This is a genomic window from Desulfosporosinus metallidurans (genome assembly GCF_001936615.1).
Classification (GTDB): domain Bacteria; phylum Bacillota; class Desulfitobacteriia; order Desulfitobacteriales; family Desulfitobacteriaceae; genus Desulfosporosinus; species Desulfosporosinus metallidurans.
On record NZ_MLBF01000009.1, the window covers coordinates 1 to 57671 of the forward strand.

Consider the following 57671-nt stretch of genomic DNA (forward strand, 5'->3'; position numbering starts at 1 on the left):
TGACTCCGTCTGCTCCTGTAGTTCCTGTCGGCCCTGTTGCTCCTGTCGATCCTGTCGCCCCGTGGCTCCTGTCGGACCTGTCGCTCCGTCTGCTCCTGTCGCTCCTGTCGGGCCGGTCGGGCCGGTCGGGCCGGTCGCCCCTGTTGGTCCCTGAATGAGTGGAAGCACATCTATTGGATTTAGCTCTGCTGGTAGCACGCGATGAGCGTCAGTCAACTTCCCCACGGTATTTTTACCCCACGCTGAAATTTTAACGTACTCAGAGCTAGTGATAAACTGAAATTCAAAAGCATCAAACTGTGCAAAATATTCTTTGGTTGTTACAGCCCCTGCAATCAAATTTAATAATTCCAGAACATACTTTGTCTTTGTTGTTCCATTCAAATAAAACCCAATGATATCAACGAACTCAGTCGTTGTACCATCATTGGTGATTAATACTGTGAACGTTGTAGTTGGCCTTACACCGGAAACAGGAGTATTCAATATCACTCCAGTTGTCAAGTTAATCGATGACACTTATACACCCCCTAACCGTATTAAATTACCTATTTGAACAATCCAAGTTGTAGCCTTGCGAACGAATGCGACCATAGATTGAACGTTACAATTATGAATTAATCCATTCCGACCTTTTCCTCAGACCCTAATCCCAACACGCCCTCAAAATAATTCTAATAATAAATTAAAATTGGTTTATTTATAGTATTGTTCAATTGACATGTTAAGGGTTGCAATATCTAAAAGGCTGTTGAAAAAAATCATTGTCAACAGCCTTTTAGATAAAATAAATCATGTCTTGTTTACGTTATCAAAAACCGGTCCGGTAAGTCAGTGGAGTTATGATATTGCTACACCCGCGCTGGCATACCCTTGTACCGTATTAACAAGTGTCACACCTGCAGCTGTTGCAGAGAATACCAGTAGCAATCGAGTCTGGTTGGTAACAGGTATTGCTAATCCTGTAAGAGTACCATTACTAATCGCGCCCACTGCAACGACACCTGTAAGAGCTGGCGCTAAAGTTACTGCAGTACCAGCAACAGGAGAGAAAATGTTATCAGGGGTTGTCGAGCTATATAGCTGTGCCGTAATAGTCAGAGTTGTTCCAGTCAGGGTTAACGGCGCCGTAGTGCTAAAAAAAGCGTCTATTGACGTGATAATCCCAGCGCGGGGAACTGAAAAAGCAAAGTTAAGCGCTGTGGCCGAGGGACCCGTAAGGTCTATGGTTGCCCCGAGGGAAGTAAGGCCTGGGCCGGAACTTCCGAACCCAACAAAACTTGGGGTGCCTGCTGCTCCCAGCGCAATAGTGGTCACTGTAATAGGACTCCCTGACGAATAAGGTATCATGGCACCACTGCCGGGGGCCCCTGTTGCTCCTGTGGCTCCTGTTGCCCCCGTTGCTCCCGTTGCCCCCGTTGCTCCTGTCGCTCCTGTTGCTCCTGTTGCTCCTGTTGCTCCTGTTGCTCCTGTTGCTCCTGTGGCTCCTGTTGCTCCTGTGGCTCCTGTTATTCCTGCTGAACCTATCGTATTAAGTTCCTCTGCTACCATGCGATGAGCAACGGTCAAATTCCCACCAGTATTTTTTCCCCAAGCCGAGATTTCCACAGCGTCAGAGCTGGTAATGAACTGGAACTCGAAAGCATCGAACTGCGCGTAATAGTTTTTTGTTGCTACCTCCCCGGGGACCAAGCTGAAAACCTCCGAGACATATTGTGTCTTCGTAGTCCCTGTCACGTAAAACCCATCAATTTGGATATTAGCAATAATTGTATCGTCATTTGTGGCTCTTACTGTAAGCGTTGAAGTGGGTCTTACACCGGCTACTGCAAGATTGTCTATCAATCCGGTAGTTAATGAAGCCATTGTCTCATCTCTCCTTAAATTTAAGCTTTGTTATAGCTGCCTGCTAAAATGGATTAATCTCTGTGGCCACAGCCCGATGGGCCGAAGTAAGGTTTCCGGTTGCGTCTTTCCCCCAAGCAGAGACTTCTACAGCCTGTGAACTAACAAACAATTGAAACTCAAAGGCATCAAATTGGGCATAATAGCTTTTCAAAGCCACTGCTCCTGCAGCTAGAGTAAAAAACTCTTCTACATACTTCACTTTTGTCGTTCCACTCTGAAAAAATCCCTCAATTTGAATTGCTACAGTAGAAGTATCATTATTCGAGATATTTACTGACAGGGTTGAACTCGGTCTAACGCCAGCGACCGCGGTGTTATCAAACAAACCCGTTGTTAAATAAGGCATCGTCTCACCTCCTAAATTATGGGTTAATTCATTGTATTGTTCATGTCCTTCTTTTGTTACCTTTTGTTCCATTAAATCCATAATATGTAATTATTCCAAGCTGCTCATCTTACCCACAGCCTTCGTGTTCAGGCGCCCGCTTCTCGCCCTCCCGGCATCTAGCCATCCATGGCGATGCTCTAACCTCAAACATCCTTGTTTGAGTCATGGCGATGCTCTGATCTCGAACATCCTGTTCGAGCCATGGCTACCGAAAACCTTAATTGGATCCTCTACAAATTATTATCTCTGAGGAAAAAACGGAAAACAAAAGTAAGGTTGTTAATAGCTCAATTAACAACCTTACTTTTGGACAACTGTTAAATTGTCTACCTAATCCATTACATGATTTGGTAGTAATTTTTCACAATCGTAAAACACCCCACTCTCTCCCTTCATTTCTTACTATTTTACCAATTCTAGAAAAAAACAAATTTTTGTTATAGTCCCATTCAGAGGGACCGTCACCCTCATAATAACCTTCTGCTCTGGGATGATACAAATGTACCGTTGCCGCATCTGTCAGACAGTAGCTGCACCCGTTTCTCAATAATCGTTCTATGAAATCCCGATCATCATAGGCGATTCCTAAAAAATCTTCATCATAGCCCCCGATTTCAAAAAACTGACTGCGATGTAAGGTCATTAAAAACGGCATTTTCGTATATAAATCAAGACATTTATTGTACGCATTAAGCTCAAACGTTCCGTTATGCTTGTTAATATACTCGAGAAAAGCCCCATCACGGTCATCTTTTCCAACCGGAATACCCAGCAATTTAGGATTATCAAATATGGGCCTAGTAAGCCTAACAATGGTATCGTTGATATGAAACATTTCGGCACAACACATGACTAAAATATCCCCGGTGGATTGCTTTACCCCAATATTTAAAGCAAAACCAGGTACCCGCCAAACCGGGTCACCGTCAAGATTTCTTTGTCCGGTAAATATATATTTTAAGTTGAGTTTTTCCTTGAACTCGCTACAGATCTCTTCTGTCTCATCTTGTAATCCATCATTAAGGACGATTGTTTCAAACTCAAAGGGCATTGTCTGTAGGGATAATGAATATAATCCCCATTTTAACAAAGGCACTCTTTGAAATGTTGTTATGATGATTGATACTTTATGCCGTCCGACTTCTCTTGAATACTTAGATTTTGCAATCATGAGTTCCTGAAAGACAGTGGTTAGTAACTGGTGCCACTTTTGCATGGAATCTTGGGTGGACAGTTTCTTCTCAATCATAACTCGCCGAGGGGAAAAAGATCGGTTGGGTAATGCTTGAAGGGCTGCCTCGAAATCCTCTCCAAAAATTCCGCACTCTGCACGCTCTTCTTCGCTGAAATCTTTAAATATGCCCACTTCAGGCATGACTACCGGAACATCACATAAACAAGCCTCAATGGCCGCCAAACACTGAGTCTCAACGGGTGAACCAATAATAAAGAAATCAGCACAGTTTAAGAGTTTGGCCAAGAGGGTCTGGGGTATCCGGTTAAACACGCAAACATTAGAGCTAGTATAGGTCTCCTCGCTTTTAGAAACCAAAATCCAAGCGATCTCAGGGTGTCGTTCAATACAAGCACGAACTTTGCTCCACCCTTTAACCTCAGAAAAGTCCCCGACAAAGATTCCTATTCGTCCTGGGCCAAACCCGAGTTCCTGGCGAACCTCCCCTTTATTAAGCGGCTTAAACAGTTCCAAATCCACCCCAACAGGAATTATCTCAAATTCATACTCTGGATAGGACAGCGCCGTTTGAAGAGAATTTGTAACACGTTTAGATGCCCGCCGTAAATTTTCCTCTTGTTGCGCGTTTGCCCTGCCCATGGATCTAAGGTCATCCTGTAAAAACGCTATAGTATAGCGGAATTGATCAACAGTACTAATAAACGTCGCATTTTGAATGAGGACTTCAACTTCTGGGTAATGTTGCGTTATATAAATATTCGCGTTAGCCGCATAATCTCCCTGGGCGCCAACACTCTGCATATCAATACCCACTGAAGAAGGTAACGATTCCAGGAGAAAATTCCACAATACCTTTTCTCCCATTGATCCTGTAACAAGGTCATTACATACCGCAACATTTATTTTTCCCGGTGCAACTGCTACAGTTCCTGGACTATCCAACTCCCCACACTGAAAATGATAAACTAGACTGTCAAACGCTGTTTGATGATTTATCCCTACAATCTGGAGTTTCAGCATCAAGACATTATCCCCGGATATACATGCTTCTCCCTGCCGGGCCATGACCGGATGATCGAAATCGCTACCTGGGACAATATTTCCTTCAGGATAGCCCCCCACCCTCTCAAAATGCTCCTTACGGATTAAGAGGGGCATATATAGGCCGCCGTCAACCAATTTAGACTCAGCAAGATCATGGGCATACTGTTGAAATTCGATTTCTTGATAGGACGAATAATCCCGGCCAAAGTCTTTTTCCACACCATATTGACCGCTTCGCAGCTTCCCGGACTCCACTAATCGAGAGGTGACACAGTTCTCCCCGTTATAAGCCCCCCATAGGCTATCAAACCAACCTGGCGTAAACGCCATATCTGTATTGATGAAAACGACGAAATCTCCCTGAGCCTTGCTGGTCGCAAAATTGTAGGCTCGATAAACATTATTGATAAACCATTCGGCCTGTTGCTGAGGGGTGTTCACAAAAACATAATGAGGGATATAGTTAGTACGCAAATAACTAAGCACCGAGGGGTTTGCATCATTAGCTACAAAAAAAAACTCCTTGTCCGTCATGTCTGTATATTTAAAGACCTGCTCATAAACAAATTTTAACCATTCAACACTTTTGTAGACTAAACAAATAAGCGTGAATTTTGGTTTAAACACTTCTTCCCGGTATTGTTCGACATAAGCCAAGGACTGCGCAAAGGTTAACGGATTAGGCTGCTCGTCATCAACCCACAAGCCTTCTGGAAAAAGTTCCCGGGGAACTTTCACCACCACTAGCTGTTCTTCACTGATCAAACGATCAAGCATTTCATACCCACGTTGTCCGTGAGACTTGTAAACAAGGTATTTATAGGCTAATCGTTGTTTAGAAGAAAAACCATAATGCAGTACCTGAATATCTTCTGCCCAAACCATAGTTTGAATTGTCGAAGGATGAGCTTGTTGATGGAGACCAGGTTTAGTTTCGTTAAAGCTAAGTCCAGGAATCACTCGCCATAGACGACAAAACCAACCTGAGGCAAATAAACTATCTAACCGTTGCCAAGAATGACTGCGCCAAAGGTTTATCTCATGAAAACATGCCGCATCAAATTGCTTTTCCATACATACATTACACAATTCTTGAAGCTGATCCGCAGCATTGGCTGTCAATACTTCGTCCGCATCCATCCATAAGATAAAATCCGGCTTCAGCTTTAAGGCCTCTTGCAGCAGGAGTTGCTTATGGCTGCGCTCATTCACAAAATCATTTTTGGTTGCCCGAATGACATGCGATGTTTGTTTCAACATGTATTCATAGCTACCGTCGGTGCTACCATCATCATAGACGATTAAATCCTCCACTAACGGTTTGATACAGCTCACAAACCGCTCCAAGTTACCTTTGCATAACTCATTATATATTTGACAAATACAAACAATTGAGTATTTTTTCATATCGTTTTGATCCTCTCTTATAAGCCCCTTAGCGTAAAAATTCTCCCTCATCCTTGTACTCTTGATCAATCATTAAGTGATACTTTCGTAACAATGCCACCGTTTCTTCAAACGTCATAAGTGAATAGTCAGAACTGTATTCTTTGGACAACGCTTGAACGCCAGGCTTTGTTTTGAGCAATTCTGGTAGCATGGGTTCAATAGCGTAATATTCTCCTCGGTCGTAGGTTCGCCAGGCCTCTTCTTCCGAAACGATAATTTCATGAACCTTTTCCCCTGGCCGAATTCCAGTAACTATAAGCTTAATATCACGGTCTCCAATTAAAGCCTTTGCGACATCCAAAATACGTGCAGATGGGATCTTGGGTACAAAGATCTCGCCGGGCTGAGCTCCTGCTATGACAGCAAAAATGGTATCAACGGCACTTTGTAAGGGTAATAAGAATCTCGTCATTTCCTTTGTCGTAATTGTTATCGGGCCCCCGTGCTTAATTTGTTCATGAAACAAAGGAATGACAGACCCCCTGGAGGCAAGCACATTACCATAGCGTACACAGATAAACCTAGTCTTGGGAATCGTTACATTCGCAGCGATAAAGATCCGCTCTTGCATGGCCTTAGAAATTCCCATGGCATTCACCGGTTTGCACGCTTTATCCGTAGAGACCCCGACGACCGTTTCTACTTTAAGCTTATTTTCATCAATAGCTCGTATTATATTTTCCGGACCAAGCACATTGGTCTGTACTGCTTCAAAAGGGAAATACTCACAAGAAGGCACCTGTTTGAGGGCCGCTGCATTGATGACTATATCCGCATCCCTTAACACAGAGCAGATGGAATGATAATCCCGGATATCCCCTATTCTAAACTCGATTAATCGAGCAAAATTGTCATAGATCACTTCATCGGTTACGTTTCGTTTATGCTGGTATTCGACCCGCATAGCATGCTGTTTCGCTTCATCACGTGAAAAGATAATAATTTTCTTAGGGGAACCTAGTTCCTTTTGTAAGAGCCGACGGGTTAACACCTTACCGAGTGAACCTGTGCCACCTGTAATCACAATTACTTTGTCATCGAAAGGCTTCATTTTTATCCCCCTTGAATTAACCGTTTTGATATGGGCCTTGCAAGAAATCGTAATGCATTTCACGAACCAGTTCCGTCCACGTTGGTGGATTGTAGCCTGTTAGGGAACGGAATATTGATGAGTCCAACGATCGATCGAGTGGAAAACTTTCGTCTGGTTCGATCTCTATCTTTTTACCATACTGAACAGCAATGAGTTTAAGCAATTCATATTTTGAGATTGGATTGGATGATACGTGGTAAAGCCCCGTCATTTCCGGATTCGGGATCACGTAATCACGAATTATCCGGGATAATTCAACAGTCGGGAAGCCGGAATAGATGACCTTCCTAAAACCACTCACTGTTTCTTTCTGCCTGAGAAACCATTCAACTAATCCATAGTTTCCTTTCAATTCATGCCCAATAATCGAAGTCCGTAGGGTAACACAATGAGGGTAGACTACTTCACCGAGAACTTTTGTTCTTCCATAGAGATCGGTGGCATTGGGAAAATCGCTTTCCGTATAGCCCCCTTTCTCTCCGTTAAAGACGCAATCTGTACTGACATGGATCATACGCGCACCCGCTGCATCGCAGAGTAAGGCAATGCGGTGCGGTAAAAGCGCGTTAGCAGTGATCGTCGCGAGTGAATCTTGGGCCTCTGGTACTTGCTTGATGATTCCGATACAATTCGCGACAAGATCTGGCTTTACCTCAGCGAAAACCTTTACAAGGCTATCTGTATGATGGATATCTACATCTCGGCGTACCTTCTTCATACGCTCCGTTGGTAACCAGCCTGATAATTCCTTCGCAGAGCGGACTGTTGCAAAGACATCAAGACTTGGATCCTCTGAAAGAGAGCGAAAGAGGGTATGCCCTAACATCCCTGACCCTCCCAAGATCAATACCTTTCTCATGCCAATCTCCCACTCCTTATCACAACCAGTCCGTTTTAAGGAAGCTTGAACTGTTTAAACTCCTTTTTAGCCTTTTCGAGATCTGCCATCGTCCCAATGTCAAACCAAAGGTCCTGACTTTCATAGCTCACAACCTGAGCCGCTTCCCTAAGAAGACGCTGAACCAGGTCTGGCATATCAAATCGTTCTTTTTCAGGGATTAACGAAAGAATCCGCTTGTTAAAAACGTAAATTCCCATACTGGCCCAATAGTTGAGGGTTGGTTTTTCCGAATAAGCAGTCACTTGACCATCCTTAATCTCTAAGACTCCGAACGATGAATAAACAGATTTCTTGTGTACAGCGACCGTCATATCTGCTTTCATCGCAACATGGTGTTCATACAACGCCCGGAAATCCAAGGCGGTCAATTCATCCCCATTGACGACTAAAAAATCATCCTCTAAATCATTGACAAGTCTCAATGGGCCTGCCGTCCCTAAAGGATCGGTTTCGACAGAATAGCGAATAGGCACGCCAAACTGATTGCCATCTTGGAAGTAAAGCCTTATGAGATCTGCAAGATATCCCAAACACATGATTATTTCATCAACGCCCGCACTTTGAAGTTGATGCACAAGAATGGCCGCTATCGGTTTGTCCCCAATGGGAAAAAGGGGCTTAGGTAAAATCCGAGTATACGGATCTAGGCGTGAACCTCTGCCACCCGCTAAAATAATGGTTTGCATTTTATTCCCCTTCTTCATTTCAATATTCAAATTTGATATTTCCCTATCTGAAAACGATTCATATGGGCGGCAATCCAGGCTACGGTCCTTTTGACCCCTTCTTCCAATGACACACGAGGTTTCCATCCTAACGTTTCTTTAGCTAAACGATTATCCGCTAAAAGACGGTTTACCTCGCTACGGATCGGACGAATCCGCGCTTCGTCCACGACAATTTTGGCCGTACTCTGTAGCGTACTTATAATAATGTGAGCTAATTGCCCAATAGAAATTTCCTGCCCTGAGCCCACATTAATGACTTTTCCAACGGCCTCCGGAGTCTGCGCTGCTTTCATAAACCCCTCCACCGTGTCCGTTACAAAGGTAAAGTCACGCCGAGCATCCGTATTTCCAAGGCGTATTTCTTCACAGGCAAGGGCCTGAGTAATAAGAGTAGGAATGATGGCCCGGGCCGACTGTCGAGGTCCATAACAATTGAACGGTCTTATCGTAACGACCGGTAGTTCAAATGAAGCATAAAAACTTTCGGCTAACATATCAGCCCCAATTTTACTAGCTGAATAAGGGGACTGACCCTGAAGAGGATGAGCCTCGTCAATCGGAACATAACGTGCAGACCCGTATACTTCACTGGTTGAAGTATGGACAATTCGATTCACTCCATGATCACGCGCTGCCGTAAGAACATTGAACGTCCCCAAAATATTCGTTTCCACAACCTCGCGAGGGTTTTTATAGGAATAAGGAATTCCAACCAAAGCACCTAGATGAAAAACAGCGTCACACCCCTTTACGGATCGTTCGATCGCATCCGCGTCCCGTAAATCTCCTGCAATTATTTCGATCTGTTCGAGTACCCTTGGCTCTAAATCCTCCAAGTTCCCACGACCATCTCTGGAATTATAACGAATAAAGACACGAACTTTAGCTCCCGCTTTGATCAAAGCCTCTGTCAAGTGACTACCGATAAATCCACCAGCTCCTGTGACCAAGACCTGTTTTTGCTCCCACATCACACTACCCCATTCTCCCTTCTGCAATCGTTGATATATCGTATGTCGGTGTTTGTATATCTGACACCGTTGCTCCCTCTACAACCACTTCCTAACGTCATTTTCCTTCTCATAGATTGTTTTTGTCCTTCGTATGCTCCAGAAGAGTCAAATATCTTGAAGCAAGCTGTCCCCATTCTAACGTCAAGGCCCTCTCTCGGCCCCTGGCTGCATGGTATTTTAGGAGAAGCGGGTTATCGAGCGCGGTCATCAGAGTCTCTGCCAACCGCTTTACATTACCCGTTTCAAAAATTAGAGCTCGCGAATCGGAGACTAGATCTGCCAACCCCCCCGCTGTTGATACAATTAATGGAATACCGATCGCCATTCCTTCTAAAGCTACCAGTCCATAGGCTTCACGCCAACTCGGAACAACTAGGCAAGCCGTACGCCCCATCCATCGCCTGACTTCTGAGCTCGAATTCCAGCCGTGAAACTGAACCCACGCTTCCAGCTTCATAGACTGCACAAGTTTTCTCAAGTAGATTTCATAGTTATCAGGACCCTGACCGACAATATCTAGGTGAATTTTCCGCCCGCTTTGCTTCACTATAAATATGGCCCTGATCAAATCTTCGATTCCTTTATAATCCAATAGTCTACCAACATAAAGAAATTCATTCGCCTTTCCTTGTTGCCAACGTTCTGTTGGCCAAGAAATGCCGAGGGGCAGGACTTCCGCTTTAGAAAGGTAATGAGGAAAACGCTCAGCCAGGTAGTTTCTTTCACTCTGGCTGATGAGGTGAATGCGTTGACAACGCATGAGAAGTTCTTCTTGAATTTTGAATTGGGCTTGTAACTCAGGTTCAGGTCGGTCTCCTAACTCCTTGCGCAAAAAAGAATAAACGGAAAAGAGTATTGGTGTAACTCCTCCTGAAAGGGTATAAGCCAAAGGGGTAAAATTGATAGCATGAATATGAATTAAATCCCATTCCTGATTAAGCTCAGGAAACTCCTGACGCACGACATCGGTCTTGATCATCCCTAAATAACCAAAATAATGGCTATTACGGGGTAATCCTAAGACTTTGATCAGTTGTCCCCGCAAGAACCAACCAGGGACGTTCCAATCACTGCGAGGCACAATGACCGTTTGTTGTACACCCAAACGGTCAAGCATATCTAGCATGCCTGTGACTGCCGTTCCTGCGCCGCCGAATTTTTCCTCTTCAAATTCATTGGTCAACGACAAGACGTTCAGCAGAATCACTCCCCATCCTCAATACCAAATCATCAACTGGTTCTGTATCAGTCAACTTATATTTTCCAAAGAATACTCACTATCGTCACGCAAGCCCCGGCTAAGGCTATGATAAAGCCCGCCCACCAACGTCGATTAAGCGTTGTCCCTTTTTTATATTCTTCGAAATCCTGTTTGGTGACATAATTTCCGGCAAGCAATACTCTCATATCGTTAACCACGGCTGACACGTCCTTAACAGCTTCTTTGATTTCTACGATATCTGCCTTGAGGATTTGCACTTCCTCGCCTTCCATTCTCATCCTCCTATTCATCAACCTTAACTTGTCTTATTTGTGTATATTATGATTCTATTACAACAAATGGTACTATTTTCCCCAAACGCAGATGGAAAACAAAACTTGAGATTTCTTCGATGGTGCTGCACTATCCCCAAAAAATAGCATTGATGATACTCCAACACAGTGGTGAATAATACTTGAATTTTGATGGGAGTCTCGAACAAAATGGGGTTGTAACAAACTGGAAAACCAGTTTTGTTACAACCCCAACTTTTTAACCATTCCCGATTATACTTTATTAACATATCCTATATACGAAGATAACCTTACAAGGAGGTTACTAATGCCTACGATTATCTACCCTCCCTCCATCCCCTGGAGTTGGATGTTTCAGCGCCCACAACAGCTGCTGGGTCAATTTTCCGCGTCCGGCCAGACTGTTCTTTATGAAGACCTCGGTAAATTTTCTAAACCAAGAATCAAACGATTATCCCCGACCTTTCTCCTCTGTCAGGGGGTTTCTGCCATGGATATTCCCCATCCCCGGCCACGCATTCTCTGGTTAACCGTTCCCTCGCATATTAACTCCATTCAAAATTACGACCCAGATCTTGTGATCTATGATGCTGTGGATGAGCCTGAAGAGGAATTTGCCAGTTGGGCACCCTATTATCCCGCGATCCTAGAAAGAGCAGATCTCATTTTTTGTAGTAGCCAAAGTATTTACGACTATTTTTCCAAACGACATTCTCATGTTTACCTCGTACCGAACGGTGTAGATGTCGTTCATTTTTCGCCATCCCCACATAACCGCCCTGTTGATCTTCCGTCTGGTAAACCCATCATTGGCTACAGTGGAGCAATAGCCCCCTGGATCGATTGGGAATTGCTCAAGGTCGTAATCCGGGAAAACACAGAATTAAACTTTGTCTTTATTGGAGCCCTTTTTCAACTCAATAAATTTCCACTCAAATTTAAGAATGTGTTCTATTTAGGTCTAAAACCTTATCCTGAACTCCCAGCTTATCTTCATCACTTTGAAATTGGGCTTATTCCATTTCTTCAAACAGCAATGACCAAAGGGTGCAACCCCATCAAACTTTATGAATATTATGCCTCGGGAATCCGGGTTCTGGGGACACCGCTTCCCGAACTCCTTACAATTCCGAAAATCAATCTTGAAAGTAACCCCCGATTGTTCTCCCTTCGCCTACGTCATTTATTGGAAGGAGAGGATTCCTGCAAAGCGGAACGAATGGCCTACGCCCAGGCTAACGACTGGACTGAACGGGCAGGCCGGATGCTTCAGCAAATTTTTATCAAGACTTCATAGAAATGAAAGATGGAGTGTAACACCCTACTCTACGATCGAATAGTATACGTTGAAAGTACCGCTCAGGTCCTAACTCATTTTCCGAATCAAAAAAAGGGGGGGGAATACACACATGCTATTTGAAACCCATGCTTGGGTAACACTCGACAATGCCGTCGCCATATATAATGTTTACAGCGACGTGCTCGTCGCCACCATTCCCGTGGGCACTAACCCGCAATTCCCAAAACGCACACCGGATGGTACAAAAGTTTTAGTCCCTAATTTGGGCAGTAACACTGTTTCCATCATATGCACCTCTACTAATCAAGTCTTGGCTACAATCCCCGTTGGTCTTGCACCTACTTCAGTAGCAATTGATCCGACTAGTACTACAGCCTATGTGACAAACTCTGGAAGCGGAACTGTTTCAGTTATTAGCATTCCGACTCATACCGTGGTCAGCACTATTACAGTCGGCACAGGCCCTGTCGATGTCACTATTGCCCGTGATGGCAGCCGCGTATACGTCAGCAATAGCGGCAGCAATTCAGTCTCTGTCATTAATCCAGTAACGAATACCGTCATCACTACGATCGCTGTAGGTACTTCACCCAACGGGTTGGCCGTCAGCTTGGATAATTCAAAGCTCTTTGTTGTCAATAGTGGCAGCAACAACGTCAGTGTTATCAGCACTGCAACCAATACTATTCTCAGTACAATAGCTGTCGGCTCTAACCCTCAAAAGATCGCAGCCAATCCTGTAAATCCCGTCTTTATGTATGTGACCAACTTCGGGTCAAACAGTGTTAGCGTACTTTCAACTACAGGACTTAACGTGATAACGACCGTTCCCGTAGGCATCAACCCTCTTGGCCTGGATGTTACCGGAGATGGCACACAAGTATGGGTTGCAAACGAAGGGGACAGCTCGATCAGTATCATTAACACAAATACGAATACTATTGCCGCTGCGCTTCCGACTTCCTTCCCGCCTCGAGGAATTACAGTGGGCAGAGTTGGGTCTGCATTATCCCCCAGTGATCCCATTGACCTGACTGACCCCTATCAACTCGAAGAGATCACAGAATCCGTCTGCATTATCGTCGAAAAGGTCTATGCAAGCTGTCAACAAAGGGAATGCTTCCCAGCTTTCACCGTCACCTTGCCGACTGGTGTTCCTCCGTTTACCTTTGTCAGCATGACCTTTGCAAACGGAGTGATCGTTCCCGGAAGTGTGGTCATTACCCCAATTCCATCCCGTCCGAATTTCTCAAGAGTGCAGTTCACGATCGAAATCCCCTATACGTTAACCTTGCGGGATTCAACTGGAACCTTGTTTACGGTAACAGGAAACCTGCCAGATATTAACAAAGACATTGTCCTCTACTTCCCACCGACTCGACCAGAATTCGACTTTAACTTGCGCATTGAAACAAGAACAGAAGTCTTAACCAGCCCTTTGTTCACCACGGCCACGATTCAACTAGCTATTGGAAGCTTTGTCATCACTAAAGTAACCGGCATAGTTCAACTCCTCGTTCCAGCCTTCGGCTTCTGCCCAGAACCCACAGCCTGTGAAGAATTCCCGGTAATACCGGAAAACCCGTGCCTTAATTTCTTTGACACCACCCTTACCCCGTTCCCCAGTGATTTCTTCCCGCCCCAACTAGATAGTTGCCGATAAACTCTTCTTATTGCTTTTAACTTCTTATGTCAGACAAATTCTTGCCCTTCCAGAAGGAAAGGGCCGTCCACAACGGCCTTTTCTTTTTCACAAATTGGATCACTTATGAGCGATGAAAACGAAGGAAGTGATCGTATTGGCTTTCCTGTCTCGAACCACTTTAGCCCCCCTTCTTTTGACCTATGAAAAAGAATCCATGTACTTGCATATCGACCCCCAAGGATGTGCTCTTTTTGGAGAAAACAATCCTGAACCGTTCTATCGCACTACGGAACCTCTACTATTAGCCCAAGGGATCATGACGGATTCCAAAACGGTTCATATGGTCGTACTCAAAACAAGTGGAGAACTCTGTTACACTCTCATTTCCGGATCAGGGGCACCCCAGACCTCTTTACTTGCCAAACTGGATGTGCGCTCCACCAGATACCGCCGACTCTTTCTCTTTCCGCAAGGTAAGATGATACATATCTTTTACGGTTATGCTCATCAATCTATACCCGATCTCTGGCGTATCGAACACCGTTTTTGGGACGGTGCCTCCTGGCGTAGCGTCCATTTAGGAGAAGTTGTGCATCCACGAGAACCCCTTTATCACGTAAACCTTGACAGTCAGGGAAATATTCATTTATTAACCATGACCTTCCAAGGAAGGCATTCTCTCCTCTTTACAAATCGTTTTAACGGAACGTTTCACATATGGGGCTCTCCAACCGAAACCCTGAAAATCTCCGACGAAGTCGTGGATATGGCCGCCTTCATGACCTCGGACAACGTTCAATATTTATTTTGGGTCACAAAAAACCTCAAAGGACAGTTTGAACTTCGTTCGGCACAACAGACCGATGCCCTTGTTTTGACCAGCCCTTGGCATCCTTCACCTGCCCCTATCAAGACATTCCGTTCTCCCTGGAAAGGTATTGGGGCCTTGGAAATAAACGGTGTTCTGTGGTTACTGGCTCATACAGGAGAAGAAACCCTCATGCAAAATGATGGTATGGGGTGGAAACTGGTTTCTTCTCATACTCCCTTACATAGCCCCTTACAATGGGTGCATAAAGGAGGGAGAAATGCGCATCTAACTTACTGGTTGGAAAGTCAAACTGAGCGACGCGCTCCAGCCTATTACCGTGAATTAGGCTTCAACCTAAAAAAACGGGACGTTCCCTCTCCTATAACCTTCCAATTCCCACCTGTCCATGTTATTCCGGCTCCCCCCCCCCTGTGCCCGCTTTTTATCCTGAACAAATATCTCCCAATTCCTATCCGCTCCCACAAGTTTCCCTCCCTCAGAATGATGTAAAATCACCGAACCCCTCGGAAATGATAAAACCTGAAACTTCCAGTACGCCCGCTCCTGTCGAAGTAGTTGAAAAAACTGTACTGGAAGAATCTGGGGAAACTAAAACACTAACAGACGCCGAAGCACTAATCGAAACCGAATTGCCTAAAAAATTTTCAGAGGAGATCATTATGCCTCAATCTTCAGTCGAAAACGCCAAACTGGAGCATTTAATCACAACAGTTGCTCATCTCGAGGAAGGAAACAACAACATGAGTCTAATCCTTCACAGCATGCTTTCGAAGTTTGACCAAATTCTTGAAGCCATAGCTGGAAACGCTTTTCAGGCCAAACAAGAAACAGCTCTTCCAGAATTAGCCGAAACTCCTCTCGAAGAACTTGAACCCGTCAAAGAGGCCATGGCCAATCTTGAAAAGGAAACCCAAAGCCTGTCTCAAGTTCTGCGGGTTATGCTGAACAAGCAGGAGGAAAACGATTCTTCACTGGAAAATCTCGAGGTTCAGATTTCTCAACTCCAAGAGGAGCAAAAAGATGTAAAGAATAAAGGGGGATTCTGGAACAAATGGATCACCTAGATTTAAGCTCAAATCTTGCCACAATTCTATCCAAGTATCCTCAAACATCCAATGTTTTCCGGAAATTCGGGATACTGACATCCGGTTGAGGGGCCAAAAGTTTACTCAGTATGAGCGTTGAGCAGGCTGCTCAGCGATACCACATTAACCCGGCAAGCCTGATTAAAACCTTAGAGGTTGTCATCGAACAATCGAATCATCAATGGAGACGCTACGAATGAAGATACTCCTTTTAAATGATTCCTCGCTGTTATACCATGGATTAGCCTCAGGCTTTTCCCCTATGGATACCATCCGTTATGTCCCAGTCCGACTGCCGGACTGGGAAGACCGTTTGACTGATTTGTTAAGGACCTGGAAGCCAGATTTTGCTCTAGCTGAGGGGGTCTCGATTTCCACTGTGGCTCAGAAACTCTTTCCCTTTTTACGTCGTCATTCCCTCCCACTCATCTATTGGGCCATTGATGATCCTCCAGACTGGCGCCGCATGTCCCGTCCTTTGGGACGCGGGGCCAGTCTGGTACTTACCCCTGCCCAAGAATGTCTCCCCCTTTATCAACGCGAGAAAATACGCGCGCTTTATTTCCATTTTGCCTGTAATCCGGCCTTTCACCATCAGACTGAACCATCGACGGAGTATTCTTGCGATTTACTTCTGGTTGCAAATTACTATACTTCGTACCCCCAAAGGAAATTTGGCTTAGAAACAATCCTCACTCCGTTACGTTCCGGGCCCTTTGATTTGAAAGTTTTTGGCAACGAACAATGGCTGGCGAACACCGACCAATACACCTTGCCGCCCGAGATTTACCAAGGCTATTTGCCCTATGATCAGTTGCCTTGTGCTTATTCTTCAGCAAAAATTGTTTTAGGCTTACATTCCGTAATCGGCTCTCCCACCATGATGAGCATGCGCACCTTCGAAGCCTTAGGCTGTAAAGCCTTTTTCCTAACCCACTGGTCCCCTGCCCTTGAAAACACGTTTAAAAACCACGTCCACCTCGTCTGGAGCCGTCATCCGGAGGAGACGTTAGAACTTGTGCGGTTTTACCTTAGCCGGGAGGATCTCCGCCAAAAGATTGCTCGCCAAGGTCAGGAAGAAGTGTACCGCAACCATACCTATCAGAACCGTATCCAGTCCGTTCGGACGTTTCTTGAAAAACTATAATTGATTTCACTGAGTATCTTTTGGGAGGGATTCTCTAAATGAAAGTACTTTTCCAAGCTCGCCCAGACTTCATGAAAAACCCTGCCGGAGATACTGTCCAAATAGTATCAACAGGGCAAGCCCTCAAAAACCTCGGGGTTGAAGTACACCTATCGGCTGATCCCAATATGGACCTGTCTCCCTATGATTTGGTACACATCTTCAACATCACGCGAATTAAAGAAAGCTATATGTTCTTTCTCAATGCTCAAAAGCAAATGAAAAGGATCGCTCTATCCCCCATTTATTGGTCTCCAAATGCCTACTTGAAGCGCGAAGGCGTAAGCTCAAATGCCCTAGCTGTCTGGAAGCATATGCAGCCGATGCGGGCCCGCCTAGTGAGTGAATCGACTCTCTTGCTCCCCAATAGCCATTTGGAGATAAGCGTTCTACAGAACGACTTTCCTCATGTCTCTTCTTATCGCGTAGTTCCCAATGGGTTTCCCGATTCCTTTATTGGTGCGAGCCCTCAGCTCTTTCGGGAACGGTTCCCTGATCTTCCAGACGAATTTGTGCTTTGTGCTGCCCGAATTTCAACACGCAAGAATCAGCATTGGTTGGCGAAAATATCACATGAACTCGGACTTTCTCTTGTTCTTCTTGGACCCGTAAATGACCAAAAGTATTTCCAGAATGTGACATCCTATTCTAACGTCAGCTATCTTGGTACTTTACAGGGCGAACTGCTCGCTTCTGCTTATTCTGCTGCGAAAGCTCATGCCCTGACTAGTTGGTTTGAAACTCCAGGCTTATCCAGCATAGAAGCAGGTGCGTGCGGTACCGTTGTCATCTCTACGGACCAAGGAAGCCCTAAGGAATATTTCCAGGATATGGCCCTTTATGTGCACCCTCTGGATGATGTGAGCTTACGTACTGCCCTTGAACAATCCTTCAATGCCTCGCCCCTGCCCTTAATGCAGCATATACACGGTCAGTATTCCTGGTCTAAAGTTGGAGAAATAACCTTAGATGCTTATCAAACAGTACTGGATTAATTGACCGGAAGTTCGCTCTACACAATACTTTGGGAATAATGCTCAAATGCAGGACATTTCATTACAATGTGCCAAATATGCTCCATGAAAAAAACGCAGAAGGAGCCCGGCGCTTTCCCTTTCCTGGCTCCTTCCGCTAGATAAATATCCCTTTATGGTTGTTTCTACAATTCTCCTTGGAAGAAAATATTCAGGGTGACCGCACTCGCCGCATTCACTGCGCTATAGTATACTCGCGCATACTTTAGAAATATCGATGTTACTAAAGTAGACAATGCGTTTTGGTTAATAGTAACTGGGCCGGCTTCATCTAACCAGTTTGTCCCATTCGGGCTAATCTGCATTTTTACCAGTGCTTGGGCGTTGGTGGCTAATGAGTCGTTGACTACGCCAAAGGTCCATGTCCTGACACCCAAAACGTTGTAGGTTGTATCTCCGCTCCCTGCCGTATCAATGATATTAGCACGAGTAGCGGATACATCTGTCGTCGCACTGATAATGGCAAGTCCTGCGGATGTGATAAGCAGACCGCCAGTCGGCGGGGTTATCGCCAAGCCACCCGTTGGAGGCGTTATTGCGAGACCGGATGCCGGCGCGGTTACCGTCAACCCATTCGTCGGGGCAGTAATTGCCAAACCGGTTGACGTAATTGTTAAACCATTCGTCGGCGGAGTGATCGCTAAACCACCTGTTGGAGGCGTTATTGCGAGACCGGATGCCGGTGCAGTTACCATTAAGCCGTTTGTCGGGGCAGTAATTGCCAAACCCGTTGACGTAATTGTTAGGTTACCCGAGGAATCCGTGTTTAAGGCCGCATTATTACTACCGAATATCTTGACTTTTGCCTGATCAGGATTATCTTGGAAAATTTTAAAGTTCGCCATGCTTCTTTTTCTTCCTCTCTTTCTCTCTATCCTAAATTTTCCATATCACACACTACATGATATTCTCTATCTCGACGGAAAGTTTCACTTTTAGTATGCATATATTATTGAAACGAAAAAGAGATAAGAGGCAAACAAGCTATGGCGGAAAAAATTAGTTTGTGCATGATTGTTAAAAATGAAGGACAAGACTTGCGCCGATGCCTAAATAGCGTACAGAACATTGTCCACGAAATCATTGTCGTCGATACGGGTTCTACTGACTCTACGAGTGATATCGCTCGACAGTATGGCGCAATCCTTCATCATTTCCTCTGGAACGATAATTTTAGTGATGCCCGAAACGCCTCCTTGGAACTTGCTCAAGGGGATTGGATATTATTTCTGGACGCAGATGAAGAGTTATCGCCTGATAGCCGAGAGATTTTAATTCGCCTAATTGAAAATGAAACTATTGAAGGCTACTTTGTAAAAATCATGAATCACCTCGGGAAAGAAGGTTGGATCGAAACGGTTCCAGATCTTGTTTTTCGGCTCTTCCGCAATAAAAAGGAGTATCGCTTCCGTGGTGCGATTCACGAACAAATCGCCGATGTCATTCTGGAGAAAAACTCCGAGGCCCGTTTTCAGGTTGCGGAGGATCTTATGATCATCCATCACGGTTATTTAGACAATGTAATTAAGGAAAAAGACAAGAAGCACCGTAACCTGAGCTTGATTGAAAAGGAACTTGAGCTAAAGCCAAATAATCGATTACTCCAATTCCATTATGGAGTCGAACTTTTCCGGGCCGAACGATATACGGAAGCGGCTGCCGTCCTCATCCAGTCTGCAACGGACATTGATCCGAACACAATCTACCTTCCCAAGCTCTTACGCTATATTGTGATCGCTCAACAATCTTCAGGCCAACTCAACGAGGCCCTTAATTCTGCTGCGCTCGGTCTCAGGCTCTTCCCCGACTATGCGGATCTTTACTATTATACTGGTCTCATCCTGCTGGACCTTAAACATTATTCTCAGGCGCGCAATGCCTTTCTCCAGGCCCTGTCCATGCCTGAACAACCACCGCAATACGCCTCCTTTGGCGGGGTCAGAGGTTTTAGAGCTTACTATTATCTTGCTCAAATTGCGGAGTCCTTTTTGGACGAAGAAGAAGCGCTCAAGTACTACCTCTATAGCTTGCGCGACAACGCACGCTTTACCCACGCTTTAGAACGTCTTGTAGGCATTCTAAAACCAACCAAAGAACCTGACTATACAAAGGAATGCTTGGAAAAGGTCTGTGATTTCTGTACGCCCGAAGCCAATCGACTTATGGGAGATATCTATTACCAGCACGGAGCCTACGGTCTTGCTTTATACTATTTCGACCAGGCCGAGGATGAATCACCTGTTTTACCCGATATTAAACTAAAGAAAGCAATCTGCCTCATTCAGGAACTACGGTTTTTTGAAGCCTTAAGGCTCCTAACTGATTTCACGCAGGAAAGCCCCAACTACCCTCTAGCAACCTTAAATAGGTTGTTTTGCTTCTGGATCCAAAACAATCCCCAAAAAGTCCGTACTCTGTGGAAAGAGCTTCATGCCCTTGGTTTAGCACAGGATACTGACAATGTGATTTCCTTATTCCTAGCCTATGATGCAAAACATGCACCTTCTCCCCAAATGGTTTTGGGTTCGGAAGGTATATTCCTTTTGTTGGATATTATCCAACGATTAGTCGCATTGCAAGAAATCGAGCGAGCGATGTATTTCTTACATGCTCTTCAACCGAAGTGTTTAATCAAGTATAATCTGAAGATTGCTCAAATCTTTGTGAATTATAGCGAGGAAAACCGAGCCATTCCGTTTTTGCAAACTGTTATCGAAAACGATCCATTGGCTGAAGCCCATTTCCAGCTTGCAGAAATTCACTCCCACCTAGGACGGTTTAGTGAAGCAGAGCAGCATTATAAACATGCCCTCCATTTGGACCCGGACACTCCCCGCTCCTATGTTCGTCTTATAAACCTCTATACCGCTTGGCGGCAAAGCATTCTAAAAGAAGCCTTAGCAAAATATCCCGAAAACGATGTTTTCAAGAAGTTGGCGGAGGAGGGGGCGTCCAATCATGAACGAACGGATTAGCCTCACCATGATCGTAAGAAATGAATCCGCTCATTTAGTCGATTGCCTTGAAAGCGTTAAAAATAAAGTCGATGAAATGATCATCGTTGATACCGGCTCAACCGATGATACCGTCAGCATTGCCCAGCGTTATACCTCCAATGTTTATACCTTTCCTTGGCACAACGATTTTAGTGCAGCCCGAAACTTTGCCATTAAACACGCTTCGGGCGATTGGATCTTGGCACTGGATGCCGACGAGGAAGTCCAGTCTGATCCGAACTGTTTCCATTCATTACTAAATAGTGAAAAAGACAAAGAAGCCTTCTTGCTCCCTCTTCTTAATCCCATTTCAGATTCAACCGAAGAATTTAATACATTTTATGTACTCAGGTTGTTCAGAAACGACGGACGCTATCAGTACGTCGGCAAGATCCATGAACAAATCTCCCTACCGGATCAACAAAAAGTCGGACTTGCCACAGGCCCTATCTTAAAGCATAAATCTCTGCCCCTAAAGATACGGCACCAAAAAAGAAACCGCAATCTCCAACTGCTGAAAAAAGCCTCTCAAGAGGACCCTCACAATCCATTTTTGCACTATTACCTTGGCGTGGAGTGGCTCATGCTTGGTAAATCAGCTTATGCTCAACCTTTCTTGCAAAAAGCCTATTCCAGTCTAAGCGATGATAACCTGCTTTTTCGTGCACCTGCTCTTAAATATCTCCTCGTGTCCTTAAGATCGTTAGGTCGAATCGATGAAGCTCTCTCCCTCTGTCTCGAAGCAAGTCTGAACTACCCAACCTTTACAGATATCTTTTATCTGGGTGGACTTCTCCTCGAAGAAAAGGAAGAATACCTTATTGCCCTTAAGTGGTTTAGCCATGCCACTCATTGCGATACACCTCCAGCTTTGCTCAGCCATCTGACAGGATCAGGAAGTTTCTTAGCCTATTATCACCTAGGCTTCTGTTATGAAAAAATTGGGAAAAAGCCAGAAGCCCGAGGGGCTTATGAAACAGCGCTTGAACTTAACCCAAGGTATCATTACCCCCTTTACCCTCTCTTTTTGAACCTGCTTAATGAAAAGGGCCCTTCTCTCTGTTATCAACACCTCAAGGATCTAGGGTTCCTTGCCGTTCCCCTTCTCTGCCTCACTTCTGCAGATTTATTTTTTCTCTCGGATCATGTAGAGCAAGCCTATCTCTGTTTAGAGACCCATAAAGACGATTTCCTAGATGATGAACGCTTCCCTTTCTATTATGGAAAATATTGTATCTATTCTGGCAGAGCACACGCCGGGTTAGAATCTTTAAACCAGATTACAACGAACAGTCCCTATTACCCGTCTGCCCAGGCACTTTCGCTTGTTGCGCTAACCCTTCTCGGTGATTTTCTAAGAGCTAAATCCTTAGCGATCACACTTTGGAAAAATCAATCAACCCGGTGTGAAGCGCATGTTTTCCTATGTTTAATTCGATTTATGAAAAAGCGTACAATCCCGCCATGCCTCTACAAACTACGAGAAAAAGAAACCTTAACCCTTACTACTGAACTGTTTCTGGACTGTAAGCGTTATCGATCTCATGAGAAGTATGCCGCCCCCCTAGTGGATACCTGGAGCCAAGGCCTCGAAACCCTGATGAAATCCTCGGAAAATGGTTTCGAGCAGCTGCTTAATGACTATACCCAACGGTTACAGGATCTTAACAACCGCTTTGTTGCTAAGTTTAGGAATGGTTGGATAAGCAATGAACACTAAACAGACAGTCAGCTTATGCATGATCGTCAAAGATGAAGAAAACTGCCTTCTCGCTGCAATCCAAAGCGTCCGAAATTTAACAGATGAACTAATAGTGATCGATACGGGAAGTACGGATAGTACTCCCCAATTGGCTCTTGCCTCGGGAGCAAAATTGTTTCACTTCGCTTGGACAAAGGATTTCTCGGAAGCCAGAAACTTCGCCCTAAGACAAGTCTCCTCTGATTGGATCTTAGTCCTGGATGCAGACGAAGTTCTTGAATCAGTTAGCCTCGAAACCTTCTACGAGCTCTTAAACAATGTCCAGGTTGAAGGGTATTTTCTCCATATTAAAAATGTCCTTGGCCCGAACCTGGGTGAGTCCCGCGATCAAGTTGTGCGTTTATTTCGGAATAAACCGGTTTATCAGTTTGAGGGAGCCATTCATGAACAAGTAGCCTCTTGTATCCTTCGAGCGAATAACGGCAACGGTTTATCCCTTGCCCCTCTCACCCTCAATCACTATGGTTACCTGAAAGATCGTTTGCACTCTAAAGACAAATTTTCCCGAAACAGTGGAATCATCCATAAAGAACTTGTTAGAAATCCGAACAATCCTTTCCTCCTCTACTGCCTCGGAATCGAATATTATCAACAAAACTCTATCGCCGAGGGGCTAAAGCACCTTACAAAGGCCCTAGTGCACATGTCTGGTAACGAGGGTTACTTTAAAGATGTTCTCCTCAATATTTCGCTTGGCTATCTCCGTCTTGAAGAAACCACAAAATTGATCGACTTCATAAGTAAGGCTTTAAGTATGTACCCAGACCAAACGGATTTCCTTTTTCTTAGAGGAACCGTTTACCTCTCCCAAACGAACTACCGCGAAGCGGCTGTGGACTTCAACCATCTCCTTGAGATTTCTGAGGGTAGCACGAGTGAATCAAATTCTGATAACACAAAAAACGTTGTCCATAATTTCTTGACACTCGCACTAAAGGAAATCCATCTATGTTGTTTAGTCATAGAACAACAAGACATGGAAACAGTTCATTTCAACGCCAAAAATAAACTATCTATTGCTTTGAAGGAGGCCCTCCTCATTCTTTGTAATGCCTTAATCAGCAATTCTAGAGAAAATGGGTTACTTTTGAAAGGAGTTGCCAATTATGAAACCTCGTGTTCTCCTTGCCAGCCCAGTTAAACAACAAGAAAAAGTCCTCTCTGAATTTCTGGATTCACTCGCCCGGTTAGAGACTACCGAAGTGAAACTCGATTTTACGTTTATCGATGACCATAATGACCATACTTTGCTCACCCGTTTTGCCCTTGAACGGCCGAATGTCCGGATTTTTCCTGGCGATACTGAGGGAGATTACCACCGAGACGAGTCAACCCATTATTGGCGTGAGGAATTAATTTGGAAGGTTGCTCTTTATAAAGACCGCTTTATTAAAATAGCTCTCGACGAAGGGTACGATTATCTTTTTCTTGTTGACTCCGATCTCTACCTAGATCCTAAAACCCTACTCCATCTACTTTCACTAAAAAAGGCTATTGTTTCTGAAGTCTATTGGACACGTTGGAAACCCGAACTGATTCCTCTTCCTCAGGTATGGATACGGGATCAGTACACGCTGTATGCATCAAGTAGAGGGGAGCCTCTTAGTGAAGAGGAAATGAACAAAAGAACCCAGGACTTTATTCAAATGCTTTCCCATCAAGGAACCTATAAAGTCGGCGGGTTAGGCGCCTGTACCCTCATTAGTCGTCAAGCCCTTGAACGAGGAGTATCCTTTCGAGAGATATACAATTTAGGGTTTACCGGTGAAGATCGCCACTTCTGTGTTCGAGCTGTGGCTTTAGGGCTAGAACTTTACGCCGATACCCATTACCCGCCTTTTCATATCTATAGAGAATCAGAACTCAATAAACTAAGAGATTATAAAGAAAACCTGTCGAATGCCATCCAGTCGCATTCGACACTTGACACCTCCTGCGTCGTCGCCTCAGTTACACCCCCTCATGATCAAACCAAGGCCCACTCTATTCAGACCGTTAGTCCGGGTAAAATCACTCTTGCGATGTTAGTTCGCAACGAATCCGGCCGCCACTTAGAAATAGTCTTAAAACAGGCCACTGAGTATATCGACCACGCTGTCATCTTAGACGATGCTAGTGAGGACAATACCGTAGAGCAGTGTCAAGAGATCCTAAAGGGAATTCCCTTAACCCTACTCTCAAATAAGAAACCTCTGTTTCATAACGAAATATCCCTCCGGAAACAACTCTGGGAAATGGCCTTAAGTACCAACCCGGAATGGATAATCATTTTGGACGCGGATGAACTATTCGAAGAGTCTGCTCCAAAACGGCTGCGAGAATTATTAGCCCACTCATTAGATATCGATTACTTCAGCTTTCGTCTGTTTGATCTCTGGACAGAAAAACACTACAGAGAGGATCTGCTTTGGCAAGCCCATAAATGGTATCGTCCCTTTATCGTGCGCAATATTCCTGGATTTCAAGCCGAATGGCAAGAAACCCCCCAACATTGTGGAAGGTTTCCCAGAAACATTATGGACTTACGTGGAGGAACTAGTCCTCTTCGCATAAAACACCTTGGCTGGCTCAGACCTCAAGACCGCTTGGCTAAATATTACAGATATAAACAACTCGATCCCAATGGAACTTATGGTAATTTGGAACAATACCGCTCGATCTTAGATCCCAATCCCAACCTCGTCCTATGGGAAATAGATTAAATAGCCCTTGTGCGCTGTGTCACACAAGTCCCCTTTTCTGGTTTTTACCAACGGTATGGAAAAAGTCATGAGCAAAGTTTGCGCCTTTGCCTATCACAAGCCCAGTAATCCCTACCCCAATCATCGGGGTCGAGATCTTAACATTTAATAATTGGAATGCATCAATATTACTCTGAAAAGCCAGGAATAAGCCGCATACCAAACTCAACACTTCCAACGTCAGGGGCCTAAACTTATCTGGAAAAAAAGGAATAGCATAAACGATGTCTTTGAACACCTCAACCACTTTCTCTACGACAACGGCTAAGAGAAAAACTAAAGCAATCCCGTCCAAAGTTTTCTCACCTCTATTAATCCAGCTTCTTCGATAGTGTATATTTCATTATACTCCTCAAGATTTGAAAGGTTCTTTGGCTTCAAGTTATCTCTGAGCCTGAAACCAAACTTGGAGGGGATTGGAAATTTGGGAACGGTAAATTAAGCGAACATAACGGAGAAAATGATTGGGAGTGACCACCTTAAGTGCTCCCGGCAATATCTCATGTTCCAGATCGTCCTCTGTCCAAATTGCTCCGTCCGGGCTAATTTGCAGTTGAACCGAGACGCCTACCGTGCCAATATTATGCACTGCATAAGAGTATACGCTTACCTCAGAAACATCTTTAGGCATGATTGCAGCATAAACATCCGAAGCAATTACGGTCTCTGAACTTTGCACATACTTTCTTCCAGACATCATAATTTGAACCAAACCATCTGGCGTTGATGTTACAGGATTTCCATTACTTCCGAAAATTTTCAGACCATCACGAGATGGTGTCAAATCCCGCAAGTCAGCTTTTATGGGTGTTTGAATTTTTCCAATAGAGTCGATATGACGAACGTATAGTTGCCCCTTTTCATCAAGCCGTAGTTCTCGCTGGGGGTAAAGCCTCCATCCCTGAATTTCATGAATTAATATTATCCCATTTCCGAGGATCCCAACCTCAATTCTAATTCCTGTCACACCTGGGGGAGTGGCAAAAATCCGAGTGAATACTTCAGGTTCTAAGCCTGGTCGCACGGAAAATAGATATTGGCTTACTGCCCCCAGATATATTCGTATATAGCATGGTACCTCTGCTGGCTCCGTCTGAAGCACAACTTGGATTTTCCACCTTTGCCCCTCTCCTGCAGGTATTAAGACATCATTTTCTAGAGTGATCCCAGCTCTGGCCCCCGATGGATGTATGATTTTAATCGCTCTTGGACCTTCTGATGTACCAACCCACTCCCACTTTGTTGCCGTATCTCCACCTGTTTGAGCCCAACCATCCGGAAAATCAACGTTGCTTTCATATTCTAACAGGAAATGACTATTATACACTTGATTTATTTTAGTCATCTCCTGCCTCCCTTTGTATCGGATTCGAGAAAATTGTATTAACTACTAATATTTGAATGTATAGTAATAGGATATGTATCTGTACTTAACTTTGAGCCTGAACCCAAATTCTTAACGTCGTCATATTATCCGCCCAATACGATAAACGTGTATAACGCAGAAAATTTTCAGGTGAGACAATGACCAATTTTTGAGGGCCCACTTCTCGTTGCTGCCCCTCTATCGCCCAAAGAACGCCATCAGGACTGAGTTCAGCTTGCACATGGACGGACACAGTCCCGAAATTATAGACCGCAAACGAAAAGCGAGGCAACGCCGAAACATCGCGAGTTGTTGTCGAGGCTAAGGTCTGATTCGCGGTAACGTCTTCGAGGCTTTCGTGAAACCCGTGTGCGCTAATTTCGACTTGCGCTCGACCGCTACTTGAGGTGGCTAAGGGGACGGGACTACTGCCGAAAATTTGCACTCTATCTCGCGTCGGTGTCAGGTTACGCACATCAGCATCAACCGTGGCTTGGACGGTTACCGGTACCTTTAAAGGAATAGGCATGGCAAGCTGAATTGGCTTATTTATTTCTCCAATAGACTGGATATGACTTATTTGACGGAGCTCGCTGGAAACCTTCTTAACTCGCTTTTTCATGAAATTAGGCAGAATAGGATAAGCAATCAGTTGGTATATGCATAAACGTCCTGGTCCTACAATTCCCGTCTCTAAGCGCATAAACCTAATATCTGAACCAGCACTAATGACTTGCTTAAACTTTTCCAACTTCTGATCCGGACTAAAGCTATATATCCAAGGCTTACACACATCACCATCGGACATAATGGGATAGCAGCGCAAATAAGCCTCGGTTTCTGGCTTTTCACTTTTGAGAAGAATTATTATCAGCCAGTCTTCATCTTGCCCAACATTAAGAGAAGTTTCGTACGTTTGGATAATTCCTGCTCTAATGTCAGCCGAATTACGAATCTCCAATACAGGTCCTTCCATAGGGTCCTGCCTAAACTCCCATCTCGTGGTGTGATTGCCGCCGATTTTGAGCCACGCATCCGGGAGATCCGTGGGGTCCTTACCTCTTTTTAGAAAATCGCCGTTATATATTCCACTGAACGTCCCCTTTAGATTTCTCTTCATCTTTAAACCCTCCACCATCGGACAATTGAGAAAGCACTATCCACCTAATCCTATCGATCAAATCATAAAAATAGCACTAAACAACAGACTTTGACATAAGAAACTTAAACCTCCAGCGATCAGTGTTTAAGTTAACAAAAACTGGGCATTGAATCTCTACGTAATTCGTGCTAAATTTATGTTGTACAAGGTATCTAGAGAAACTAAAGACATTAGCGCAAAAACTTTAAACCTCCCGACGGGGAGGTTTCTTTCTGTTCAAATTTCTTAATAGCAAAGGAAGGGGTCAGCCAAAAGGCTTACCCCTTCCTTTTTAGGTTTTTCATTAAGACCCCAAGCACACAATTAAACTTATCCCTAATTCGGAAGTAACTTTACATTTCCCCAAACCGCTAGCCGGTCATCTTTGATGATCAACATTCCTGTAACTCCTTTGATCCCTGAGGCAAATTCAAGGGTTCTTTCCAGATCGTCCACAGTCTGGACCAAGTTTCCCCCTGCCGTCGCCACGGCATCGGCTAAGGCTACTGAAGGAGAGAGCACGACAACGGCATCGGCTTTGCCAAAGCTTAAGGAATGCCCTACTTTTCCGGATGAAGTACAAATCCCCAGTGGAGTTTGATCCGGACGTATTTCGATTGCCACTCGATTAGACAGCGGCGAATCCCCTGCGAAAATCCCAACCTTGCGAATCCGGCTGGTACGCAAGAAGATATCTCCGCCATTTTCCACAATCACATCCCGAGAGCGTTTGGAGATTGCCTTCCCAACCCACTCTGCCACAGCCCCAGCCACCGCAGCCATCGGTCCCACCCCAGCTAGACACCCAGCTTCCGCCATAGTTTGCACGATAAAAGGGGCATCCGGGAAAACAGTGTAGGGTGTTAAGGAGTGCACAAAGCCTGGGTCTCTCTGGATATAATCCTCGAGCGGTTTGCGGCAAGCCCGCATCGTCTCTTCTACCCATTTAACCAGTTCGGGCGAAAACCGTTCTTTGCGAACCCCAATATCCAGGTCAGTTTCCTCCACAGCCAGTTGAAAATGCACTAGATCCTCCTGCCGGTGATCTTGGCGGTAAATCCGTTCCCTATAATCCAATTACAAATGAACCTCCATAGCCCTCATCGGGCAGACTTTCGTACAAAGTAAGCAGACAATGCACTGGTCTCCATCAAAGTGAACTTCCATGGACGGACGTTCCAAATATAATGCCCCGGTCGGGCAAAGCCCTGTACACGCTCCGCACATGACACACTTTTCTTCATTGCGCACGATGCCTTGGTTAAGATCTTGCACCGAAACCCCCAAATCGCGCAAATAAGATAGGCCTTTCTCGCTTTGATCCCCAGTCACCTCCAGAACCATCGTACCTTCTTTTTGAGGGTTGACGTCTGCTTTCACAATATTAACCACCAAGTCGTAATCTTTAACCAAACGATACACAACCGGTTTAACCGAAATATCCGTCCCAAACCGCAAAACTATTCTCTTCGGCGACATATTAATCAATCCTCCTTTATGCTATGGGCTATAACGCCATCAGCGGGTGAGGGAAGAGTTTTAACAGGCTCTGTCAACAGAAATTCCCCTTTTTGAATCCACTCTTTTAAATTTGAAGCGATCTCTCGGGCCCGTGGCATACTTGACAAAGGTGACGTGATAATTTCCTTGCCCTTGACCGTGATCTTTCCACTCTTCAGGTCTGCATAACTGACATACCCTAGGTTACCCGGCGTAAACGAAGGATACGCTTCCCCGTAGTCGACAACGGGAGCAAACAATTCTTCATCCTTCATTGCTGCGTACCTAGCGATTTCTTCATTTAGAATAGGAATGGGAATCCCAATTCCAACACTGAGGGTTGCCCCATACCCGAGAAAGCTGGTGCCGACAAGCCACCTTGGGCTCATTTGTTTCAGATCCCCAATGACGGCAAGCGTTCCCCCAGCACCCCCTAGTTCTTGGCCCCCCACATTCGTTATTGACGGAAAATGTTGTGTCCCATTCCAAGCGACATATCCAACCCCGCCCCCGAGAAAGATCTTTGTACCCACCCCAATTGTTTTAAAATGTGGATCCTTTAACAACGGGCTTAATTGTCCCGAGGTGGAAAAGTTGGCGTTCGCCATGTTAGGTTTCAGCATTCCCATATAAGTGTAAATCGTGCGATCCGTCAAGTTCACCGCACAGTTGTAATTCTGATAGGCATTGCGGGGATTAAATAAAATAGCCTCATTGATATCATCCAGCGTGATGGTGGTATCAATAGCCTTGCGGGGATAACAGTCTGTTCCATAGCCCACCGCCTTTAGTCGAACAGGTTTGCGTGCCACAAGATCTTGAATGACATGCCCCCCGCCATACCGAAATTCCCCCGGATAGTTATTGTTCAACGGATCATCTTCCGGCAGCTCAGCAGCCCCAATATAGGCGTCAACTGCCGCTACGCCCGTATACGCCGCAACCCCGTTCAACCATACTTTCTGCATTTTCATGCGGGGTGTCGTATGACCTAAACTCAAAAAAGCACCCGAGGAACACATGGGCGCAAAGGTGCCCGTAGTCACCACGTCAACTTCTTGGGCCGCTTTGGAGAGGCCTTTTTCCCCAACTAAGGTGATGAGTTCCTCCGCAGTCACAACGACTGCTTTACCTGATTTAATCTTGGCATTGATCTCTCCATACGTCTTTTCAACACTCATAATCTCTCCACCTCCAGATATTAAATTAAATTGAACTCTATTCAGTTGAAGGTTAAACCTCCCCTGAGTAAGTTTTGCTGTGTGCTTGCTAATTATTGAACATAGAAAAGACCTCTTCGCGAAAGAAGAGGCCAAAATCACATCATCGACACTCCTCTTATCTGCCAGAAGAATTTCTTCTGCAAGAATTAGCACCATGCTTTGAGCGAGCTATGAAATCATCGCCTACAAAGCGGGTTGCCGGGTTTCATTGGGCTAGTCCCTCCACCACTCCGGATAAGAGCATAATTTATTAAATTTCAACACTCTGAGTCTAACATTTGTCTTATATCATGTCAATATTAAATCTCAGTATATTGATACAGATATTCATATAATACATATTCATCTCCACAAAGGGTATCCTAAATGTATTCTAGCGATAGGGGGAATACTATGGATCAACCCAAACCGAGCAAACGTCCATTTCCCAAACGCGAGGAGCTACCCTATAGTCACCAGCCTGATCAAGACGGACGGACAGATTATGGCCGGGATGGAGAAACAACGCATAAAGGGTAGGCTCCCTCCTTGGGATCCCCTTTCGCGGGATCCTTTTCGTAAGGCAGAAACTAATTCGATTATACGAGGAGGCTATGACATGTCAAATAAAGGAGCGGACAAAGCACAGACAGGGAAACCAGACAGAGGGAAGAATTCCCCTTTTAAGAAGAAAACACCTCAAAGCCGGGCATAAGCCCGGCTTTTGAGTTCAAAGGATTCTATCCAAAGAAAACTTCTGATATAATAAAAGTTGGTACCTACGGAGTACAAGGTTGTTTTTCTGCTACTCTTTCATTTAGATACCGTTAAGTAAGCACTAAATTTTAGAAAATAGGTGATGTTATGAAAAAAATCGAAGCCATTATTAGGCCGGAAAAACTAAATGATGTTAAGGTCGTTCTCTCTGACATCGGAGTAAAAGGGATGACCGTCTCTAATGTGTTGGGGTTCGGAAACCAAAAGGGGTACACCCAAATTTACCGAGGGCAAGAAATCGTGACCAAACTTTTGCCCAAGATAAAACTTGAAGTTGTAGTTTCCACAGAAAAAGCAGAAGAAGTGATTGCCGCCATCGTCGAAACATCCAAAACGGGTGCTTTTGGAGATGGTAAAATCTTCGTCTATGATGTCGTGGATGCGATCCGTATAAGAACGGGTGAACACAGCGACGATGCTCTGTAGTTTAAATGAAAACATTCTCACTAAGTTCGAAATCCGGATAGGCATTTTCCCTATGTTGCGTTAAATCCAAGCCATTAACCTGCTCATCATCGGTTGCCCTAAGTGGAGTGATCATGGCTATTACCTTCAAAATAAGAAACGTCATCAGACCTGTAAACAAATAAGTTACTACCACGGCTAGAAGTTGGATTAAAACAGGCTTAATTCCTCCTCCATTAAGCAAACCGTTTCTGCCTTGAGGATTGAGACTTATGTCCGCAAAAATCCCGGTTGCTATCGTACCCAAAGTCCCCCCGATTCCATGGATCCCGAAAACATCCAAAGCATCGTCGTACCCTAGCTTGGCCTTTAAGACACTTACCGCTAAATAACAGACTCCTCCGGCAATGAACCCAATAAGTAGTGAACTCCCTGTTGAAACAAACCCTGCCGCAGGGGTAATAGCCACGAGTGCAGCAATAATTCCGCTCACTGCACCAAAAACGGTAATTTGGCGACGATGAAACCATTCAATGAGAGCCCACCCGACCATGCCCGCTGCTCCGGCGATCTGGGTTGTAGCAAGGGCCAGCACAGCTACGCCATTTGCTCCCATCGCCCCTCCAGCATTAAACCCAAACCAGCCAAACCACAACAAACCGCCTCCAAAAAGTACGTTCGGCATATGATGGGGGATATTCCACTCGTACCCCACTTTAAGTCTTTTGCCAATCACCATCGCCGCGACCAAACCTGACACTCCAGAGGCCATTTCTACGACAGTACCGCCTGCGAAATCCATGACGCCAAGATTGCGTAGCCAGCCGCCTACTCCCCAAACCCAATGGGCGAGTGGTATATAGACAAGCGTACTCCAAAAGAGCACAAACAATACAAACGCCGGAAAACGTAGTCGTTCAGCAGTTGCTCCGCTGATCACCGCCGGGGTAATTACAGCAAACATCAGTTGGAACAAAAAAAACAACAAATGTGGAATAGTTGGAGCATAATCCGGATTAGGAGAAAGACCAACACCTTTAAGAGCCGCCCAATCAAAGCTGCCTATGAGGTGACCGTGATCTGGTCCGAAAGCTAAAGAATATCCAAATAAAACCCAAACAACCGTGACCAATCCTAAAGCGGTATAACTTTGCATCATAATGGAGAGAACATTGCGTTTTCTGACCATCCCACCGTAGAAAAACGCTAATCCTGGGGTCATTAGAAAGACCAGAACAGTACATAAAAAAACAAACGAAACATCCCCAGTGTTTAAAGTGGTCATTAATACTTACCCTCACTTGTTAAGCAAATTCGACCGATGCTATGCCTTCGCAAAGGCGGTCGCTTTTCGCCATCCTTGGCTTCAGCGACACTCGGACATCCATGTCCAGCGGACGGCTTAGTTGCACTGATATGCCTCCCTAAAGTCATACTTTCTACCCTGGTATTAAAAAAGAGGAGCTCTAAAAAGCGTTATAATTTAACGCCTTTTAGAGCTCCTTTGCTCTTTCATCTAGCTAGTAATTTTATTATAGCTTCCTTGGATAAATGTGTCTAGAACTTTCTAACATATTATACATTATACACAGGGATACTTCAGGTGGAACCCCTCTTATCCCAAAGTCTTTGCATGCAGCTCTGCCAAAAGTGTTTTTAACTTATCCCGCTCCTCACGGGCCAAACCCAATTCCTCCTTAATTAATGCGAGCTCTTCCATCACCGTGTCATGTGTTTCATTAAGCACCCGTTCCTGATTCTCCCCCGCTCGCCGAGAAACGTAGCCGAGCACAGGAAGAGCCGTCCCTTGAAAGAAAACTGCGATTGCGTATTGCATCCAAGGTACCAGCCCCTGAGGTCGTTGCCAGATCAGAGGGGCTATGACTAAGGCTGAAATAATATAAAACATAGTCATCGTAGAGAGCCAATAGGAAAGTTTATCCCCTAACCAATCGTTGAATCGTATCAAATACCTTGCCCCCCTCTTTTCAAGTCGATTCTAATAATCTTAACATGTCCTGACTTCATTGGGTAGCTCCACTGAGGTATTTCCCAACTGCTGCTGCAGTATCGTATTTACTCTTCCCGGAGAGCAAGATTTCGTTGGGATGATTGGTCGTTGATCCACCAATCACAATTAACGTTTTGGCGTTCATGGCCTCCTTTGGTACAGATTGATCGGCCGCCCGTACAAATATTCCACAATTGCCATTCACAACGGCTACATCTGACCCAGACCAAAAATCCTCTTTTGTGAATAATAAAACGGCCACTTCGAGCACATTGTTTCCTCCGTCCTTATATTGAATTCCAAAAAAATTGCAGATTCCTTGAGCATGAGCAGCGGCCAGTATCTGGCGAAACTTAGGATCTTTTAGCTGAGCTGCATCCGTAGCATTATCGATAAACCCATTTTCTGTCAAGATCGCAGGCATGCTAGTTTCTTTGAGCACTAAGACATTCTGTGTTTTTACCCCCCGATTCACCCACTGGCCTACTTGTACGAGATAAGGCAAAACCATGTTGGCAGCAGTTTCCGCACGCCCACCCAAAGCAGTGACTAAAATCTCTTCTCCTGTTCCTCCACCATCATTAACATGAACAGATACAAAGAGATCGACATTATTTCTCTCAGCAATGTCCACGCGCGCCCGTAGTTCGCCGTTAAGATCTCCTTCTAAGTGACTAGGAGCATAGTCTCCATCGCGCGTAAGAAATGTAGAAACGCCGTTAAACTCAAGTAGGGGTTTAAGCTTGAGACAAACATCTAGTGTAATATCCTTTTCTCGCAAACCGTTACCTTCCGCACCTGGGTCATAACCGCCATGACCAGGATCGAGGCATACTTTCACATTAATCCCTCCTGCTTCCATTGTATGCGAAGGAATTACCAACCGAAACTATTTCCAGAGAGGGTAAATTGGTCTAAAAAAAATCCCCTCACTAGGAGGGGAAGAGGAGGAGTAAAAAAATGAGAAAACCTTTATGTAAACCGCCAACTTGATAGCGGGTAATTATTGAATGTCTTGATTATAGACCAATTTTGTTACCATTCCATGAACTTTGTATGAAGAATATGTTAAACCTTATCTTTCCTTATTTAAGTTCACTTATTACTAATGAAATTGAATCACGAACAATTTAATAATAATAATATAGCATCGAAGGCTTGACGAAACGGAAAAAATAAAGTAAGATTACTCTCGTCCGTGAAATGCCGATGTGGCTCAGAGGTAGAGCAGCTCACTCGTAATGAGCAGGTCGTCGGTTCGATTCCGACCATCGGCTCCATAGGAAACTTAGACCCCGCAAGTGATTGCGGGGTTTTTGCTTTCCCCCCCTCTAATAATTACATCATAACGCGTATATACATACTGGATGGAACACGATACCCAAATAAAAAGAGCCCGGTTGAACCGAACTCTAGCGGATGAACTTATTCACGTTCTTTTTAAAGATTAGGACCAAGCCTTACAAGGCTGTGGCAATTGCCTACGCAGTATATTTAACTTGTCAATCAGTTTTGAATTTGCTCATGAATATCATCTCAGAAGGTAGTTTAGCCCGTTTCCTGAAATTTTATACATCGGGGAAAAATAAATTTGTATGATAATATTTCTCCTTCTGGAAATAATACCCTCTCAAGGGGGAGTACCATGCTAAGCCGACGGGACTTTTTGAAGTTAGTAGTTAAAGGAGCTGTCCTCGGTAACTTTTATCAGCTCATTACCCCTCCTCTTGCACAAGCGGTTGCAGCAGGCGAGGTTAAGAAACTTCCCGTGGTCATGATTGAGACAGGCACTTGTACCGGGGACAGCATATCCCTTGACAACATTTGGACGCCAACTTTTTCAGATATCCTCACAAACATTGTAGATTGGCGCTACGATTGGAGCATGAATCAGGTTCATGGAGATGCTGCCTACCGAATTCTTCAGGAAACGTATGAAAAAATGCCCAATGAATATATCCTCATCGTCCAGGGATCTATGATTCAACGTGACGGCGGTCATTATAACCATGTTGCTTATGATAACGGTAAACTAATTACAGGGCTAGATCTTGTTCGTCGCATTGGGCTAAAAGCAAAATACGTCGTTGCCATCGGGAGCTGTGCCACTTACGGCGGCCCGGTTGCCGGTTACCCTAACCCCAGCCAAGCAACTGGTGTACAGAACATTCTTCCCGAACGAAGAGTCATTAACATCTCCGGCTGTCCTGCTCATCCAGATTGGATTATGGGGACCCTACTCCATTTAGCCTTATACGGTGAACCTGAACTAGAAAAGTTTGGAAGGCCAAAACTCTTTTATGGTGAAACCGTCCATAACCGCTGCCCGCGCAGGCGCGATTATGATCAAGGAATCTTCGCCACGGAAATCGGACAAAAAGAATGTCTTTTTCGGGTTGGCTGTAAAGGACCAGTCACCTATGCTGACTGCCCGATTCGCCGTTGGAACGACCGGCTCAATTGGCCAATCGGCTGCAACACGCCGTGTATCGGTTGTACTGAACCTGGTTACCCTGATTTGATGTCGCCGTTTACTGTTCACTCACCCGACATCCCTTTCCCCGGCGGAACAAAGGTGGCCACTGACACGATTGGACTTGGGGTATTGGGATTAACCTCCGTAGCTATTGTAGGACATGCTGCGACGTCTCTCTATAAGGGCCGGATCCAAAAGAATTTACTTAAGACTTCTGTTAAGATTCAATATCGACCTTCCGTCAAAAAGGTGAAGACCTACCATAAGTATAGACTCAAGAAAAGTTAAAACGCGGGGTGAACCTACTGGAGAAGAAAACCATCTTTCCTGTGACCCGAATTCACAATCCCATGTTATTAGAAGCCTGGCTCGAAGACGGGGAAATTAAAGACGCCTTTATTTCCGATACACTTTATCGAGGATTCGAACAAATTCTCATAGGTCGTTCCGCCATGGATATGCCTTATTACACCCAACGCATCTGTGGCATATGTTCATCCGCCCATGCTATTACAGCCGCACTCGCGGTAGAACAAGCATTAGGAATGCAAGTCCCTCCCAATGGACTGTTAGTACGCAATTTGATTCTGGCCAGTGATTTTATCCAGAACCATATTCGTCACCTCTACCTGTATACCCTGCCCGATTATTTCCGTGGCCCGGATATTGCTCCGTTTATTCCCCATTCAGAAACAGACCTACGTTTATCCAGTAAAGAAAATACAACAATGACGGAACACTATTTCAAAGCCTTAGATGTCTCTCGTGCTGCCCATGCTGCCTTTGCGGTTTTTGGAGGCAAGGCCCCTCATGGTCATGGGCTTGTTCCCGGCGGTGCTAGTATGGAAGTTGATGCCGATAGGGTGAACCGTTATCGAGGGTATATAATGGAAGTCATGAGTTTTATTGACGATGTCCTAATTCCTGATGTTGCTCTGATCAAGGAGCGTTATCCCGAATACATTAGCCTTGGCAAAGGGATCGGGAATTATATGTCGGTCGGAGGATTTCCGAGCCCTGAGGGGAGTACACTTTTTCCCCAAGGCGTAATCCTTCAGGGGAAACGGGAAAGCTTTGATGAAAAACAAGTGACAGAAGATGTTACAAGTGCTTGGTACAAACCCCACGGTCCTCTACATCCCTCGGAAGAGGATACGGTCCCTGATCACAACCAACCCAAAGGATACACCTGGGTCAAATCTCCTCGTTACCGTGGTCAGCCAGTAGAAGTAGGCCCTTTAGCACGGGCAATTATTGCCAAAGATAATATCATCGGTCAGGGGGCCCTCGCCCGGACATGGGCGCGCGCACTTGAACTCAAGAAGATTGCAAAAACCACTCTAGAATGGCTCAATCGTCTCGAACCTGGGTCGGAAACCTATAATGGTAGAACAGGGCGAGCTTCCGGGGTTGGGATTGGTCTCCATGAAGCCATGCGTGGGTCTTTAGGGCATTGGATATCTGTAAAAAATGGGCAAGTCAATCACTATCAAATCATAACGCCTTCTGCCATAAACTTTGGTGCACGTGATGAAACAGGAACCCGCAGTGTCGGGGAAACATCGTTACTCGGATTAAAAATCAAATCCGAGGACCTTAAAGAGGCGGGCCGGGTCATTCGTTCTTTCGACCCTTGTTTTTCTTGCAGTGTGCATATCATAGATGGGGAACATTTGCATGCCTTAAAAATTCAAGTCTAAATAGCCATTGAATAAATCTTGTTTGAGGGCACGGTAAAAACATGAAGCGTCAAGTCAAAATGAGAGAACCTGTCATGAAACAACTTAAAAAGGAAAATGTAAAGGGAGAAATTACCCAATTCCAGCCGATATGGGTTAGAATCTGTCATTGGGGATTTGCTTTTAGTCTAACTGTAATCCTACTGACTGGCCTAGAGTTGCATCAACCAGCAAGCTTTTTGGCCCTCCACTTTGCCTTAGTTTTAAAGACCCATGTGGTTTCTAGTTGGTTTTCCTTGGGATTTGTAACAATACGCTTTGCTGATGCCCTTATCCGAAAGGATGATTCATTAATCCCGAGGATTCATGATCTCAAACGTTTCCCTAAGCTCATGGCCTATTACTTCTTCTTTCGCTCATCCCCACCCCCTAGTAGAAAATATAATAGTGGGCAACTGGTAATCTATTCTTCTTGGATTCTTCTTTTTCTGGTCGCTAGTTTTCTCGGTTTAGCTTCTTATTGGCAAGGGAAGCATCTGATTTGGCTTTGGCGGTTAGTGGGTGGCTTTCAAATCCTTCGCTGGATCAAGTTTTCAATCACCATTTATTTTCTCGTCACAATCCCTCTCCACATCTATCTAACCCTGACCGAAAATATCAGCCGTCTTCAGGCCATGATCACAGGTTATGAACGGACCCCCACCAAATAGTAACCGTAAAAATTTTCCTTGTATAATATGATACTTTTTAGTTTAAGTTTGGGTATAATGGGGGGTAGAGTTTATTCATGAAAGGGACGATACGCTTTGGCATTACATATTCATTTTGTTGGTATTAAAGGTACGGGGATGAGCGCTTTAGCCCAAATCAGCGCTCAAATTGAGGATGCAACCATTTCAGGTTCTGATGTAGAAGAGAGTTTTTATACAGACAGTGTTCTGAAACGTGCTCAAATTCCCGTTTTGAGTTTTTCTCCCATCAACGTAGAGAATGCAGATTTAGTGGTCACTTCTGCCGCCTATACTAATCAACATCCAGAAATAGCCCGAGCATTGGAGCTCAATATTCCGATCTTGACTTACCCCCAATATCTTGGGCGCTTACTGTCCAAAAAGCGGGGGATTTCCGTATCTGGAACGCACGGCAAAACGACGACGACTGCCATGATGGGCCTAGTCATGCTTCAAGCGGGACTGGATCCAACCATCGTTGTAGGTAGCGATGTCCCTAGCATTGGGGGAAATGCGCATTCCGGAAAAGGAGAATTTTTCTTAGCGGAATCCTGTGAATATCGGCGTCATTTCCTTAACTACTCTCCTGAACACCTGATTATTACAAACATAGAATTTGACCACCCTGATTATTTTACAGACATTGAAGATGTTGTTTCAGCCTTTACTGAGCTCGCCAGAAAAGTACCCGCACACGGACATATTTATGTCTGGGCCGAAGACCCACACCGCGAGGCTATCATAGGAATTGCGCCAATCACCACCTTTGGGCTCTCAGAATCTGCGGATATCCGTGCAACGGAGATTGTCTTCAAAGACGAAGGAAGTTCTATGAAAATAATGCTTAAAGGGCGTTATGTCGGCGACCTGGAACTCCATGTCGCTGGAAGACATAACATAATAAATGCCTTGGCAACGATTGCCTTATGCCACGAAGTCGGGATCCCCATCGGAGAAATCCTAAATAGCTTAAGTCAGTTCAACGGGACGAAACGCCGCTTTGAACATCTTGGGAGTAACACTAATGGTGCCCTGATCGTCGATGACTATGCCCATCATCCGACGGAAATTCGCACCACGTTAGAAGGAGCCCGCCTTTCCTACCCGGAGCGCCGCATCCGTGCCATCTTCCAGCCCCATACGTTTAGCCGAACAGAAAAACTCTTACAAGAATTCTCACAAGCCTTTCAAGGGGCTGACGAAGTGGTTGTCGCTGATATTTTTGCCTCAGCACGTGAACAGGAACATCACACTATTTCAGCCTTGACGTTAGCCGAGTTGATCCAGCAGCAAGGAATTCAAGCCCGTTACATTGGAACATTGGATGACATTAAAGAGTATCTTACTCAAACTCTCGCACCCGAAGACCTCGTTCTTACTTTGGGAGCAGGAGACATTTATAAAGTAGGGTTAAACATCGTCAGTTAATTGAGATCATGTAAAACTTATACTTTCTGACTGGTATCAAAAAGGGTTAGCCATTGATGAGTGGCTAACCCTTTTTTGATTTTCGTTTCTACTTTTGGAAAGACATTTATAGTCTTCGCTGAGAAGTTTATCTGTCTTTCAAACTATCTTTGGAACTTTTTTAGATTGAATCGCTTGAATTCCTTTTAGAATTTCATCCCAGTTCTTACAGCGAATTATGCCGGTCGGGAGCTCCTCTTGGTTATAGCTGGCGTCAAGTAATAATACCGGAACCCCACCTTCCGCAATCAATTTGGCATTAACCTGATAATCTTCTAAAAAGACTTCGATTCCCCATTGCTTGACTAGCTCCAACTTACTACTAAACCCAGCGAAAAGAACGTGTTCATGGGGAATTCCTTTCATAGTAAGCCACCGCACTGTGACATCCTTTTCAGCAGGTGTGCGAGCCGTAACATAAATCACTTCATGCCCCTCTCGGAGAAGGGTTTCAATCCCTTCCTTGGCTCCAGAAACGACTTCAGGCATTGAGAGTAAGCGTTCCGCATTACCGACAAAGTAATCGTTTATATCTTCTTTTGGAATATCAAAGTCCAAATGCATTTGATAATCCGTAATGACCGAAACGTTCTTGCCAAAATGCCGATTCAATTCCTGTAACCAAAACGGGTAACTATCCGAAACGACACCGTCAATATCGACTCCAATCCGCACGTCAGTCTAACCCCTTTAACATTGGGAGTTCAAGACTCGGAGGAAGATGACGTTTGTGCTCACTCTGTCGATGCAACGTTTCGATGCGTTCTTTGACTTCAGGGGAAACCTCTTCTCCAAGTAAATAACGATCAATCATATCATAGGTTAGTCCCAATTCAGATTCATCCGTCTGACCAGGCCACAGCCCTGCAGTCGGTACACGACTGGCAATTCTCATGGGTAGTCCCAACATCCTCGCCCAAGCTCGCACCTCTGTTTTGGTGAGTGAACTAATCGGTAAAAGGTCTACACCGCCATCGCCGTATTTCGTGAAATAACCGGTATAACTTTCTGGAGCATTATCCGTGCCGACAACCATATAATTCATAGCGTTGGCCACGGCATACAGCGTAGACATCCGCAAACGGGCCTTTAAATTCCCTTGAGCCAGCTTTTCTGCCGCTAATTGACGTCCGAGACTTTCCAAACCCTTCTTGACTTGTCCCATGACCTGCGTATGGGCACCACCTAGATTCACTTCTAAAGGTCTCAATTCAAAGCCCTCTGCAATCCACAGGGCATCCTCCCTGTCATCAGGTTCAGAATGACTCGGCATAATCACTCCGATCGTTTGATCTGGAAAAGCTCGACTACAAAGCCCTGCGACCACTGCGGAGTCAACCCCCCCAGAAATCCCCACTACTAATCCCTTAGCGTTGGCCTCTGCAACCCTTTCACGCAACCAATTCACCGTTTGATCAATACGTTCCATTAATTCAGCATCTGTCCACATCTTACTCCACCCCTTGATTATTTGCTTTAATATCATTATGGATTGTTAAAAGTAACTGTTGTTTTAGTTCAAAGAGATTAGCCGATAAATCCACGATGTAACGGTGCGGATTCGTTAAACGTTTAACTTCATCCCATAAGGTGTTCAATTCCTTTTTGGCATAGGCCTGGATCTCTTGGAGTTTGGGTAATTCACAAACCCGTTTTCCCCCTCTAAAAACAGGGACTAAGAGTTCTCTAGTATGAAAATTCGTTAAAGTCTTTCGTTTCCATGTCTGAATAGGATCAAAAATCGTGAGGGATTTCCGGTCATTGAAAACTTCATCTTCCAGGGCAATAACATCTGCCATGGCTTTCCCAGCGCGATCGTAAAAACGCACGATTTTCTTAATTCCCGGGTTCGTGATCTTGGCTATGTTCTCAGAGACTTTAAGACGAGGATGGAAAATCCCTTTTTCTCCCTCTGCAGCCAGTTTGTAAACCCCCCCCAAAGAAGGGCTATCCTTGGATGTAATGAGATGAGTCCCAACGCCCCAGGCGTCAATCAGTGCCCCTTGGGAACGAATGGCGAAGATGGTTTCTTCGTCTAAATCATTGGACCCAACGATAATTGCACTCTTAAGTCCCGCTTCATCAAGCATGCGACGGGCTTCTCTCGACAAATACGTTAAATCTCCGCTATCTAGCCGTATCCCTTGAAAATGATGTCCCTCTGCCTCCAGTTCCAGCCCAACCTTAATCGCATTTGGAACCCCAGATTCTAAGACACTGTATGTATCCACCAGCAACAAACAGCCATCCGGGAACGTGCGGGCATAGGCTCGAAATGCCTCTAATTCCGAGGGAAAACACTGGATCCAACTGTGCGCCTGAGTACCTGAAACAGGAATACCGTAACGTTCTCCTGCCAAAACATTGGACGTCGATTGACACCCCCCGATAAAGGCTGCTCGAGCTCCCAGGGTTCCGGCATCAGGCCCTTGCGCTCTTCGCAAACCGAATTCCATAATGGGCCCCCCGTTGGCCGCCGCTACAACTCTTGAAGCTTTCGTGGCAATCAAGGTCTCAAAGTTAATCAAGTTCAGAATGGCGGTCTCTAGGAGCTGGGTTTCAAAAATTCGCCCTTTGACCCTGATCAGTGGTTCGTACGGGAAAACTGGGGTCCCTTCCGGAACCGCGTCGATGTCCCCCGTAAAGCGGAAATTACGCAGTTCTTGGATAAAGTCCTCATTAAAAAGGTTTAGGCTTCGCAAATAAGCCAAATTTTCTTCCCGAAAGGTGAGGTTTTCAATATATTCCACCACTTGTTCAAGTCCTGAGACTAGGGCATACCCCCCTTTAAAGGGAAGCGTGCGAAAGAAGACATCAAATACGGCTTCTTTATCACGACATCCGTTAACTAAATAACCCTGCATCATTGTTAACTGATAAAGGTCCGTTAGCATAGTTAGATTTTCCATTGACAATAGCCTCACTTCATACTCGCAATCCGTAGTTTATTTAAACGGACCCAAAATTTGTGCTGATACCATAAACTAATCAGACATGCGTGAGGGTTTCGACCTCTCCTCCGAAATTTCCTGCCTAAAATCTAAAATAAAAACCTAAAGGGAAATTCCTCTAGGTTGAAAAAAAGTGTTATCCACAGGAAGGAACTATTTATCCCCCGTCTATCCCGAGCTTATCCACCTTAATATTTGATCTTTTTCGATATTATCCACAGAGTTATCCACATTATGCACAGCGGTTTCACCTATTTTGTTAAGAATCAGGCCTTAAACCCTGAAATGATGCATAGTTCAGGTCCAGTCCAAACCCTATACGGGTATTTCAGTCCCTCATGCATAAATTAAAACTCAAACCTATCTTTCTTAGAAAAATGCTAAGTTTCTATTATATTCTCCATTAAGCACGTTTATATTCAGTTTTTTGGAGTCACATCGGTAGGAACTACCAAAGTAAATCGTTCAACACCTCACGACTAACCCGAATCCCTTCAGCAACCGTTTCGGGTGAAGGTCCTCCCGCGATCTTTCGAGCGCGGACGCAATGCTCAATTCCAATCGCTTCAAACAGATCATCTTCGAAAATTGGGGAGAGCTCCTGATAATCGCTCAAACTTAACTCTTCCAGTCCAATTCCTTGTTTACTACAGTGCAGAACAATCCGTCCCACTAGCTCATGTGCCTCCCGGAAAGGCACCCCTTTCTTAGCTAAATAATCGGCCAGATCCGTGGCGTTCGTAAACCCGCCTTTTGCCCCCCAAGCCATGGTATCACGGTGGACCTGCATTGTTCTGAGCATCGGCTCTACGACGAGCAAGCACTTTTGAATCGTATCCACCGCATCAAAGACCTGTTCTTTATCCTCTTGCATATCTTTATTATAAGCAAGGGGCAACCCTTTCATAACCGTTAAGAGGGCCACTAAATCACCATAAACTCGCCCAGTTTTTCCCCTCACCAATTCTGCCACATCTGGGTTTTTCTTTTGGGGCATGATACTTGACCCAGTAGAATACCCGTCATCCATGGAAATAAACCGAAATTCCCCGCTGGACCAAAGAACGAGCTCTTCACACATTCTGCTTAAGTGCATCATGAGAATGGATGCAGCCGCAAGAAATTCGAGAGCAAAATCCCGGTCGCTCACCCCATCTAAGCTATTTAAGGTCACTCCATCAAAGCCTAATTCCGCGGCCACTTTCTCCCGGTCAAGCGGAAACGTCGTTCCTGCCATAGCCCCTGAACCGAGTGGAGAGCTATTCAAACGCTTCCGTGTATCTTTGAGCCGACCGAGGTCACGCAAAAACATTTGCACATAGGCCATTAAGTGATGAGCCAACGTGATCGGCTGTGCTTTTTGCAAATGGGTATAGCCAGGCATCCAGGTTTCAAGATGCTCTTCTGCTAATTGCAGGAGAGTTTGAAGCAACTGTTCCACTAAATTCTTGGTATGGTCAATTTCTTCTCTCAAATAAAGCCTTAGGTCCAAAGCGACTTGGTCATTCCGACTGCGTCCAGTATGTAGTTTTTTCCCCACCGGCCCAATTCGCTCGGTCAAAAGCTTCTCGACATTCATATGAATATCTTCTGCGCCGATCTCGAATTCTACCTTTCCCGCCTGAATATCGTCTAAGATCTCGGTTAACCCCGCCATCAAGTGGTTTGCTTCCTCTTCCGAGATAACCCCAACACTTCCGAGCATTCTCGCATGGGCTATGCTCCCTAGGATATCCTGTTTGTACAAACGTTGGTCGAAGCGAATTGAGGAATGAAAATCTTCCACCATTGCATCCGTAGTTTTTTCAAAACGTCCGCCCCAGAGTTTCACGTTACATCTTCCTTTCATGGTTATAATTCATGCCTAGACGATATTCGCCAACGGTTTAGAAAACTTGGCTGACGCCAAGCCACCGGCGAGGCGGTAGCCTTAGTTGCACTTATGCTTAGAAAGTATATAACGCAAGTTTATACTTTCTGATAGTACCGAAAAAAAAGCAGGAGGGGGCACCTAGCCCCCATCCTCTAACACCACTTGAAGATCATCTTATTTACGCAATCCTGATTGTTTCTCCATTAAAGCCCTTACTTTTAACGGCAACCCAAAGAGATTAATAAAACCGCCTGCATCCTTTTGATCATACACTCCGTCCTCACCAAAGGTTGCATACGCTTCATTATAAAGGGAATAGGGGGATTTTACACCCGCTAAGGAACAATTTCCTTTGTATAATTTCAGTCGCACCGTCCCCGTGACGTTTTTCTGAGTCACATTGACGAAGGCATCTAAACCCTCGCGCAGCGGAGAATACCATAATCCATCATAAACAACTTCAGCATATTTTAAGGCTATCTGTTCTTTGTAATGGAGCGTGAGGCGATCAAGTGTGAGATGTTCCAAGGCCTTATGCGCTGTATAGAGAATCGTTCCTCCTGGTGTCTCATAAACCCCACGCGATTTCATCCCGACGAGACGGTTTTCCACCATATCGACAATTCCAATCCCGTTTTTCCCGCCCAATTCATTGAGAGTTTCCAATAAAGCCACCGGAGCAATCTTCTCTCCATTTAACAAGGTAGGGATCCCTTGTTCAAACCCAAGTTCGAGGTATGTCGCCTCATCAGGGGCATCCTCTGGAGAAACGCCCAGCAAATAAAGGTCACGTTTGGGTTCATTCCATGGATCCTCCAGGTCGCCTCCCTCATGGCTCAAATGCCAAAGGTTGCGATCCATGCTATACGGACGATCCTTAGTAACAGGAACAGGAATACCACGCGCTTCGGCATAGTCGATGCAATCTTCCCTGCTCTTGAGATCCCAAATACGCCAGGGAGCGATGATTTCCAAGTCGGGATTGAGGGCTTTAACACTCAGTTCAAAGCGAACTTGGTCATTCCCTTTGCCCGTTGCGCCATGAGCAATCGCCACTGCGCCTTCCTTCTCCGCAATTTCCACTAAACGACGGGCAATCAAAGGACGGGCAAATGAGGTTCCCAAAAGATAGTCCCCTTCATAAACTGCCCCAGCCTTTAATGTCTGAAAAATAAATTCAGTGACAAATTCCTCTCTCAGATCTTCAATATACAGTTTGCTGGCGCCACTCTTCGTTGCCTTTTCCTGAAGAGGGGCTAACTCTTCCCCTTGTCCAAGATCTGCCGCCATGGCAATCACTTCATACCCGTAAGTCTCCTTAAGCCAAGGGATAATAATGGACGTATCCAACCCACCAGAATAAGCTAAAACAACTTTTTTCATGTTCGATCTCCCTCTTTTTCGATATTGTGGAAGCAAGGGGACGGTTCTTGTGCTTCCTTACTCCGCATCCCCTCTCGGCAACGAATTCTTATTTGCATACCACACCACATTTATTTTTTTGACTTAATTATCCCTGAAAAGTAGAGCGTTTTCCTCTAAGTCTGTGGAAGATTTCCCTCGTAGAAATCATATACAAGTCAAGTATGCAAGTCAAGAAGCGTTCCTAAGTCCCTTTAATTTCTTCGCATGTGTGCCGTTTTATGCTCTCGTGCTTAACGCTTAATTGTTTACGTTAGTTCCTCGTTGTAAGCAAATCTACATCACTACCGCCATAATCGCTTTTTGCGCGTGCAGACGGTTTTCCGCCTCATCAAAGACGACCGACTGAACCCCTTCAATCACTTCATCCGTAATTTCCTCTCCACGGTGAGCCGGAAGGCAATGCAGGACAATAGCGCTACGATCCGCCCGTTTCAGCACGTCCGAATTGATCTGGTATCCTTCAAAGGCCGCCATTCGCACTTTGGCCTCTGCTTCCTGTCCCATACTCGCCCAAACATCCGTGTAGAGCACATCGGCACCCTTTACGGCTTCTAAGGGATCGTCCACCACTTCTACGCTCCCGCCGTTCGCTTTGGCATCTGCCTGGGCCATAGCAACAACAACCGGATCTGGCTTATATCCAGGAGGAGAAGCAATCACGACATGCAATCCCATCTTTGCTCCGCCATACATCAGGGAATGAGCCATGTTGTTCCCATCTCCAATGTAGGCCAGCTTTAAGCCTGCTAAGCGGCCTTTATGCTCTTGGATGGTCATGAGATCTGCCAGAACCTGACAGGGATGAAGCAGATCCGTTAGTCCATTGATAATCGGAATCGAGGAGAATTCGGCCAAATCTAGGACTTCTTGGTGGCTAAAGGTACGAATCATGATGCCATCGACCATCCGTGAAAGAACACGCGCGGTATCAGCGATGGTTTCTCCTCTTCCTAGTTGGATATCCCGTCCGCTCAGAAAAAGTGCATGCCCTCCGAGTTGATACATTCCTACTTCAAAAGAAACCCGGGTCCGCGTCGAAGACTTCGTAAAAATCATCCCTAAGGTCTTGCCTTGAAGAACAGGATGAGGCCGACCGGCTTTTTGCTCCTCTTTAAGTTCTCGAGCTACATCTAAAATGCAACTTAATTCATCTTGAGAAAAATCATGAAGTGAAATAAAGTCTCGTCCTTTAAAGATAGATTTATTAATTGTTTTCATATGTCACCCATCCCTTCGATGTGAATTATTATACTTTTATATGCATAATAATGCAATACTAAAATACCTTATGTGCAGCAAAAGCTCCTGCCAGTTTAGACCAGCAGGAGGAGAATCATTAATGAATGGCTTTCTTTTTAAACCTCCCCCCCATTACTTCATGCACACTACTAATCGTGACAAAAGCATTGTCATCAATTTCATCCAGAATCGATTTTAACTTAGAAATCTCTAACCGTGTAACTACACAATATAAGACACCCTTTGCTTCCCCGGTAAATCCACCTTCCCCTTGAAGCCGCGTAACACCTCTTCCAAGTCTAGCCATTAGTACCTCAGCAATCTCATCATTCTTTTCCGATATAATCATGACTTCCTTAGATTCATCTAACCCCTCTACCGTTAGGTCAATGACTTTAAAAGCAATGAAATAGGCAACGAGCGAATACATGGCTCTATCCCATCCAAATACTAACCCCGCACTGCTTAGTATAAAAAGGTTAAAGAACATTACTATTTCCCCAATGGAAAATGCTGTTTTCTTGTCTAGAACTATAGCAATAATCTCCGTTCCGTCTAAAGAACCACCATAACGGATGATTAACCCAACACCCACTCCTAGTACAATTCCTCCAAACACGGAAGCTAAGAATACATCATGAGTAATTCCAGGTACGGGATGTAAAATACTGACCCACATGGATAGCATCGCGACCGAAACTATAGTTGATATCGTAAACGATTTTCCAATCTGATAATAGCCGAAAAGAAAGAATGGGATGTTTAAACCAAATATGAATAAACCCACAGGCCACTTAGTAAGGTACCCTGCCATTATCGAAATACCAACAATTCCACCGTCAATTACATTATTGGGTATTAAAAAGATTTCTAAGCCTATACCTGCAAGGGTTGAACCTAGAATTAGAAATAATACTTTTTTAAATATTTTTTGCATTCGAATTTTCTTGCTCAACATCTATTCACCTCACTTTCTCGAACACGCTATCAGAAATTTTCAGATAGTATTTGACCTGATCCAGTATCCATCTTACTGACCCCCTTTACCCTAAAATTTATTCATAGGCAAATGCTCATGCACATGCTAGAATATGGTTATTCGTTCTAGCTCTAATATTTTTATGACTATAGCCTAACACTATACTTACTATATTCACTATTCCCTAATCTAATCAAAGGAGGTATGTACATGACCTGGTCAGAACGTATTAAATTGGCTTGGACAACATTTAAAAGAGAAGCTCTTCCATTGTATGCCTGGACCCTTATTTTCATAGGAGTTGGCGTAGTTCTTGTGGTGGCGATGGTTATGGGAGTGTTGAACCAAATGCACTGGACCTTTCCCCAGGCATATGGAGGGTTTTCATCACCTGGAATGCCTGTCCCCGGAGTACCACCTACACCAGGTATAACTCCTTTTACTGGCCCGTTCGGATCACCCAATCAAGGCCCTTTTGGCTCGTTCAACGGATCATTGAGTGATCTCTCCACGCTTCTATCCGCTGTTGGCACAATCACCGGAACCCTTTTGCTAATCATTATTGTGAGTTGGTTAATCGGATCTGCTTTTTATACAGGTGTCTTCAACCTGACCGCTAAATCTTATCACGAAAAAGTGATCTTTAAAGATTTTCGTTTTGCGGGTTATTTCCGTTTCCTCGGCTGGCAAGGGCTTCTCCTTTTAATCCAGTTAATCCTCTTGATCATCGGGCTAATTGGTGCTTTTACCTTAAAACAATCCCAGGGCGCACTTGTAGCTTTCTTAATCGTTTATGGCCTCATGATTGCCGGTATCACAATCTATGCCTTACCCTGGTTTTCCACCTCAGCCATCTACCTCTTAGCTCATCCCAAAGATAGCTTTCGCGATGCGCTCAGTGGCAGTTGGAGATTCTTCCGCAAGCACATGGGTGCCCTTTGGGGCTACATCGGAACGATTGTTTTAATTGAAATTGCGGTTCAAGTTCTTAACCGAATCTCTTCAGGAATTGCCGGATTAGTTACCCTCATCGTGAGTCCTTTCATCACCGTCTTAGCGATTGTCTGGATACTATCTCTGGAAGAGGAAGAAGAAGAAGACGACCATCCTGAATATGTCGCTCCCCTAGCAACTCCACCCTACTATCCTACACCGACTTATCCGGATACCCAACCCACCACCGAAAACCCTTACATTTCTAATACTGACCCGTTAACCCCTGCCTTAACCCCATCCTCTGACCAACCCATATCTCTCGAACAACCTGAACCTCTCCGACAACCCATAGCTGAGGGATCGACTTTTGAACCAGAGAGACCAAAAATCGACTTGCAAAAGCCAGAACTAAGGTCAACTCCAGACCATCCTCTACCAGAAAATAAGCTCAACTTTTGCCCTTCCTGTGGAAAAACCAATACAGGCACAGCCTATTGCCCACAATGTGGGACAAAACTCTAACAGTTTAATGTCAATTTCAAAACGCTTCTATAAACTCGTCAATGAAAAAAGCAATCATAAAAAACTCCCGCTTGGCAAACTGAACTGTCGAGCAGGAGTTTTTTCTTTCCCTATCCATAAGGCCCAATGAAACTTTCCTGCAAAACAAGAATCGTTTTAGGGAATTGGCTTCGTTATTTTTGGGTCAGTCCTTTTACTTTATTGATTTCAATTTAACTATGTCACTCCAATTATTAGCAGTTACTAATTCAACTGTTGACAAGTCTTTTCGAATCGCTTTAACTTCTCCATTTATTTCAGCCATGCCCATCATCATCTTGTCGTGTTCTGCTTTATTGACCTGAGCTAGATGTTTTCGCAAAAGAGCTGAACTTCAACCCTATAACTCCAAATACTCCTGCAACGAAAGCACCTCAGGCATGGTATGACTCCGTATCTCTTGCAAAGCCCGGACGACCGCTTTAGCCGTATCCATGGACGTGAAGCAGGGAACCCCATGTTCGGCGGCTAACCTCCTCAACAAGTACCCTGTATGTTCAGGTGTCTTTCCTTTAGTAGGAGTACTGAGGATAAAGGAGAATTCCCGTTGCCGAACGGCTTCTTGAAGAGCTTCGCTGGATTCACTTACCACTTCGACCTCGACCCCGCACAGAGCTAAAGCCTTCGCTGTATCTCCCGTTCCTTTGACTCCAAACCCTAATTGAGCTAATTGGCGCGCAAGGGTGATCCCCTCCGGACGGTCCTTTTCAGCCACAGACACCAAAATATTTCCCTCGTGCGGAAGTGGAATGCGAGAGGCCGCAAAAGCCTTCGCCAAGGCATGACCAAATTGAGTGTCCATCCCCAAGACTTCACCCGTGGATTTCATTTCAGGCCCTAAGGATGTTTCAACTTTGGTTAACTTTTCAAAGGAAAAGACCGGGGCCTTCACCACGACAAACGGTACCTCTGGAGCAAGTCCCTGCACATACCCCATATCCTTCAATGTTTTCCCCAGGGAAACTTGGACTGCCAAATTCACTAAGGGAATTCCTGTGACTTTAGAAAGAATAGGCACCGTGCGGCTCGCTCTAGGATTCACTTCCAGCACATACACCTTGCCGCGCACGACGACAAATTGAATATTTATAAGTCCACAAATGCCGATTCCCTCAGCCAGACGACAGGTGAAATCCTGAATTTGTTCAATTTCAGCAGGCGTTAAACTTTGAGGCGGATAAACGGCCAAACTATCCCCAGAATGGACTCCCGCGCGCTCGATATGCTCCATAATCCCGGCGATCACGGTTGTCTCTCCGTCAGAAACCGCATCCACTTCCACTTCTTTGCCTTCCAAGTAGCGATCCACCAAAATCGGATGTTCGGGAGAAAGGTGGATTGCCCGCCTTAAATAATCTTCAAGTTCTCCGAGATTTTCCACCACCTGCATGGCGCGTCCTCCGATGACGTAAGAAGGACGAACAATCACTGGAAATTCGAGTTCCTCGGCAATTCCTTTAGCCTGATCGAGCGAGGTGACGCTCCGTCCTTCGGATTGGGGAATTCCTAAACGACTTAAGAGCTGAGCAAAACGTTCCCGATCCTCTGCCATATCAATCGCATCGACTGGGGTTCCTAACACTCGAATTCCAGCCCGGTTCAATCGATCTGCTAAATTAATTGCCGTTTGACCACCAAATTGAACCAATACCCCATCCGCTTGTTCCTTATGCAAGACATGAAGCACATCTTCCACGGTTAGCGGTTCAAAATACAGTTTATCGGCAGTATCAAAATCCGTCGAAACTGTTTCTGGATTATTGTTAACCATAATAGCTTCCACACCCGCTTCTTGTAACGCAGCAAGGGCGTGAACGGAGCAATAATCGAACTCAATCCCTTGTCCAATCCGAATTGGACCTGAGCCTAAAACGACAACTTTAGGGCCAGTGCTGACCGAAACCTCATCCTCTTCTTCATAACTGGAATAGTAATAAGGAGTTGCTGATTTAAACTCCGCTGCACACGTATCAACGGTCTTAAAGACCGGAATGATTCCTACAGCCATGCGCATGGAACGAACCGTCTCCTCGGAGCGCCCCGTAAGCTTGGCTATCGCTAAGTCAGAGAATCCTTGGACCTTAGCGAAACGCAGTAACTCGGTGCTTAACTCCTCTCGCTGTAACCGCTGCTCAAGGGAAACGAGTTCTTTTATCTTTGACAAATAAAAGGGGTCAATTTGGGTCAACATTTGAACCTCAAGAATGGTCCAATCTCGACGAAATGCTTCAGCCACCGCAAAGAAACGTTCATGATCGGTTCGAGTCAGCTTATCTTCGATCTCCATCTCTGTCCAGCGTCCAGATGCCGAGATACGCAGGCCCACACTCCCTATTTCCAACGAGCGCGTCGCTTTCAACAGAGCGGCTTCCAAGGTCCGTTCTATAGCCATCACCTCTCCAGTTGCCTTCATTTGCGTTCCGAGGCGATGATCTGCAGCCGGAAACTTATCGAAAGGCCAACGAGGGAACTTGACAACCACATAGTCTAAGGCAGGCTCGAAACAGGCACTAGTATTCCCCGTCACTGGATTTGTCAATTCTGGCAAGGTAAATCCGACGGACAAGAGGGCCGCCATTTTAGCTATAGGGTAGCCAGTCGCTTTCGAAGCGAGCGCACTAGAACGGCTGACCCGAGGATTAACTTCAATCACTACATAGTCCCGGCTCAGCGGATTCAAGGCAAATTGAACATTACACCCCCCGTTAACCCCTAAAGCTCGAATGATCTTCAACGACGACGCCCGCAGCATCTGATATTCGACATCAGTTATGGTTTGGGACGGTGCCACCACGATACTGTCTCCGGTATGGATCCCTACGGGATCGATATTTTCCATATTACAAATCGTAATACAGTTATCCGCGTCATCGCGCATGACTTCATACTCAATTTCCTTCCAGCCCGCCACACTTCGCTCTATGAGGCATTGTCCAATCGGACTGGACTGTAGCCCTCTTTGTAACACTTCTTTCAAGTTCTTGGCGTTTTTGACAATCCCTCCGCCCGTCCCCCCAAGAGTGTAGGCTGGCCGAACAATCAACGGAAACCCCTGCTTACTCGCAAAATCCTCCCCTTCTTCCAAGGTTGTCACGATCATACTTTCAGCCACCGGTTCCCCAAGGGAGAGCATCGTTTCCTTAAATGCCTCGCGGTCTTCCGCCTTATAAATTGTTTCCGCATTACAGCCAATGAGGTCCACGTCATACCGTTTTAAAACCCCAGTGCGCTCCAATTCCATCGCCAGATTAAGTCCCGTTTGACCACCCAAGGTGGGTAGCAGAGCATCTGGACGTTCTTTGCTGAGAATCCCCTCTAAGGAATCTGGTAGCAAGGGTTCAAGATAGGTAATATTCGCCGTCTTTACATCCGTCATAATGGTCGCCGGATTACTGTTAACCAGCACCACCTCTATCCCAACTTCACGCAGGGCCTTGCACGCTTGAGTTCCGGCATAATCAAATTCTGCGGCCTGACCGATCACAATCGGTCCGGACCCGATGACAAGGACCTTTTTCCACGCCGGATTAAGAGGCATGATGAGCCCTCCATTCCTGCATTAATTGCGCAAACTCCTCAAAGAGATAAAGGGATTCACTCGGTCCTGGCCCCGCTTCAGGATGATACTGCACCGAGAAAATAGGCAAATCTTGATGCTTTACCCCTTCCACACTGTTATCATTGAGGTTGCGGTGGGTTACATGTAAAGGGGTCTGTTCCAGGCTTTCTTCAGCTATGGCATATCCGTGATTCTGAGAGGTAATCGTCACTCGTTTTGATCGAAGATCTTGGACAGGTTGATTTCCCCCTCGATGTCCAAACTTCATCTTATAGGTGTCCCCCCCCAAAGCAAGTGACAAGAGTTGATGCCCGAGACAGATTCCGAAAATCGGACGTTCCCCTATCAACCTGCGAATCGTCTCAATCCCCGCTTCGACCTCTTTGGGGTCCCCAGGCCCATTGGACAGAAAAACCCCATCCGAATTTAGGTCTAAAATCTGCTCTGCCGAGGTGGTATGCGGAACGACCGTCAGCTCAAACCCACTCTCTTGCATAGCATGCAAAATGTTTCTCTTGATTCCGAAATCCATTACCACGACATGAAATGGTTTCTTATAGTGTTCAACAGGTGGGACAGGGGTATGAGGGGTAGAAAGCAAGCCACTTGTAGCGGGCTTAGCTGGTGTAGCAGGCAAAGTGTAAATTTCCTGAGTACTGACCTTAGCCACGACATCAGTCGGAGCAAGCCATGCACTCAACCTTGGAACCCACTCACCGAGGTGCTCAATCTCGGTCGTGATTACCCCGCGCAAAACTCCATGTTCACGAATGATCCTCGTTAAAGCACGAGTATCAATCCCTTTGATCCCCACAACCCCAAATTGCGCCAAGGTTCTGGAAAGGTTTTTCTCCATCTGCCAGTGACTGGGATTGCGGGTAGCTTCTTTCACGATAAATCCTTGGACCTGGACTTTTTCCGATTGGTCATCCAGTCTGTTTATCCCGTAATTTCCAATCAGCGGATAGGTCATACATACCATTTGCCCCGCATAAGAGGGGTCGGTTAATACCTCTTGATAGCCTGTCATTCCCGTGTTAAAAACGACTTCCCCCACGGCCTCTCCAGTTGCCCCGTAAGACTCCCCTATAAAAATCTTCCCCGTTTCAAGTACGAGTGCTGCCTTCATTTCACCCCTCCTCGGATAAAGAAAGTAATACGACCTCTGATTTCTGGAATTACTTCCAAAGCTTCCTGAAGACTTCATCCAAAATCCCCAAGGCTTTATCTATTTCCGGTTTCTCAACGATCAGCGGAGGGAGAAAACGCAAGATCTTGCCGCCAACGCAGTTTATTAAAAGTCCACTTTGCAGGCAAGCCCCTACAATCTCTGGCCCCAACTTGGAAACAGGCCACCCCAAAATAAACCCTTTTCCGCGGACGGGGTCGCCCGTCTGATACTTCTGAGCCAACTGTTCAAGTCCCTTTTGAAAATACGCTGCGCGCTCCTGAACCCCTGCAAAAAAACCATCTTCGAGCATCACATCTAAGACAGCGCACCCTGCCGCTGTAGCCAAAGGGTTGCCACCAAAGGTCGAGGCATGATCACCAGGCTGAAAGGCCATCGCCACTTCATCTTTGGCGAGCATCGCCCCAATCGGTACCCCACCAGCCAAAGCTTTAGCCAAGGTCATAATATCCGGAACCACCCCGCTCCACTCATAGGCAAAGAGCTTTCCAGTCCGTCCAACCCCACACTGAACCTCATCAAAGATCAGCAAAGCACCATATTGGTCACACAAAGCACGAGCTTCCTGGAGAAATTCATTTGAAGCGGGAATCACGCCCCCTTCCCCCTGAATCGGTTCGATGAAGACAGCTGCTGTATTTTGATTGACTTTAGACCTTAGGTCCTCGATATTATTCAAGGCGGCATACGAGAATCCAACTGGGAGGGGATCAAACCCATCCTGATATTTTGTTTGCCCTGTAAGGGTAAGAGTCGCCAAGGTACGTCCGTGGAACGAATTTTCTAGGGCGACAACCTCATATTTGTGCGCCCCAAAGTTTTTCTTGGCATATTTGCGTGCGAGTTTAAACGCAGCCTCATTGGCCTCCGCACCGCTGTTGCAAAAAAATACTTTATCCGCAAACGAATGCTCCACCAAGCGCTCTGCCAAAGCAACTTGGTTCGCTATCCAATAAATGTTCGAGGTGTGCAAAAGCTCTTTAGCCTGTTCTTGTATCGCACGAACGATCGCAGGATGGCTATGCCCCAGCGAATTAACCGCCAGCCCCGTCACAAAATCCAAATATTGCTTTCCCTCAGGATTCCAAACCCAGGCGCCCTCCCCTTTGACTATTGTCATGGGTAGGCGACCATAGGTATTCATTACCACGTTTTTTCCACGCTCAACGATTTCTTCCGTTGATAAGCCTTCCAACATCTCTATACCCCATTTCTATACTATTTAGCTTTTACCAAACGACTAACTACCTCTAAGTCGGGGTTCGAACTTCGAGCATCGCGCTTGAACTTCGTGCTTCGCTTTAACCCTTAAACATCGTACCAATGCCGCCATCTGTAAACAATTCTAGCAAAATGGCGTGACTTAACCGTCCGTCAAGAATATGCACACTTCCCACGCCACCCTCTAAGGCTGAGACGGCACATTCTACTTTGGGTAGCATTCCACCGCTCAAAATTCCCTGCTCCACCAAGTGATCGACTTCACTCCTAGAAATTATTGAAATAAGGGAGTCCTTATCCTCTACATCACGCAGGATCCCACTCACATCCGTCAAAAGAAGCAATTTATCCGCCTGAAGGGCCTCCGCGATTTTTCCCGCAGCCGTATCCGCATTGACATTGTAGGTTTCCCCATTTTCCCCGCTAGCCACGGGTGAGATGACAGGGATATATCCCTGCCCAAGTAAGGTTTCCAAAATATCGGGCGTGACACTCTGAATTTCACCCACGTACCCCAGATCAACCTCTTCCATTTCTCCTTGACTATTGGGCATCTGCATCGGTTTCTTGACAGCTATCAGTAATTGTGCATCTTTGCCGGATAAACCGACACTCTTGCCCCCAAAGCGATTGAGCAGAGACACCATTTCTGTGTTCAGCTTCCCTAACAAAACCATTTGGGCAATCTCCATGGTTTGGGCATCAGTAACTCTTAAACCCCGCACAAACTGACTCTCAATCCCTACTTTTTTCAACATAGAGTTAATCTCCGGTCCCCCTCCATGGACCAATACGGGTCGAATCCCCACGGAATGTAAAAGCAGGACATCCATGATGACCGATTCTTTTAAGACAGGATCCACCATGGCATGCCCGCCATACTTAATCACCACGGTCTTTCCGGCAAATTTCTGGATATACGGCAGGGCTTCAACTAAAACTCGCGCTTTCCCTAATCCCTGTTCCATCGGGGTCATCTCACACCTCCAAATTCAACCTTTCAACTTTCAATAGCGTCTTGTAACTTTTAACTCCACGCTCAAGTTCGATAACTCCCATTAATTGTGACGTACTCGTGAGTGAGGTCACACCCCCAAGCTGTGGCCTGTTCTTCCCCGCTGTGAAGGTTTAAGCTAATCTGCACATCTTTAGCCTGGAGAATCTCTTT

Annotated in this window: 48 protein-coding genes, 1 tRNA gene, 1 pseudogene and 1 riboswitch (1 of these 51 running past the window's edge); of the genes and pseudogenes, 18 read left to right on the forward strand and 32 right to left on the reverse strand. The window is 45.3% G+C overall.

Going from position 1 to position 57671, the window contains the following annotated elements; genetic code table 11:
- The 10 genes and pseudogenes from DSOL_RS28765 to DSOL_RS07950 form a co-directional block, all read right to left on the reverse strand.
- Positions 1-519 (reverse strand): annotated as a pseudogene (locus DSOL_RS28765) (hypothetical protein); the annotation flags it as partial.
- A 321-nt stretch (positions 520-840) separates the two neighbouring features.
- Entirely contained in the window at positions 841-1866 is a 1026-nt protein-coding gene (locus tag DSOL_RS07910; protein ID WP_075364331.1) for an exosporium glycoprotein BclB-related protein, read from the reverse strand.
- 43 nt (positions 1867-1909) lie between these two features.
- Complete coding sequence (locus DSOL_RS07915; RefSeq protein ID WP_075364448.1) at positions 1910-2254, reverse strand: hypothetical protein; 345 nt, start codon at positions 2252-2254, stop codon at positions 1910-1912.
- 403 nt (positions 2255-2657) lie between these two features.
- Positions 2658-5870 carry a glycosyltransferase gene (locus DSOL_RS07920; RefSeq protein WP_235838734.1) on the reverse strand — a complete coding sequence of 1071 codons (3213 nt, stop codon included), beginning with the start codon at positions 5868-5870 and terminating at the stop codon, positions 2658-2660.
- Positions 5871-5970: 100 nt separating this feature from the next.
- A complete protein-coding gene (locus DSOL_RS07925) occupies positions 5971-7035 on the reverse strand; it encodes a polysaccharide biosynthesis protein (RefSeq protein WP_075364332.1) in 1065 nt (354 codons plus the stop codon).
- Between the two features lie 16 nt (positions 7036-7051).
- Positions 7052-7936, reverse strand: a complete 885-nt coding sequence (locus tag DSOL_RS07930; protein ID WP_075364333.1) for a dTDP-4-dehydrorhamnose reductase family protein — start codon at positions 7934-7936, stop codon at positions 7052-7054.
- Positions 7937-7971: 35 nt separating this feature from the next.
- Entirely contained in the window at positions 7972-8664 is a 693-nt protein-coding gene (locus DSOL_RS07935; protein ID WP_075364450.1) for a nucleotidyltransferase family protein, read from the reverse strand.
- A 26-nt stretch (positions 8665-8690) separates the two neighbouring features.
- Positions 8691-9677, reverse strand: coding sequence for an SDR family NAD(P)-dependent oxidoreductase (locus DSOL_RS07940; RefSeq protein WP_075364334.1), 987 nt, complete (start codon positions 9675-9677; stop codon positions 8691-8693).
- Positions 9678-9786: 109 nt separating this feature from the next.
- A complete protein-coding gene (locus DSOL_RS07945; RefSeq protein ID WP_075364335.1) occupies positions 9787-10926 on the reverse strand; it encodes a glycosyltransferase family 4 protein in 1140 nt (379 codons plus the stop codon).
- Between the two features lie 47 nt (positions 10927-10973).
- A complete protein-coding gene (locus DSOL_RS07950; protein WP_075364336.1) occupies positions 10974-11213 on the reverse strand; it encodes a hypothetical protein in 240 nt (79 codons plus the stop codon).
- Positions 11214-11541: 328 nt separating this feature from the next.
- Between DSOL_RS07950 and DSOL_RS07955 the strand changes: the two genes are divergently transcribed.
- From DSOL_RS07955 to DSOL_RS07975, 6 genes are all read left to right on the forward strand, one after another.
- Positions 11542-12531 (forward strand): glycosyltransferase family protein, encoded by a 990-nt coding sequence (locus tag DSOL_RS07955; RefSeq protein WP_075364337.1) that lies wholly within the window; start codon positions 11542-11544, stop codon positions 12529-12531.
- Positions 12532-12643: 112 nt separating this feature from the next.
- Positions 12644-14197: a YncE family protein gene (locus tag DSOL_RS07960; protein WP_075364338.1), complete on the forward strand. Its 1554-nt coding sequence runs from the start codon at positions 12644-12646 to the stop codon at positions 14195-14197.
- A 112-nt stretch (positions 14198-14309) separates the two neighbouring features.
- A complete protein-coding gene (locus tag DSOL_RS07965) occupies positions 14310-15500 on the forward strand; it encodes a hypothetical protein (protein WP_235838735.1) in 1191 nt (396 codons plus the stop codon).
- A 20-nt stretch (positions 15501-15520) separates the two neighbouring features.
- Positions 15521-16075, forward strand: coding sequence for a hypothetical protein (locus tag DSOL_RS28770; protein ID WP_235838736.1), 555 nt, complete (start codon positions 15521-15523; stop codon positions 16073-16075).
- A gap of 217 nt (positions 16076-16292) precedes the next feature.
- Positions 16293-17243 (forward strand): CgeB family protein, encoded by a 951-nt coding sequence (locus DSOL_RS07970; RefSeq protein ID WP_075364339.1) that lies wholly within the window; start codon positions 16293-16295, stop codon positions 17241-17243.
- Positions 17244-17281: 38 nt separating this feature from the next.
- Positions 17282-18277: a glycosyltransferase family 4 protein gene (locus tag DSOL_RS07975; protein WP_075364340.1), complete on the forward strand. Its 996-nt coding sequence runs from the start codon at positions 17282-17284 to the stop codon at positions 18275-18277.
- 164 nt (positions 18278-18441) lie between these two features.
- On the opposite strand, the gene DSOL_RS07980 is transcribed toward DSOL_RS07975, so the two are convergent.
- On the reverse strand, positions 18442-19161 hold the full coding sequence (locus tag DSOL_RS07980; RefSeq protein ID WP_075364341.1) for a DUF6385 domain-containing protein: 720 nt from the start codon (positions 19159-19161) through the stop codon (positions 18442-18444).
- Between the two features lie 141 nt (positions 19162-19302).
- On the opposite strand from DSOL_RS07980, the gene DSOL_RS07985 reads away from it, so the two are divergent.
- Genes DSOL_RS07985 through DSOL_RS08000 form a run of 4 tightly spaced genes read left to right on the forward strand, consistent with a single transcriptional unit; the run spans position 19303 to position 25776 of the window.
- Positions 19303-21291, forward strand: a complete 1989-nt coding sequence (locus DSOL_RS07985) for a TPR domain-containing glycosyltransferase (RefSeq protein WP_075364342.1) — start codon at positions 19303-19305, stop codon at positions 21289-21291.
- Positions 21275-23032: a glycosyltransferase gene (locus DSOL_RS07990; RefSeq protein ID WP_075364343.1), complete on the forward strand. Its 1758-nt coding sequence runs from the start codon at positions 21275-21277 to the stop codon at positions 23030-23032. The genes DSOL_RS07985 and DSOL_RS07990 overlap by 17 nt, the downstream gene beginning before the upstream one ends.
- Positions 23022-24215, forward strand: a complete 1194-nt coding sequence (locus DSOL_RS07995) for a glycosyltransferase family 2 protein (RefSeq protein WP_075364344.1) — start codon at positions 23022-23024, stop codon at positions 24213-24215. The genes DSOL_RS07990 and DSOL_RS07995 overlap by 11 nt, the downstream gene beginning before the upstream one ends.
- On the forward strand, positions 24181-25776 hold the full coding sequence (locus tag DSOL_RS08000; protein ID WP_075364345.1) for a glycosyltransferase: 1596 nt from the start codon (positions 24181-24183) through the stop codon (positions 25774-25776). Before DSOL_RS07995 ends, DSOL_RS08000 begins: the two co-directional genes overlap by 35 nt.
- A gap of 19 nt (positions 25777-25795) precedes the next feature.
- Here the strand turns inward: DSOL_RS08000 and DSOL_RS08005 are convergent, their stop codons facing one another.
- From DSOL_RS08005 to DSOL_RS08030, 6 genes are all read right to left on the reverse strand, one after another.
- Positions 25796-26110: a hypothetical protein gene (locus tag DSOL_RS08005; protein WP_075364346.1), complete on the reverse strand. Its 315-nt coding sequence runs from the start codon at positions 26108-26110 to the stop codon at positions 25796-25798.
- 87 nt (positions 26111-26197) lie between these two features.
- Positions 26198-27160: a DUF6385 domain-containing protein gene (locus DSOL_RS08010; protein WP_075364347.1), complete on the reverse strand. Its 963-nt coding sequence runs from the start codon at positions 27158-27160 to the stop codon at positions 26198-26200.
- A gap of 85 nt (positions 27161-27245) precedes the next feature.
- Complete coding sequence (locus DSOL_RS08015) at positions 27246-28301, reverse strand: DUF6385 domain-containing protein (RefSeq protein WP_075364348.1); 1056 nt, start codon at positions 28299-28301, stop codon at positions 27246-27248.
- Positions 28302-28658: 357 nt separating this feature from the next.
- Complete coding sequence (locus DSOL_RS08020; protein ID WP_075364349.1) at positions 28659-29399, reverse strand: UPF0280 family protein; 741 nt, start codon at positions 29397-29399, stop codon at positions 28659-28661.
- Complete coding sequence (locus tag DSOL_RS08025; RefSeq protein ID WP_075364350.1) at positions 29400-29801, reverse strand: NIL domain-containing protein; 402 nt, start codon at positions 29799-29801, stop codon at positions 29400-29402.
- Between the two features lie 5 nt (positions 29802-29806).
- Positions 29807-31003, reverse strand: a complete 1197-nt coding sequence (locus tag DSOL_RS08030; protein WP_075364451.1) for a homocysteine biosynthesis protein — start codon at positions 31001-31003, stop codon at positions 29807-29809.
- Positions 31004-31157: 154 nt separating this feature from the next.
- A riboswitch (SAM riboswitch) is annotated at positions 31158-31286 on the reverse strand.
- Between the two features lie 152 nt (positions 31287-31438).
- Here DSOL_RS08030 and DSOL_RS29480 point away from each other — a divergent pair.
- Together DSOL_RS29480 and DSOL_RS08035 are read left to right on the forward strand one after the other, a co-directional pair.
- Entirely contained in the window at positions 31439-31564 is a 126-nt protein-coding gene (locus DSOL_RS29480) for a hypothetical protein (RefSeq protein ID WP_282433533.1), read from the forward strand.
- 324 nt (positions 31565-31888) lie between these two features.
- Positions 31889-32227, forward strand: coding sequence for a P-II family nitrogen regulator (locus DSOL_RS08035; protein WP_075364351.1), 339 nt, complete (start codon positions 31889-31891; stop codon positions 32225-32227).
- 1 nt (position 32228) lies between these two features.
- Here DSOL_RS08035 and DSOL_RS08040 read toward each other — a convergent pair whose 3' ends face one another.
- The 3 genes from DSOL_RS08040 to DSOL_RS08050 form a co-directional block, all read right to left on the reverse strand.
- The gene (locus DSOL_RS08040; RefSeq protein WP_075364352.1) at positions 32229-33491 is read right to left on the reverse strand and encodes an ammonium transporter; all 1263 of its coding nucleotides are present in this window, start codon (positions 33489-33491) and stop codon (positions 32229-32231) included.
- A 330-nt stretch (positions 33492-33821) separates the two neighbouring features.
- The gene (locus DSOL_RS08045) at positions 33822-34175 is read right to left on the reverse strand and encodes a hypothetical protein (protein WP_075364353.1); all 354 of its coding nucleotides are present in this window, start codon (positions 34173-34175) and stop codon (positions 33822-33824) included.
- Between the two features lie 55 nt (positions 34176-34230).
- Positions 34231-35058: an N-acetylmuramoyl-L-alanine amidase family protein gene (locus DSOL_RS08050; protein ID WP_207649615.1), complete on the reverse strand. Its 828-nt coding sequence runs from the start codon at positions 35056-35058 to the stop codon at positions 34231-34233.
- Positions 35059-35422: 364 nt separating this feature from the next.
- Here DSOL_RS08050 and DSOL_RS08055 point away from each other — a divergent pair.
- The 5 genes from DSOL_RS08055 (at position 35423) to murC (ending at position 40531) form a co-directional block, all read left to right on the forward strand.
- Positions 35423-35497, forward strand: a tRNA-Thr gene (locus tag DSOL_RS08055).
- Between the two features lie 365 nt (positions 35498-35862).
- Positions 35863-36981, forward strand: a complete 1119-nt coding sequence (locus DSOL_RS08060; protein ID WP_075364354.1) for a hydrogenase small subunit — start codon at positions 35863-35865, stop codon at positions 36979-36981.
- 8 nt (positions 36982-36989) lie between these two features.
- Complete coding sequence (locus DSOL_RS08065) at positions 36990-38393, forward strand: nickel-dependent hydrogenase large subunit (RefSeq protein ID WP_170871468.1); 1404 nt, start codon at positions 36990-36992, stop codon at positions 38391-38393.
- Positions 38394-38467: 74 nt separating this feature from the next.
- Positions 38468-39082, forward strand: a complete 615-nt coding sequence (locus tag DSOL_RS08070) for a cytochrome b/b6 domain-containing protein (protein WP_235838737.1) — start codon at positions 38468-38470, stop codon at positions 39080-39082.
- Positions 39083-39178: 96 nt separating this feature from the next.
- A complete protein-coding gene (gene murC, locus DSOL_RS08075; RefSeq protein WP_075364356.1) occupies positions 39179-40531 on the forward strand; it encodes a UDP-N-acetylmuramate--L-alanine ligase in 1353 nt (450 codons plus the stop codon).
- A 138-nt stretch (positions 40532-40669) separates the two neighbouring features.
- On the opposite strand, the gene DSOL_RS08080 is transcribed toward murC, so the two are convergent.
- The 7 genes from DSOL_RS08080 to DSOL_RS08110 form a co-directional block, all read right to left on the reverse strand.
- The gene (locus DSOL_RS08080) at positions 40670-41245 is read right to left on the reverse strand and encodes a 5' nucleotidase, NT5C type (RefSeq protein ID WP_075364357.1); all 576 of its coding nucleotides are present in this window, start codon (positions 41243-41245) and stop codon (positions 40670-40672) included.
- A gap of 1 nt (position 41246) precedes the next feature.
- Positions 41247-42020 (reverse strand): NAD(+) synthase, encoded by a 774-nt coding sequence (nadE, locus tag DSOL_RS08085; protein WP_075364358.1) that lies wholly within the window; start codon positions 42018-42020, stop codon positions 41247-41249.
- Between the two features lies 1 nt (position 42021).
- Positions 42022-43479: a nicotinate phosphoribosyltransferase gene (locus DSOL_RS08090; RefSeq protein WP_075364359.1), complete on the reverse strand. Its 1458-nt coding sequence runs from the start codon at positions 43477-43479 to the stop codon at positions 42022-42024.
- A gap of 490 nt (positions 43480-43969) precedes the next feature.
- Positions 43970-45352, reverse strand: coding sequence for an argininosuccinate lyase (gene argH / locus DSOL_RS08095; protein WP_075364360.1), 1383 nt, complete (start codon positions 45350-45352; stop codon positions 43970-43972).
- 216 nt (positions 45353-45568) lie between these two features.
- Positions 45569-46777, reverse strand: coding sequence for an argininosuccinate synthase (locus DSOL_RS08100; protein ID WP_075364361.1), 1209 nt, complete (start codon positions 46775-46777; stop codon positions 45569-45571).
- Between the two features lie 315 nt (positions 46778-47092).
- Positions 47093-48037, reverse strand: a complete 945-nt coding sequence (gene argF, locus DSOL_RS08105) for an ornithine carbamoyltransferase (protein ID WP_075364362.1) — start codon at positions 48035-48037, stop codon at positions 47093-47095.
- Positions 48038-48155: 118 nt separating this feature from the next.
- Positions 48156-49016, reverse strand: coding sequence for a YitT family protein (locus DSOL_RS08110; protein WP_083642373.1), 861 nt, complete (start codon positions 49014-49016; stop codon positions 48156-48158).
- 231 nt (positions 49017-49247) lie between these two features.
- On the opposite strand from DSOL_RS08110, the gene DSOL_RS08115 reads away from it, so the two are divergent.
- Positions 49248-50495: a zinc ribbon domain-containing protein gene (locus DSOL_RS08115; protein WP_235838738.1), complete on the forward strand. Its 1248-nt coding sequence runs from the start codon at positions 49248-49250 to the stop codon at positions 50493-50495.
- A 379-nt stretch (positions 50496-50874) separates the two neighbouring features.
- Here the strand turns inward: DSOL_RS08115 and carB are convergent, their stop codons facing one another.
- From carB to argJ, 5 genes are all read right to left on the reverse strand, one after another.
- Positions 50875-54072 carry a carbamoyl-phosphate synthase large subunit gene (carB, locus tag DSOL_RS08120; protein WP_075364364.1) on the reverse strand — a complete coding sequence of 1066 codons (3198 nt, stop codon included), beginning with the start codon at positions 54070-54072 and terminating at the stop codon, positions 50875-50877.
- Complete coding sequence (gene carA, locus DSOL_RS08125; protein ID WP_075364365.1) at positions 54062-55222, reverse strand: glutamine-hydrolyzing carbamoyl-phosphate synthase small subunit; 1161 nt, start codon at positions 55220-55222, stop codon at positions 54062-54064. Before carA ends, carB begins: the two co-directional genes overlap by 11 nt.
- A gap of 49 nt (positions 55223-55271) precedes the next feature.
- Entirely contained in the window at positions 55272-56480 is a 1209-nt protein-coding gene (locus DSOL_RS08130) for an aspartate aminotransferase family protein (RefSeq protein WP_075364366.1), read from the reverse strand.
- Between the two features lie 103 nt (positions 56481-56583).
- On the reverse strand, positions 56584-57480 hold the full coding sequence (gene argB, locus DSOL_RS08135; protein WP_075364367.1) for an acetylglutamate kinase: 897 nt from the start codon (positions 57478-57480) through the stop codon (positions 56584-56586).
- Positions 57481-57542: 62 nt separating this feature from the next.
- Positions 57543-57671 carry the 3' portion of a bifunctional glutamate N-acetyltransferase/amino-acid acetyltransferase ArgJ gene (argJ, locus tag DSOL_RS08140; protein ID WP_075364368.1) on the reverse strand. It continues 1131 nt past the right edge of the window, so 129 of the gene's 1260 nt are visible here — the last part of the coding sequence; the start codon falls outside the window, past its right edge; it ends in the stop codon at positions 57543-57545.

What these genes read in the sequence shown, in the direction of transcription:
- DSOL_RS08100 (WP_075364361.1), bottom strand. Translation starts at nt 46,777, where the DNA reads ATGAAAAAAGTTGTTTTAGCTTATTCTGGTGGGTTGGATACGTCCATT.
- DSOL_RS07990 (WP_075364343.1), top strand. Translation starts at nt 21,275, where the DNA reads ATGAACGAACGGATTAGCCTCACCATGATCGTAAGAAATGAATCCGCT.
- DSOL_RS08130 (WP_075364366.1), bottom strand. Translation starts at nt 56,480, where the DNA reads ATGTTGGAAGGCTTATCAACGGAAGAAATCGTTGAGCGTGGAAAAAAC.
- DSOL_RS07955 (WP_075364337.1), top strand. Translation starts at nt 11,542, where the DNA reads ATGCCTACGATTATCTACCCTCCCTCCATCCCCTGGAGTTGGATGTTT.
- DSOL_RS07925 (WP_075364332.1), bottom strand. Translation starts at nt 7,035, where the DNA reads ATGAAGCCTTTCGATGACAAAGTAATTGTGATTACAGGTGGCACAGGT.
- DSOL_RS07930 (WP_075364333.1), bottom strand. Translation starts at nt 7,936, where the DNA reads ATGAGAAAGGTATTGATCTTGGGAGGGTCAGGGATGTTAGGGCATACC.
- DSOL_RS07970 (WP_075364339.1), top strand. Translation starts at nt 16,293, where the DNA reads ATGAAGATACTCCTTTTAAATGATTCCTCGCTGTTATACCATGGATTA.
- DSOL_RS08000 (WP_075364345.1), top strand. Translation starts at nt 24,181, where the DNA reads ATGAAACCTCGTGTTCTCCTTGCCAGCCCAGTTAAACAACAAGAAAAA.
- DSOL_RS07940 (WP_075364334.1), bottom strand. Translation starts at nt 9,677, where the DNA reads ATGTGGGAGCAAAAACAGGTCTTGGTCACAGGAGCTGGTGGATTTATC.
- DSOL_RS08015 (WP_075364348.1), bottom strand. Translation starts at nt 28,301, where the DNA reads ATGAAGAGAAATCTAAAGGGGACGTTCAGTGGAATATATAACGGCGAT.
- DSOL_RS08115 (WP_235838738.1), top strand. Translation starts at nt 49,248, where the DNA reads ATGACCTGGTCAGAACGTATTAAATTGGCTTGGACAACATTTAAAAGA.
- argF (WP_075364362.1), bottom strand. Translation starts at nt 48,037, where the DNA reads ATGAAAACAATTAATAAATCTATCTTTAAAGGACGAGACTTTATTTCA.
- DSOL_RS07975 (WP_075364340.1), top strand. Translation starts at nt 17,282, where the DNA reads ATGAAAGTACTTTTCCAAGCTCGCCCAGACTTCATGAAAAACCCTGCC.
- DSOL_RS08110 (WP_083642373.1), bottom strand. Translation starts at nt 49,016, where the DNA reads ATGTTGAGCAAGAAAATTCGAATGCAAAAAATATTTAAAAAAGTATTA.
- DSOL_RS08030 (WP_075364451.1), bottom strand. Translation starts at nt 31,003, where the DNA reads ATGAGTGTTGAAAAGACGTATGGAGAGATCAATGCCAAGATTAAATCA.
- DSOL_RS07995 (WP_075364344.1), top strand. Translation starts at nt 23,022, where the DNA reads ATGAACACTAAACAGACAGTCAGCTTATGCATGATCGTCAAAGATGAA.
- nadE (WP_075364358.1), bottom strand. Translation starts at nt 42,020, where the DNA reads ATGTGGACAGATGCTGAATTAATGGAACGTATTGATCAAACGGTGAAT.
- argB (WP_075364367.1), bottom strand. Translation starts at nt 57,480, where the DNA reads ATGACCCCGATGGAACAGGGATTAGGGAAAGCGCGAGTTTTAGTTGAA.
- DSOL_RS07935 (WP_075364450.1), bottom strand. Translation starts at nt 8,664, where the DNA reads ATGCAAACCATTATTTTAGCGGGTGGCAGAGGTTCACGCCTAGATCCG.
- carB (WP_075364364.1), bottom strand. Translation starts at nt 54,072, where the DNA reads ATGCCTCTTAATCCGGCGTGGAAAAAGGTCCTTGTCATCGGGTCCGGA.
- DSOL_RS07965 (WP_235838735.1), top strand. Translation starts at nt 14,310, where the DNA reads ATGAAAACGAAGGAAGTGATCGTATTGGCTTTCCTGTCTCGAACCACT.
- DSOL_RS29480 (WP_282433533.1), top strand. Translation starts at nt 31,439, where the DNA reads ATGGATCAACCCAAACCGAGCAAACGTCCATTTCCCAAACGCGAGGAG.
- DSOL_RS08025 (WP_075364350.1), bottom strand. Translation starts at nt 29,801, where the DNA reads ATGTCGCCGAAGAGAATAGTTTTGCGGTTTGGGACGGATATTTCGGTT.
- DSOL_RS08040 (WP_075364352.1), bottom strand. Translation starts at nt 33,491, where the DNA reads ATGACCACTTTAAACACTGGGGATGTTTCGTTTGTTTTTTTATGTACT.
- DSOL_RS07960 (WP_075364338.1), top strand. Translation starts at nt 12,644, where the DNA reads ATGCTATTTGAAACCCATGCTTGGGTAACACTCGACAATGCCGTCGCC.
- DSOL_RS08090 (WP_075364359.1), bottom strand. Translation starts at nt 43,479, where the DNA reads ATGGAAAATCTAACTATGCTAACGGACCTTTATCAGTTAACAATGATG.
- DSOL_RS07980 (WP_075364341.1), bottom strand. Translation starts at nt 19,161, where the DNA reads ATGGCGAACTTTAAAATTTTCCAAGATAATCCTGATCAGGCAAAAGTC.
- DSOL_RS07950 (WP_075364336.1), bottom strand. Translation starts at nt 11,213, where the DNA reads ATGGAAGGCGAGGAAGTGCAAATCCTCAAGGCAGATATCGTAGAAATC.
- carA (WP_075364365.1), bottom strand. Translation starts at nt 55,222, where the DNA reads ATGAAGGCAGCACTCGTACTTGAAACGGGGAAGATTTTTATAGGGGAG.
- DSOL_RS08035 (WP_075364351.1), top strand. Translation starts at nt 31,889, where the DNA reads ATGAAAAAAATCGAAGCCATTATTAGGCCGGAAAAACTAAATGATGTT.
- DSOL_RS07985 (WP_075364342.1), top strand. Translation starts at nt 19,303, where the DNA reads ATGGCGGAAAAAATTAGTTTGTGCATGATTGTTAAAAATGAAGGACAA.
- DSOL_RS08060 (WP_075364354.1), top strand. Translation starts at nt 35,863, where the DNA reads ATGCTAAGCCGACGGGACTTTTTGAAGTTAGTAGTTAAAGGAGCTGTC.
- DSOL_RS08070 (WP_235838737.1), top strand. Translation starts at nt 38,468, where the DNA reads ATGAAACAACTTAAAAAGGAAAATGTAAAGGGAGAAATTACCCAATTC.
- DSOL_RS07910 (WP_075364331.1), bottom strand. Translation starts at nt 1,866, where the DNA reads ATGGCTTCATTAACTACCGGATTGATAGACAATCTTGCAGTAGCCGGT.
- DSOL_RS28770 (WP_235838736.1), top strand. Translation starts at nt 15,521, where the DNA reads ATGATAAAACCTGAAACTTCCAGTACGCCCGCTCCTGTCGAAGTAGTT.
- DSOL_RS07915 (WP_075364448.1), bottom strand. Translation starts at nt 2,254, where the DNA reads ATGCCTTATTTAACAACGGGTTTGTTTGATAACACCGCGGTCGCTGGC.
- DSOL_RS08010 (WP_075364347.1), bottom strand. Translation starts at nt 27,160, where the DNA reads ATGACTAAAATAAATCAAGTGTATAATAGTCATTTCCTGTTAGAATAT.